The 56,907-nt window shown below is 69.8% G+C and carries 45 protein-coding genes and 12 pseudogenes (1 of these 57 only partly in view); 28 read left to right on the forward strand and 29 right to left on the reverse strand.

Features of this window, described 5'->3' with window-relative positions; genetic code table 11:
* Positions 1-895: 895 nt before the first annotated feature.
* Together ACF1BE_RS26070 and ACF1BE_RS26075 are read right to left on the reverse strand one after the other, a co-directional pair.
* Complete coding sequence (locus ACF1BE_RS26070) at positions 896-1,189, reverse strand: hypothetical protein (RefSeq protein ID WP_392201455.1); 294 nt, start codon at positions 1,187-1,189, stop codon at positions 896-898.
* Between the two features lie 71 nt (positions 1,190-1,260).
* Positions 1,261-1,440: a zinc ribbon domain-containing protein gene (locus ACF1BE_RS26075; RefSeq protein ID WP_392201456.1), complete on the reverse strand. Its 180-nt coding sequence runs from the start codon at positions 1,438-1,440 to the stop codon at positions 1,261-1,263.
* 289 nt (positions 1,441-1,729) lie between these two features.
* On the opposite strand from ACF1BE_RS26075, the gene ACF1BE_RS26080 reads away from it, so the two are divergent.
* A complete protein-coding gene (locus ACF1BE_RS26080) occupies positions 1,730-4,270 on the forward strand; it encodes a Helicase associated domain protein (RefSeq protein WP_392201457.1) in 2,541 nt (846 codons plus the stop codon).
* 217 nt (positions 4,271-4,487) lie between these two features.
* On the opposite strand, the gene ACF1BE_RS26085 is transcribed toward ACF1BE_RS26080, so the two are convergent.
* Positions 4,488-5,423, reverse strand: coding sequence for an NADP-dependent oxidoreductase (locus ACF1BE_RS26085; RefSeq protein WP_392201458.1), 936 nt, complete (start codon positions 5,421-5,423; stop codon positions 4,488-4,490).
* Positions 5,424-5,536: 113 nt separating this feature from the next.
* On the opposite strand from ACF1BE_RS26085, the gene ACF1BE_RS26090 reads away from it, so the two are divergent.
* Positions 5,537-5,923 carry a winged helix-turn-helix transcriptional regulator gene (locus ACF1BE_RS26090; protein WP_392201459.1) on the forward strand — a complete coding sequence of 129 codons (387 nt, stop codon included), beginning with the start codon at positions 5,537-5,539 and terminating at the stop codon, positions 5,921-5,923.
* Positions 5,924-6,209: 286 nt separating this feature from the next.
* Here ACF1BE_RS26090 and ACF1BE_RS26095 read toward each other — a convergent pair whose 3' ends face one another.
* From ACF1BE_RS26095 to ACF1BE_RS26105, 3 genes are all read right to left on the reverse strand, one after another.
* Positions 6,210-6,467 (reverse strand): hypothetical protein, encoded by a 258-nt coding sequence (locus ACF1BE_RS26095; protein WP_392201460.1) that lies wholly within the window; start codon positions 6,465-6,467, stop codon positions 6,210-6,212.
* The gene (locus ACF1BE_RS26100) at positions 6,457-6,693 is read right to left on the reverse strand and encodes a hypothetical protein (RefSeq protein ID WP_392201461.1); all 237 of its coding nucleotides are present in this window, start codon (positions 6,691-6,693) and stop codon (positions 6,457-6,459) included. Before ACF1BE_RS26100 ends, ACF1BE_RS26095 begins: the two co-directional genes overlap by 11 nt.
* Positions 6,694-7,415: 722 nt before the next feature.
* Positions 7,416-7,637, reverse strand: a complete 222-nt coding sequence (locus ACF1BE_RS26105; RefSeq protein ID WP_392201462.1) for a hypothetical protein — start codon at positions 7,635-7,637, stop codon at positions 7,416-7,418.
* Positions 7,638-8,418: 781 nt separating this feature from the next.
* Between ACF1BE_RS26105 and ACF1BE_RS26110 the strand changes: the two genes are divergently transcribed.
* On the forward strand, positions 8,419-10,113 hold the full coding sequence (locus tag ACF1BE_RS26110; RefSeq protein WP_392201463.1) for an RICIN domain-containing protein: 1,695 nt from the start codon (positions 8,419-8,421) through the stop codon (positions 10,111-10,113).
* A gap of 108 nt (positions 10,114-10,221) precedes the next feature.
* Here the strand turns inward: ACF1BE_RS26110 and ACF1BE_RS26115 are convergent, their stop codons facing one another.
* Both ACF1BE_RS26115 and ACF1BE_RS26120 read right to left on the reverse strand, forming a co-directional pair.
* Entirely contained in the window at positions 10,222-12,669 is a 2,448-nt protein-coding gene (locus ACF1BE_RS26115) for a non-reducing end alpha-L-arabinofuranosidase family hydrolase (protein ID WP_392201464.1), read from the reverse strand.
* Between the two features lie 358 nt (positions 12,670-13,027).
* Complete coding sequence (locus tag ACF1BE_RS26120; RefSeq protein ID WP_392201465.1) at positions 13,028-13,633, reverse strand: serine/threonine-protein kinase; 606 nt, start codon at positions 13,631-13,633, stop codon at positions 13,028-13,030.
* Positions 13,634-14,168: 535 nt separating this feature from the next.
* Between ACF1BE_RS26120 and ACF1BE_RS26125 the strand changes: the two genes are divergently transcribed.
* The 5 genes from ACF1BE_RS26125 to ACF1BE_RS26145 all read left to right on the forward strand — a co-directional run bounded on the left by ACF1BE_RS26125 (position 14,169) and on the right by ACF1BE_RS26145 (position 20,995).
* Complete coding sequence (locus ACF1BE_RS26125; protein WP_392201466.1) at positions 14,169-15,110, forward strand: RNA-binding protein; 942 nt, start codon at positions 14,169-14,171, stop codon at positions 15,108-15,110.
* A gap of 406 nt (positions 15,111-15,516) precedes the next feature.
* Positions 15,517-16,149 carry a TnsA-like heteromeric transposase endonuclease subunit gene (locus ACF1BE_RS26130; protein WP_392201467.1) on the forward strand — a complete coding sequence of 211 codons (633 nt, stop codon included), beginning with the start codon at positions 15,517-15,519 and terminating at the stop codon, positions 16,147-16,149.
* A 334-nt stretch (positions 16,150-16,483) separates the two neighbouring features.
* Positions 16,484-18,367: a transposase gene (locus tag ACF1BE_RS26135; protein ID WP_392201468.1), complete on the forward strand. Its 1,884-nt coding sequence runs from the start codon at positions 16,484-16,486 to the stop codon at positions 18,365-18,367.
* 422 nt (positions 18,368-18,789) lie between these two features.
* A complete protein-coding gene (locus ACF1BE_RS26140; RefSeq protein ID WP_392201469.1) occupies positions 18,790-19,608 on the forward strand; it encodes an AAA family ATPase in 819 nt (272 codons plus the stop codon).
* Between the two features lies 1 nt (position 19,609).
* Complete coding sequence (locus ACF1BE_RS26145; protein WP_392201470.1) at positions 19,610-20,995, forward strand: TniQ family protein; 1,386 nt, start codon at positions 19,610-19,612, stop codon at positions 20,993-20,995.
* A gap of 480 nt (positions 20,996-21,475) precedes the next feature.
* Here the strand turns inward: ACF1BE_RS26145 and ACF1BE_RS26150 are convergent, their stop codons facing one another.
* From ACF1BE_RS26150 to ACF1BE_RS26170, 5 genes and pseudogenes are all read right to left on the reverse strand, one after another.
* On the reverse strand, positions 21,476-21,931 hold the full coding sequence (locus ACF1BE_RS26150; protein ID WP_392201576.1) for an NUDIX domain-containing protein: 456 nt from the start codon (positions 21,929-21,931) through the stop codon (positions 21,476-21,478).
* Positions 21,932-22,205: 274 nt separating this feature from the next.
* A pseudogene (gene tpg / locus ACF1BE_RS26155) lies at positions 22,206-22,729 on the reverse strand (telomere-protecting terminal protein Tpg).
* Positions 22,730-23,190: 461 nt separating this feature from the next.
* Entirely contained in the window at positions 23,191-24,198 is a 1,008-nt protein-coding gene (locus ACF1BE_RS26160; protein WP_392201471.1) for a YncE family protein, read from the reverse strand.
* 78 nt (positions 24,199-24,276) lie between these two features.
* Entirely contained in the window at positions 24,277-24,744 is a 468-nt protein-coding gene (gene tpg, locus ACF1BE_RS26165) for a telomere-protecting terminal protein Tpg (protein ID WP_392201472.1), read from the reverse strand.
* A gap of 234 nt (positions 24,745-24,978) precedes the next feature.
* Positions 24,979-25,560 (reverse strand): hypothetical protein, encoded by a 582-nt coding sequence (locus tag ACF1BE_RS26170; protein WP_392201473.1) that lies wholly within the window; start codon positions 25,558-25,560, stop codon positions 24,979-24,981.
* A gap of 381 nt (positions 25,561-25,941) precedes the next feature.
* Between ACF1BE_RS26170 and ACF1BE_RS26175 the strand changes: the two genes are divergently transcribed.
* The gene (locus tag ACF1BE_RS26175; RefSeq protein WP_392201474.1) at positions 25,942-26,130 is read left to right on the forward strand and encodes a hypothetical protein; all 189 of its coding nucleotides are present in this window, start codon (positions 25,942-25,944) and stop codon (positions 26,128-26,130) included.
* Between the two features lie 417 nt (positions 26,131-26,547).
* On the opposite strand, the gene ACF1BE_RS26180 is transcribed toward ACF1BE_RS26175, so the two are convergent.
* The 4 genes and pseudogenes from ACF1BE_RS26180 to ACF1BE_RS26195 all read right to left on the reverse strand — a co-directional run.
* Positions 26,548-26,754, reverse strand: a complete 207-nt coding sequence (locus ACF1BE_RS26180) for a hypothetical protein (RefSeq protein WP_392201475.1) — start codon at positions 26,752-26,754, stop codon at positions 26,548-26,550.
* A 42-nt stretch (positions 26,755-26,796) separates the two neighbouring features.
* Positions 26,797-27,600 (reverse strand): hypothetical protein, encoded by an 804-nt coding sequence (locus ACF1BE_RS26185; RefSeq protein ID WP_392201577.1) that lies wholly within the window; start codon positions 27,598-27,600, stop codon positions 26,797-26,799.
* The gene (locus tag ACF1BE_RS26190; protein ID WP_392201476.1) at positions 27,587-29,200 is read right to left on the reverse strand and encodes a trypsin-like peptidase domain-containing protein; all 1,614 of its coding nucleotides are present in this window, start codon (positions 29,198-29,200) and stop codon (positions 27,587-27,589) included. Before ACF1BE_RS26190 ends, ACF1BE_RS26185 begins: the two co-directional genes overlap by 14 nt.
* 325 nt (positions 29,201-29,525) lie before the next feature.
* Positions 29,526-29,870 (reverse strand): annotated as a pseudogene (locus tag ACF1BE_RS26195) (SDR family NAD(P)-dependent oxidoreductase); the annotation flags it as partial.
* A 66-nt stretch (positions 29,871-29,936) separates the two neighbouring features.
* On the opposite strand from ACF1BE_RS26195, the gene ACF1BE_RS26200 reads away from it, so the two are divergent.
* The gene (locus tag ACF1BE_RS26200; RefSeq protein ID WP_392201477.1) at positions 29,937-30,359 is read left to right on the forward strand and encodes a TetR family transcriptional regulator C-terminal domain-containing protein; all 423 of its coding nucleotides are present in this window, start codon (positions 29,937-29,939) and stop codon (positions 30,357-30,359) included.
* Between the two features lie 184 nt (positions 30,360-30,543).
* Here ACF1BE_RS26200 and ACF1BE_RS26205 read toward each other — a convergent pair.
* A pseudogene (locus ACF1BE_RS26205) lies at positions 30,544-30,720 on the reverse strand (MarR family transcriptional regulator); the annotation flags it as partial.
* Between the two features lie 230 nt (positions 30,721-30,950).
* Between ACF1BE_RS26205 and ACF1BE_RS26210 the strand changes: the two are divergent.
* Together ACF1BE_RS26210 and ACF1BE_RS26215 are read left to right on the forward strand one after the other, a co-directional pair.
* Positions 30,951-31,577, forward strand: coding sequence for a hypothetical protein (locus ACF1BE_RS26210; RefSeq protein ID WP_392201478.1), 627 nt, complete (start codon positions 30,951-30,953; stop codon positions 31,575-31,577).
* Between the two features lie 543 nt (positions 31,578-32,120).
* Positions 32,121-32,357: a hypothetical protein gene (locus ACF1BE_RS26215; RefSeq protein WP_392201479.1), complete on the forward strand. Its 237-nt coding sequence runs from the start codon at positions 32,121-32,123 to the stop codon at positions 32,355-32,357.
* 206 nt (positions 32,358-32,563) lie between these two features.
* On the opposite strand, the gene ACF1BE_RS26220 is transcribed toward ACF1BE_RS26215, so the two are convergent.
* On the reverse strand, positions 32,564-32,950 hold the full coding sequence (locus ACF1BE_RS26220) for a TraR/DksA family transcriptional regulator (RefSeq protein ID WP_392201480.1): 387 nt from the start codon (positions 32,948-32,950) through the stop codon (positions 32,564-32,566).
* Positions 32,951-33,255: 305 nt separating this feature from the next.
* Here ACF1BE_RS26220 and ACF1BE_RS26225 point away from each other — a divergent pair, with 305 nt between their 5' ends.
* The 3 genes and pseudogenes from ACF1BE_RS26225 to tpg (ACF1BE_RS26235) all read left to right on the forward strand — a co-directional run bounded on the left by ACF1BE_RS26225 (position 33,256) and on the right by tpg (ACF1BE_RS26235) (position 35,651).
* Entirely contained in the window at positions 33,256-33,786 is a 531-nt protein-coding gene (locus tag ACF1BE_RS26225) for a hypothetical protein (RefSeq protein ID WP_392201481.1), read from the forward strand.
* Positions 33,787-34,137: 351 nt separating this feature from the next.
* Positions 34,138-35,079, forward strand: coding sequence for a hypothetical protein (locus ACF1BE_RS26230; RefSeq protein WP_392201482.1), 942 nt, complete (start codon positions 34,138-34,140; stop codon positions 35,077-35,079).
* A gap of 15 nt (positions 35,080-35,094) precedes the next feature.
* Positions 35,095-35,651: pseudogene (gene tpg, locus ACF1BE_RS26235) on the forward strand (telomere-protecting terminal protein Tpg).
* A 772-nt stretch (positions 35,652-36,423) separates the two neighbouring features.
* On the opposite strand, the gene ACF1BE_RS26240 reads toward tpg (ACF1BE_RS26235), so the two are convergent.
* On the reverse strand, positions 36,424-38,166 hold the full coding sequence (locus ACF1BE_RS26240; RefSeq protein WP_392201483.1) for an endo-1,4-beta-xylanase: 1,743 nt from the start codon (positions 38,164-38,166) through the stop codon (positions 36,424-36,426).
* A 610-nt stretch (positions 38,167-38,776) separates the two neighbouring features.
* Between ACF1BE_RS26240 and ACF1BE_RS26245 the strand changes: the two are divergent.
* A pseudogene (locus ACF1BE_RS26245) lies at positions 38,777-39,085 on the forward strand (DUF1524 domain-containing protein); the annotation flags it as partial.
* Positions 39,086-39,618: 533 nt separating this feature from the next.
* On the opposite strand, the gene ACF1BE_RS26250 reads toward ACF1BE_RS26245, so the two are convergent.
* Together ACF1BE_RS26250 and ACF1BE_RS26255 are read right to left on the reverse strand one after the other, a co-directional pair.
* Positions 39,619-40,341 (reverse strand): hypothetical protein, encoded by a 723-nt coding sequence (locus ACF1BE_RS26250; protein WP_392201484.1) that lies wholly within the window; start codon positions 40,339-40,341, stop codon positions 39,619-39,621.
* 32 nt (positions 40,342-40,373) lie between these two features.
* Positions 40,374-41,819, reverse strand: a pseudogene (locus ACF1BE_RS26255) (MMPL family transporter).
* Positions 41,820-41,985: 166 nt separating this feature from the next.
* Between ACF1BE_RS26255 and ACF1BE_RS26260 the strand changes: the two are divergent.
* On the forward strand, positions 41,986-42,150 hold the full coding sequence (locus ACF1BE_RS26260; protein ID WP_392201485.1) for a hypothetical protein: 165 nt from the start codon (positions 41,986-41,988) through the stop codon (positions 42,148-42,150).
* 75 nt (positions 42,151-42,225) lie between these two features.
* On the opposite strand, the gene ACF1BE_RS26265 is transcribed toward ACF1BE_RS26260, so the two are convergent.
* From ACF1BE_RS26265 to ACF1BE_RS26275, 3 genes and pseudogenes are all read right to left on the reverse strand, one after another.
* Positions 42,226-42,816, reverse strand: a complete 591-nt coding sequence (locus tag ACF1BE_RS26265) for an NmrA family NAD(P)-binding protein (RefSeq protein ID WP_392201486.1) — start codon at positions 42,814-42,816, stop codon at positions 42,226-42,228.
* Positions 42,817-42,848: 32 nt separating this feature from the next.
* Positions 42,849-43,094 (reverse strand): annotated as a pseudogene (locus ACF1BE_RS26270) (NmrA family NAD(P)-binding protein); the annotation flags it as partial.
* Positions 43,095-43,212: 118 nt separating this feature from the next.
* A complete protein-coding gene (locus tag ACF1BE_RS26275) occupies positions 43,213-44,019 on the reverse strand; it encodes a TetR/AcrR family transcriptional regulator (RefSeq protein WP_392201487.1) in 807 nt (268 codons plus the stop codon).
* A gap of 196 nt (positions 44,020-44,215) precedes the next feature.
* Here ACF1BE_RS26275 and ACF1BE_RS26280 point away from each other — a divergent pair, with 196 nt between their 5' ends.
* Entirely contained in the window at positions 44,216-45,928 is a 1,713-nt protein-coding gene (locus ACF1BE_RS26280) for an MFS transporter (protein ID WP_392201488.1), read from the forward strand.
* Between the two features lie 43 nt (positions 45,929-45,971).
* Here ACF1BE_RS26280 and ACF1BE_RS26285 read toward each other — a convergent pair.
* Positions 45,972-46,374 (reverse strand): annotated as a pseudogene (locus ACF1BE_RS26285) (winged helix-turn-helix transcriptional regulator).
* A gap of 146 nt (positions 46,375-46,520) precedes the next feature.
* Between ACF1BE_RS26285 and ACF1BE_RS26290 the strand changes: the two are divergent.
* Positions 46,521-47,287, forward strand: a pseudogene (locus ACF1BE_RS26290) (transposase); the annotation flags it as partial.
* Positions 47,288-47,571: 284 nt separating this feature from the next.
* Here ACF1BE_RS26290 and ACF1BE_RS26295 read toward each other — a convergent pair.
* A pseudogene (locus ACF1BE_RS26295) lies at positions 47,572-48,574 on the reverse strand (IS3 family transposase).
* Between the two features lie 211 nt (positions 48,575-48,785).
* Here ACF1BE_RS26295 and ACF1BE_RS26300 point away from each other — a divergent pair.
* The 6 genes and pseudogenes from ACF1BE_RS26300 to ACF1BE_RS26325 all read left to right on the forward strand — a co-directional run.
* Positions 48,786-48,947, forward strand: a pseudogene (locus ACF1BE_RS26300) (IS701 family transposase); the annotation flags it as partial.
* Positions 48,948-49,341: 394 nt separating this feature from the next.
* Positions 49,342-49,875: a hypothetical protein gene (locus ACF1BE_RS26305; RefSeq protein WP_392201583.1), complete on the forward strand. Its 534-nt coding sequence runs from the start codon at positions 49,342-49,344 to the stop codon at positions 49,873-49,875.
* A 394-nt stretch (positions 49,876-50,269) separates the two neighbouring features.
* On the forward strand, positions 50,270-50,416 hold the full coding sequence (locus ACF1BE_RS26310) for a hypothetical protein (RefSeq protein WP_392201489.1): 147 nt from the start codon (positions 50,270-50,272) through the stop codon (positions 50,414-50,416).
* Positions 50,417-50,644: 228 nt separating this feature from the next.
* Complete coding sequence (locus tag ACF1BE_RS26315; protein ID WP_392201490.1) at positions 50,645-50,869, forward strand: ubiquitin-like protein; 225 nt, start codon at positions 50,645-50,647, stop codon at positions 50,867-50,869.
* Positions 50,870-51,424: 555 nt separating this feature from the next.
* On the forward strand, positions 51,425-51,739 hold the full coding sequence (locus tag ACF1BE_RS26320; protein WP_392201491.1) for a hypothetical protein: 315 nt from the start codon (positions 51,425-51,427) through the stop codon (positions 51,737-51,739).
* A 315-nt stretch (positions 51,740-52,054) separates the two neighbouring features.
* Entirely contained in the window at positions 52,055-52,834 is a 780-nt protein-coding gene (locus ACF1BE_RS26325) for a hypothetical protein (protein ID WP_392201492.1), read from the forward strand.
* On the opposite strand, the gene ACF1BE_RS26330 is transcribed toward ACF1BE_RS26325, so the two are convergent.
* Complete coding sequence (locus tag ACF1BE_RS26330; protein WP_392201493.1) at positions 52,819-53,226, reverse strand: peptidase inhibitor family I36 protein; 408 nt, start codon at positions 53,224-53,226, stop codon at positions 52,819-52,821. The genes ACF1BE_RS26325 and ACF1BE_RS26330 overlap by 16 nt on opposite strands.
* A gap of 632 nt (positions 53,227-53,858) precedes the next feature.
* Between ACF1BE_RS26330 and ACF1BE_RS26335 the strand changes: the two genes are divergently transcribed.
* The 3 genes from ACF1BE_RS26335 (at position 53,859) to ACF1BE_RS26345 (ending at position 56,662) form a co-directional block, all read left to right on the forward strand.
* Positions 53,859-54,383 (forward strand): RICIN domain-containing protein, encoded by a 525-nt coding sequence (locus ACF1BE_RS26335; protein WP_392201494.1) that lies wholly within the window; start codon positions 53,859-53,861, stop codon positions 54,381-54,383.
* A gap of 532 nt (positions 54,384-54,915) precedes the next feature.
* Positions 54,916-55,863 (forward strand): NB-ARC domain-containing protein, encoded by a 948-nt coding sequence (locus ACF1BE_RS26340; RefSeq protein ID WP_392201495.1) that lies wholly within the window; start codon positions 54,916-54,918, stop codon positions 55,861-55,863.
* Positions 55,802-56,662, forward strand: coding sequence for a tetratricopeptide repeat protein (locus ACF1BE_RS26345; RefSeq protein WP_392201496.1), 861 nt, complete (start codon positions 55,802-55,804; stop codon positions 56,660-56,662). Before ACF1BE_RS26340 ends, ACF1BE_RS26345 begins: the two co-directional genes overlap by 62 nt.
* Before the next feature lie 107 nt (positions 56,663-56,769).
* Here ACF1BE_RS26345 and tpg (ACF1BE_RS26350) read toward each other — a convergent pair.
* A pseudogene (gene tpg, locus ACF1BE_RS26350) lies at positions 56,770-56,907 on the reverse strand (telomere-protecting terminal protein Tpg); its annotated part runs 125 nt beyond the window's last position; the annotation flags it as partial.

Below are 56,907 nucleotides of genomic sequence, written 5' to 3' on the forward strand. Positions count from 1 at the left end.
CCCCGCGGAGCGGGTACCCTATCGCTGCGCGATAGGCAAGCGAACCCCCGCGCTGCGCGCGGGGGTTGCGCTCGCGCTCCGCGCGAGCGCTCCTGCTCGGGCTGTGCCCGAGCAGTCCACCGGCCTTGCTGCGCAAGGCCGGTGACGCTCCGTCCGCTGCGCTCCCGGAGCGCGGGGCCTGCGGCCCCCTCCGGGGGGCTTACGCTGCGCTCCAGCCACCCCGGGGCGCTCCGCGCCCCGAAGGCCGGCCCCGCTGCGCGGGGCGGCCAACAGGCCTGCGGCCCGGGCAGCGGGGAGAGGGGGTGCCGCGGCTCAGTATTCTCAGGAGGGACTGCCGCATACAGGCGCCTCGGCGTTGCACCGCGTCCCCACTGGCTGCGGGCCCCCGCGTATGGCGGTACCGGAGGTCGTTGCCTCGGTGGCGCAGTACTTGGACCAGCGGTCGTTCAGCAGGGAAGCGCGGCGCGGGAGCGGGCTCCATAAGTCTGAGCCCTTGTGTCACTGCGCAACTCGCTTGGCTGGCCGAGGTGGTCAGGCGGACGAGCGGCCGGTGATGCCTGGCAGGGTCGTTGTCCTGATCCGGCGGTAGGTCCTGAAGCCGTACATGGTCAGCGCTGCCCAGATGACGGTACTGGCCATAGGCCACCACAGGTCCCGGCCCTGCTCGCCCTGAATGAGATTGACGGTCCCGTTCACCGCCCAGCTGACCGCGAGAACAAGTGCCGCCCACCTGGCCCATCGCCACATCCGCATCGTTCCGCGGGCGCGGGTTTCCTGTGAGCTCCGATCATCCTGTCGAAGTCGTGTGCCATCCATACCTACTCGCTTACCCCCTGGCCGCTCCTTGCCTCCCCGCCCTTGGGAGAGGGCCGGAAAGGGACGGTCTCGCGGTGCATCAGGCGTGCGCGTGGCGTGTTGCAGTCGCCTTCCGTGGTGCGGCGTGGTGCGCGGGACGTCGCTCGCCTGTGGCCTGGAGGCGCTGCAGCCACAGGGAGGCTGCGAGCAGGAGGCCGCTGAAGACTGCCAGAAGAAGGGCGGACACCCACATCTGTCGGCTGCCGGGCGACTGCCAGGCGGTCCAGGCGGTCAATACCGCCCACAGCAGGACGCCACCTGCGTAGAAGGTGCGGACCCGGCGCAGCTGCCGCACGGCCCGCAAGGACATGACGCGATCAGTCTTGGATGCCATGCCGGCCCGTGTACCCCAGTGCACGCTGTTCAACGGAGTTGATCAGGTGGCCCTCCGGCCGCTTCTCATGCTTACTGCTGGGCGCGTCCTTCGAAGTCACGGCGCACTGTTGCGCCTTGGTCCTCGACCAGGCCTGCCTCGTCGGGGAGGTCCAGGACGGCGCCGCAGTGGTTGCACAGTTTTCCGTCCTCGGCCGGCGTGCCGCACGCCTTGCAGAACCGGTTGCCTCGGTTGTTCTCGGTCTGTTCCATGATCTCTCCCGAATGGTGGGCAGTGATGACTTCGGAGTACCCGTGGTTTCCGTGTCGATTCCTGGAGTAACTGCTTCATTTTTTGACTGCGATAGACTTTGGACTCCGGGGGCTGTAGCTCTGTGAGGCGGGTGATCCGTTGGAGACGGTTGTCTGTGTCCCGCGTCGGAGGTGTGCGGTCGGTGTCGTGGTGGGAGTCGGGTCACTCAATGCCCGTGGCGTGCAGGATGCTTGGTCATGTGTGGGTGCGTGAGAGCTGTTGTCCAGCTCGTCGGAAAGGGTGGATCGGATGGCTGTGAAGGGACTTCGTCCTCATCAGCGTGAAGCCGTGGACGCGGTTGTCCGAGCGCTCGAACTTTCTGCAAGATCTACTGTGCCCGAGCGGGGTCTGCGGACCCAGGTTGTCATGGCGACCGGATCGGGCAAGACCCTCGTCGCCGTGCGCAGCGCGGAGGAGCTGCAGGCGGGTCGAGTGCTGGTGCTCGTGCCCTCACTGGACCTGCTGGCGCAGACGGAGGCCGCCTGGCGCGGGGGTGGGCGTACGGGGCCGATGATCGGGGTCTCGTCCCTACGCGGGCCGGAGGCGTCTTTCCCGAACACCACGGACGTGGACGAGCTGGTCGCCTGGGTGCGGCCGTTGGACAAGGTGACGGTGTTCGCCACGTACGCCTCGCTCGGGCTCGGCACGCTGGAACGCGCGCACGCCGCCGGCCTTCCGGGGTGGTCGCTGATCGTCGTGGACGAGGCGCACCGGGTTTCGGGCCGGATCGGCAGGCCGTGGGCGGTCGTCCATGACAACACCCGCATCCCCGCCCTGCGCCGCCTGTACATGACCGCCACCCCGCGGCTGTGGCAGCTGAACAACGACTCCGAGGCTGGGCCGGGCGCCCCGGGCGAGCTGGTGGCGAGCATGGAAGACGACCCGGACGGTTCCTTCGGCAGCAGGGCGTACACGCTGACGCTCTCGGAAGCGATCGACCGGGGAATCTGTGCCCCCTACCAGGTGGTGTGTGTGGACATCACTGATACTCAGCTCCAGGCTGCCCAGCTCCTGGGCGTGGAGGGCCGCTCGGACCAGGTGCGTGGGGCGCGGCTCGCGGCTCTGCAGACGGCGCTGGTGAAGGCGTCGGCCGAGGAAGGCTTCCGTAGGACGCTGGTTTTCCACCACGTCGTCAAGGAGGCTGAGGCGTTCGCAGTCGGCCTGCCCGACGTCGCCGAGCGGCTGCTCGCCGCCGGGCCGGAGCTGTATCCGCGCACGGTATGGGCGGACTGGTTGTGCGGCGACCACAAGCCGGGCCACCGGCGGCGGGTCCTTGGGGAGTTCGCGTCCGGGATCTCCACGGACGGCACGGTCGTGGAGAAGGGCTACCTGGGGTCGGTGAGGGTGCTAGGCGAGGGCGTCGACACCAAGAACTGCGACTCCGTCTACTTCGCGGATGTGCGCGGCTCCATGCCCGACCTCGTCCAGGCCGTCGGCCGCGCCCTGCGCATGCAGCCCGGCGAGGGCAAGGTCGCCTCACTCGTAGTGCCGGTCCTGCTCGGGCCCGGGGAGTCGGCCGACAACATGCTCACCTCCCGGGCGTACGGCGGGCTGGCAAAGCTGCTCGAGGCGCTCAGGGCGCACGACGCCCGGGTCGTGGAAGCGCTCGCCGAGCAACAGGCCCGGAGCAGCGTACGAGGCGTCCAGACTCGCTCGGGCAGCGCGGAGCACGAGGGAACCGACGGCGACCGTGGTTTGTCGGTGCCGGCCCGGGAACTGCTGAAGTTCTCCACGCCGCGCGACCCGGCACAGCTGGCCGCGTTCATCAACCTGCGGGTCCTCAACCCCGAGCACGCTCACTGGCGGCGCGGCATCGAGGCCTGCGTCATCTACAGCCGGCTGCACGGCGATCTGAAGGTGCCGTTCACCTACCGGGTGCCCGGCGGCGGCGACCGGGCGGTGGAGGCCGAGGGGTGGCCGGCCTCGCTCGCGGGCTTTCCGCTGGGGCAGTGGATCGCCGACGCCCGCCGGTTCTACGCCCGCGGCGACATGGACGCCGACCGCGTCGCGCAGCTGGAAGAACTGGGCATGGTCTGGAGCCACTTCGACGTCGCGTGGGAGGAAGGTCTCGCCGCCGCGCGCGGGTGGGCGGCCGAGGCAGGCCACCTCCTTGCCCCGACAGACGCCACCTATCAGGGCTACCGGGTGGGTATCTGGCTGAAGAACGCACGGGCTGCCGCCCGCAAGGCGGCCGACATCGAGCAGCGGCGGGCCGAGGGGCTGCCAGTGGGATCGTCGGCCGGGGCGCTGTCGGAGATGCGGCGCGAGCAGCTCGAGGACATCGACCCGTCCTGGTGCCCGGCCTGGCCGGTGGAGTGGCAGCGGTGCTTCCACCTCGTCCGGCTCCGCCTGGAGGCCGGCCACCCGCTGCCGACCGAGCCCGGCGACGTCATGCACCAGGGCGAGGACCTCGGACGATGGGTACGGGCGCAGCGATTCGGCTGGGACAAGCTCACCACCGTCCAGCAGTGGATGTGTGAACACATCCTCGGGATCGAACCCGCCACCCAGTACGAGAAACCCAAGCCACGGCGCAGCCAGGCCGACAAATGGGCGCTCAACCTCGCCGCCGCCACCCAGTACTACCAACGCGAGGGCCACCTGCGGGTACCGAGGAGCCATATCGAAACGATCACCGTCGGCGACGGGGATGGCGGCCATGACGGTCAGGGGATGCAGGGACACCAGGTGCGACTAGGAGCATGGGTCGGGAACCAGCGCTCCAGAGCCGCAACCCTCACGCCGGAACGCGTCGAGCAGCTGTCCGCTATCGGCATGCGATGGACCTGATGCTGCTGTCGCGTACGCAAACCGAACAGATGGCGTACATGAGGCGTTCATGTCGCCGTCGGCGGTGGCGGCCTGGTAGACGGGGTGGGCAAGGAGCGCGGGAACGACGACGGTGCGCAGCACGTCGGCGGCGGGGCCGTCGGCCGGGGCCGGGGCGCCGGCTGAGGCCGTTGCCGACCGCTCCACCGAGAGTGTCCAGAGGCGGCCGGGGGCGACGTCACGGAGTCAGGACCAGTCTCCCCCGCAGGCCGCCCTTGGCAAGCGCCTCGTGTGCCTGGATGGCATGGTGCAGCGGCAAGGTGTCGGCGACGCGGAGGGACACCTGGCCGCGTTCAGCCAGCGAGGACAGCCACGCGAGGGCGGAGCCGTCCGCGGCGACCCACTGCTCGGAGACGGTGATGCCGCGCAACGGCAACGGAGCCGCGCCGGCGACGACCGAGACGAAGGCCCCCCCGTTGCGCACGGCGCCAAGTGCCCGCACGCCGAGCACAGCGGCGTCGAGAGCCCCGTCGACGCCTCCGGGGACGAGGTCGCGGACGGCTTCGGCGAGGTCGGCGGAGCGGGGGACGAACCACCGCGCGCCCGCTGCCCGGACGAATGATTCGTCTTCGGCACCGGCAGCGGCCACCACCTGCAGCCCGCGTAGCGTGGCCAGTTCCACCGCGAAGCCGCCCACCGCGCCTGCTGCGCCGGTGACCAGCAACGTAGCGCCCGGTTCCAGAGCCAGCAGGTCCAGCGCCTGCAGAGCGGTCAGCCCGTTCAGGGGCAGCGTGGCCGCCTCGGTGGCGGAGACACCCGCGGGGGCGGGCGCGACCGCTTCAGCGTCGAGGACGACGAACTCCGCGTACGTGCCCAGAGAGACGTCGAGTCGATCCCGTAGGCCGATCACCCTGTCACCAGGAGCGAGCATTGTGACACCTGTGCCCACCTCGTCGACGTGTCCGGCGACGTCCCATCCGATGCCGATGATGTCGCGCGCCGGCATGAGCCCCGCCGAGGCCAGCGCGCCGGAACGCGTCGCTGCGTCGACGGGATTGACGGAAGCGGCGTCGACCCGGATCCGTACTTGTCCCGGGCCGGTGGCGGGCACCGGCACCTCGCTGACCTCCAGAACGTCCGGCCCGCCGAAGGACCTCACCACAACGGCACGCATCACCGACTCCTCACCGTGATCCACAGGGACTGTGTGCATGACGACCCTAGGGAGAGCTACTCTCTTCTGGGAAGGAGGCACTTCAAAGTGCGCACCACACCTGAAGGAGAGCCATGGCGACGCTGCCCGACGCCCGTGCCGCTTACGACGCGTACCTGGCCGAGTGCCCCGCACGGCAGTTGCTGGACCGGATCAGCAACAAGTGGGTCAGCCTGATCGTCAACGCGCTCTCCGCAGGCCCGCAGCGTTATAGCGACCTCTCCCGACGGCTCGCGAGCGTCAGCCAGAAGATGCTGACGCAGACGCTCCGGAACCTCGAACGTGACGGTCTCATCGAACGCACTGTCACACCCTCAGTGCCTGTTCGTGTGGACTATGCCCTGACGCCGCTGGGGGAGGGCTTGGTTCCCGTCATGCAGGCGATCAAGAACTGGGCAGAAGAGAACATGGACGAGGTTGTGGCCGCCCGCGAACGCTATGACATCGACGTCGCCGACTGACACCTCTCCACTTCGAAGGCCTTATCGGCCGGAATGTCATCGCTCTCCGGCAGCCACGGTCACCACAGCCTCCCCCTCGCATCCACGCATCAAGCAGTCGAAGGCCCTCGCTCGGATCAGCAGTGTCGAGACGTCGGCGCCGCCGTCTTGCAGCACGCGACCTGCTGCACGAGCAGCACCCGTGTGCCGCCTGGGCGCCGGCCTCACAGTCCACCACCGTGCAGCGCCGCCCACCGCCCCGGACCACCTGGCGGTCCGGGGCGCTGCACGGGTGCTCGGGAGGCTCCTATGCCTCCACGTACGCGACGATGGTGATCTGCCGAAGGGTCGTGACGTAGTAGATGACGCGGACCCCGTCGACGTCGTCGACGTAGTCGCGCAGCAGGGTGTCGGGCACCGGGGTGCCCAGCTCGGGGTTGACGCTGATCGCGACGATCGCGCGGTCCAGGCGGTGTGTCTCGGTGGCCGTGAGCTTCGCCAGCTGGCTCAGCGCGGGCTCCACCAGGACGACCTGGGAGCGGCGCGGTGCGTGCTCAGGCGACACGGGGCTGCTCACCGGCAAGGCGTTCCAGGTGGGCGTCGCGGGCTTCCTCCCACAGCACGCCCGTCTCCGGGGACGGGTAGCCGTTCTCCGCGATGTCCTCCAGCACCGAGGCGAGGACGTCGACCTTCGCGCGCTGGTCGGCGGCGTACGCGCGGGCGGACGCGGCGGCGTGCTCATCGAGGGGCTGACGGTCGGGCACGGGCGCGGGGGCCGGCTGCTCGCTCATCCGGGGCTCCTGGGCTGTCATCTGGCGTGTGCCACCACGGTATCGCCGGCGCGGGGCGCTCCGGGACGGTACGGGCGAAGCCCACCCGATGACACAGATAACTTCTCGATGACGCCGCCGACCACCCGCACCTGCTCCCGCCGCGGCACTGTCGTCTACGAGGCAGCGCTGCGAGAAGTCCAGGAGTTCGAAGCGTCACGGTCTGCTGCTGCCAGACGCGGGACCACCCCAACAGCTTTGCCCGCTCCCATAGCCAGCTTCAACTACCAGCCGCCCGCCGTGAAAGTCTGTTCGGACGGCTCCATATCTCACTCCACCGGCCGCAGAGCCTGCTCCTGGCATGGCGCATTTCGCACTGACAAGAAGGCCCTGGTCGGCCGTTCAAGCCCCTGGTGAGCCGTCCACGCTGGGCCGTCCTTGGACCGTCCGAGGGCACCCGGCGTCAGCCGACAACGACAGAAACCACGGCATCTGAGCAGCTCAGAGCCGTGGGCTTCGTCAGCCTCGCTGGTGCCGCCGAGCCGAAGCCGCGCCCGGCCGCCGGGCGCCGAACGCTCGGGGCCGGCCACGCTGGTGGTGCCCGGGCCGGGGTGCAGGGTGATCCGGCCGGACGGCGGATGGTGGGTGGCCAGAGCGGTGTGCGTGACCAGCGTGTCGTCGTGGCGGTCGAGAACCACGGTGACGGACGGCAGCGGCGGGGCAGGAGGCATGGGCGGGGGTGGTCAGGCGAGGCGGCTGAAGGCCCAGCGCAGCAGCTCCTGATCGACGCGGGCACGTCCCGTACGGGCCAGTGCGGTACGGGTGTGGGCGGTCAGCTGGGCCCAGGCGCGGAAGTTGCCGTGCGCGGCGTGGCTGTCGGCGAAGGCGATGTCCTCGGGGTCGGCGTCGACCCAGATCGGGTGGAACAGCGGGACCGGCTCCCCCGCCCCCTTCCGCCCGCGCAAGACCGACACCGGCCACCGTGTCGCCGCGCAACCCTCGGAAGGATCAGAAGTGCCGTTCTTGAGACAGTGGAGCGGAGCGGGGTGTACCGCCCCGTGACAGGCGTACCCACTGCGGATACCGCCCCACGACAGTGACCCCGCCCGTCCTCAACACCCGACCAGCGAAAACACCCAACTCTGATGTGCCGTCACTGACCCCCACCCACTGACACAAAACCGGCACATCGCACCTGGAGCCGGCGACCAGCCGTTGCAGCTTGTGAGCAGCCGCTCCCACGGCAGCCGGTCAACCGCATGCCGGCCAGAGAGCGGCAGCCACTTGGTCACCTCGTGACAGCAGACCAACCCGCGTCCACAGCACATGACCAGGCAATCAACAAGCGAACGAGGCTGACGCACAACCGCTGCCACCAGCACGCCCACTCACAGCAGCTCGCTGATCTTTCGTGGACGGGCGGGCGGCGCCGTCTTCCTCCACGCCGTTGGGCTTCAGGGTGACCGTCCTGCCTGCAGAAAAAAGTTCTGCGGATCTTCGCGGCAACCTTTTCGGCCTCTCTGACCACTCAGTGGTGTCCGGCCAAGTGGTCCGGTCATGCAACAGTTGAAAGAGAGCACAGGCATGTCCCTGGAACCAGAGCGCAGACATGTCCCCGGTCCGCCCACGTCATCGGTGGCGTCCCGCGGCGGCGGTCACCGTGCCGACGGCGGCGCGCGCGGTGGCCGCCCGAGGCATCGTGGTCGTCGGTTGCTCGCGCGTCGGGGCCTCTGGGGGGGTCTGGCCATGGTGATCGTGGCCGGCTCGGCCGTCGTGGTCAGCCAGGCGTCGGCGGACCAGGAAACCCTGGACCTGAAGAAGTGGTACGTGCTGGTCAACCGCAACAGCGGCAAGGTGCTGGACGACCGCGGCTCCGCCAAGAACGACGGCGCGGCGGTGGTGCAGTGGGCGCGCCACGGCGGGGCCAACCAGCAGTGGCGGTTCATCGACGCGGGTGACGGGTATTACCGGCTGAAGAACCGGACCTCCGGCAAGGTGCTGGACGACCTCGGCTGGTCGAAGACCGCCGGCTCCGCCCTCGTGCAGTGGAAAGACCTGAACGGCATCAACCAGCAGTTCACACTGGCCAAGTCGTCGAACGGCTACGTGCGTCTGGTCAATCGCTTCAGTGGCATGGCTGTCGGTGTCCGCAACGCTGCCAAGGCCGACGGGAGCGGCGTCGTCCAGAACCGCGACCGGGGCGGCGCCGATCAGCAGTGGCAACTCGTCCCGGCCGGGAGTGTCGGCGGCGCCGGTACGCCCACCGCGCCGGGCAGCGGCGTTCCCGCAAGCCCGACTCCGGGCGACACCCGACCGTCGCCTTTGTCTTCGCCTTCGTCGCCCGCGGGTGGTGGCGGCAGCTCGGCGAAGCGGTTCATGGGCAGTGACACGGTGCTCACCGGCGGCTCGATGTCCGACGCCTCGTCGGTCGCCGCGCCGTTCGACGCGCGCTACGCCTATGTGCACAGCCAGCCCGCGCCCTCGTCGGACTACTACACCGCAGCGCGCTGCCAGGACGCGTGGTCGGGCTGGTGGGGCTGCTGGAACGGCAGCACCACGGCGCCCGGCACTTACGTGACCTGGCGGGACGACGTCGCGGCCAAGGCGACGTACAAGGGCAGCCCGCGTCCGCAGAAGATGCTCTGGACCTGGTACTCGTTGCGCGACCTCGGGGATGCGGCAGGCGAGGGCGACGGTCCGGGCGAGGTCAAGGCCATCAACCGGCTCGACCTGCTCACCCGGTACCTGAACGACTACCGTTTCTTCCTCCAGAAGATCGGCACGTCGCACGACGCGATCGACCTCGAGCCCGACTTCTGGGGCTACGTCCGCTCGCTCGGCGATCCGCGCAAGGTTCCCGCACAGGTCTCGGGCGCGAATCCGAAGGATTGCGGGTCGCAGGAGAACAGCGCCGCCGGACTCGTCCAGTGCCTGGTCTCGATGGCACACAAGTACGCGCCGAACACCGCCGTGGGGCTGCACCTTTCCTGCTTCGATTGGGAAACCAACACACAGGCGTGCGTCAAGGACTACGCGAGCCTCGGTGCGAAGAACGCCGACTTCCTGGTCAGGGATGTGTCGGACCGCGACGCGGGCTGGTACGCACAGCCGGCCCACGGCGGCCGTGACACTTTCTGGACCGACCAGAAGGCCGCCGTCGCGCTGAAGTTCTACAAGACGATGGCCGAGTCCTTCGGCAAGCCGGTGGTCCTGTGGCAGATCCCTGTGGGCAACATGGCGCAGAACAACACCCGCAACCACTACAAGGACGACAAGGTGGACTGGTTCTTCGCCCACATGGACCAGGTGGCGGACGCCCACATCGCCGGCCTGTTCTTCGGCCCGGGGCAGGACGAACAGACCACGGTCGAGTCCGACGGCGGAAACCTGATCAACAAGACGATCGCTTATCACAACTCGGGCGGTACAGCGCTCAAGTAGCGGTGCAGCACTCAAGTAGGTGAAAGCCGACGAAAAGGCGCCCCCATCTCTTCGATGGGGGCGCCTTTCGTCATCTCCGTCGGGCTGGGGACTTCTCCGTCAGGCGGGTCAGCGCTTCAGGGTGAGGACGCCCGGCCGGTACGGCAGGTTGTCGTAGGAGGTGTCCGGCGGAGTGTTGGGGGACTTGCCCTGGTAGAGGAACTGCAGGTTGCAGGGGTCGATGGTCATGGTCTGGTCGGGGTTGGTGCGGACCAGATCACCGTGGCTGATGTCGTTGGTCCAGGTGGCGCCGCTGTTGCCCTTGCCGGCGAAGGGGTTGGACTCGGTGGCGGCCTGCGGGGTCCACGGACCGTTCAGGCTGGTGGCGGTGAAGGAGCGGAAGTAGCGCCGCTCGCTGGCCCCGCGAGCCTCGACGATCATGAGGTACTGGTTCTGGCCCTGGACCTTGTAGACCTGCGGTGCCTCGAAGAGGTTCTTGACCGTGTCGCTCATGACAGTCGTGTACGACGAGCCGAAGCTGCCGGGGAAGTTGCCGATCGGCATGGTCGCCTTGTAGACCTTGCCGTTGTCACCGGCGAAGAACAGGTGAATGTTCTTGTCGTCGGCGATCAGGGTCTGGTCGATCGGGCCGGTGGGGGAGTCGGTGCGGGGGATGCTGCCGGTGAACAGCGGCTGCGGCGCGGACCAGCCGTTGGGGTCGGTGGGGTCGCTGGAGGTACGGTAGCTGAAGGGCCACGGACCCCACTGGTACGCCAGCACCCAGATCTTCTTGGGCGCGAAGTAGAACAGCGTGGGCGCCACCGCCTTCTGGCTCATGCCGGTCTGGCGGGCCGACGCCATGTCCGACCAGTTCGTGAAGGGGCTGAACGCCATCGAGCTGTAGGCCGATCCCGAGTAGTCCGACCCGTAGACCAGGTGCTTGCCGTTGTAGGTCACGGCGGTGAAGTCCTTCAGCGAGGCCCACCCGTTCGCCGGCTGCGCCAGCGCGCCCGTCGAGGTCCACCGATAGGTCGAGGGAAGAGCACAGGTGTCGCTTCTCGGCGCCGCGGTCGGCCGAAAGGTCCAGCGCTGGTTGGCGCCGCCGCCGTTGGTGTCCCAGATCTGGACGGGAGTGCCGTTGGCGGTCCGGCCGCCGGGGATCTCCAGCGCCCGGCCGCTGGCGACGTTGGTCAGCGTGTAGGAGCCGTCACTGTTCCGGCGGCCCTTCCAGTGCTGGTGGGCGCCGCCATTGGCGTCCCAGACCGTCATCCTCGTCCCGTTGGCCGTCCGGTTGGCCGGCTCGTCCAGTACCCGGCCGCTGGCGACGTTGGTCAGCGTGTAGGAGCCGTCGCCGTTCCGGCTGGCCCGCCACTGCTGGTTGGCAGCGCCGCTGGCGTCCCACACCTGCAGCGGGGTGCCATTGCCGTTCTGTCCCGCGGGCTCGTCGAGACTGCGTCCGGCGGCCGCGTTGGAGAGCGTGTAGACGGTGCCGGAGACGATGTCCCCGCCCGCCGTGCCACCGCTGCCAGAACCGCCCAGGGCGGTGAGCACGGCGCTGTAGGCGGGCTTCTTGCTGCCGCCCCCGTCGAACAGCAGCGCGTTCTCGCCGGTGCGCCAGGAATCGCTGTCGCGGATGCCCCACACCGTGATGCCCGTGCAGCGAGGGACGTTCATGCACGCCTGGACGGCGTTGGTGTAGGCGGTGGCGGACGCCTGGGCGATGTCGAGCTCGGTGATCTGGACATCCACGCCGAGCGCGGCGAAGTTGGACAGGGTGGTCTGGAAGCCGGCCGGCGGGCCACCGGCGCCGAAGTGACTCTGGAAGCCGACGCAGTCGATGGGCACACCGCGAGACTTGAAGTCCTTGACCATCTTGTAGACGCCCTGGGTCTTGGCGTCGGACCAGTTCTCGATGTTGTAGTCGTTGTAGCAGAGCTTGGCTGCGGGGTCGGCGGTCCGGGCGGTGCGGAACGCCTCCTCGATGAAGCCGTCGCCCAGCACGTCCTGGAAAACCGAGCTGCGGTGCCGGCCGCTGCCGCCGTCGGCGAATGCCTCGTTGACCACGTCCCAGGCGTAGATCTTGCCCTTGTAGTGGGTCATCTCCTGGGTGATGTGGTTCTTCATCACCGTGCGCAGGGTGCCGGCGTCGGTGATGGACTTGACCCAGTTGGGCAGTTGGGAGTGCCACACCAGGGTGTGGCCGCGCAGACGCTGGCCGTGCGCCAAGGCGTGGCTGACGATCGAGTCGGCGGCGGCGAAGGTGAACGACCCGCGGGAGGGTTCGATGGCGTCCCACTTCATCTCGTTCTCCGGGGTGATCATCTTGAATTCCCGGTCGAGAAGGGCGGAGTACGTGGAGTCGCCGAGCTTTCCCGCGGCCACTGCCGTGCCGAAGTAACGGCCGCTGCCGGCCGCCGCGTCGGCGGCCGTGGCCGGTACGGCGGCTTCCGGCGTGCGTGCGGCCAGGGCGACCAGTGGTACGGCGGCGCCCGCGGCGGCGAGGACCACGGAGGCGGCGATCACGCGGCGGGTCGCCGGACGGCGACGATGAGAACGGTTCTGATCTGACAACGGCATGTCCTTCTGGCACAGCGGGCCTTGATCCGGCCCCGTATGCCTGTCAGTTACCGCCACGCCCACAAAGGTTGCCGCGATCAAGGGAAGAACTTTCGCGGCCGCCGCCGTCGCCCTGCCGCACAGAAGAATCTTCACGGCCACCGCCGGCATCCGGCTGCTCGCCCTGACGCTGGCCACCCAGACAAAGCCTCCGGCCGCCTCGGGCCGAACTGAACCGCACGGCCTTCGCCTGACCCCAGCCGGGACTACCTGCCGGAGCCCACGACGCTCGCACGTCCTCAATTCGCAGTGGAGCGCTCGTCGTCCAAGTGGGTCATGGCGTATCCGACCTCGTCGGGATGGCGGGCGAGGCGGGCCATCACCCACGCTGTCTTCGCGTCCATCCCCTTGCCGAATGGCCGCGCGCCTGCTCCGGCGCCATGTACGGGGGCGTGCCCACGATGAGCCCGGTCTGGGTCAGCCGGTCAGCGATCGCGTAGGGATCGGCGGCGCGTGCGACACCGAAGTCGAGGACCTTCACCGTTCCGGAAGGTGTGACGAGGATGTTGGACGGCTTAATGTCCCGGTGCATCATGCCGTGAGCGTGCGCTTCACCCAACGCGTCACATATCTGAGCGCCCCACCAGGCCGCCCCGGCCAGGTCGACGGAGCCTTCGCGGAGCTTGACATCGAGCCCTTCGCCCCGCACCAACTCCATCACCAGAAAGGGCACGGTGCCTCTCTGCGTATCGCTCTCGCCGAGAACGTGGACGGTCACGACGTACGGATGCTGGAGCCGGGCGGTGATCCGTGCTTCGCGCAGCAAACGGGCGCGGCGGCTTCCGCCCCCGGCGAGAAGGGAGACCACTTTGACAGCGACCTGCCGGTCCAGCGTCTCGTCCCGTGCCTCCCAGACCTCGCCCATGCCGCCCTCGCCGAGCTGCCGGACCAACCGGTAACGGCCTCCCAGAAGCTGGCCCTCCACCGCGCCCTCCCCGTCGTGGACTCACCTGTGCGCCTTCGCCCCGAGCCCCTCGATCACGGCACTCGGCGCAGAGCGCCACCCGCAACATCTGAGATTCAGAAGTCGTTGTCAGGCGATAACTCCTGCTTGGTGCCCCTCGGACGAGGCTCATGTGCCTGATCAGCCGTGGGCCTCTTCGAGGCCGAGCCCAAGACGCAGGTCACCCACAGCGAGACCCAATGCACCCGTGCCTCCCAAGTCATCGACACCGAACCTCTGGTCGCCAACTCACGAGCTCACTCGCCAAATGAAGCGCTCAGTCACATTACTGAGCCGAAGCTCAGGAGTTGTCACCAGCGGGACCGGCTGAGCTGGTGAGTGGGGACGACCGAGGCAGCCTGGTTGTCACACGCGAGGCATCCGACTTGTCACAGGCGCTCATTCGGCAGTCTTTCTGTCACCAGAAAGATCTGTCGGGCTGTGCAGCGGAACCGCGAACTGCGAGTTCGGCTCGGGACCTACGCTGGCGCTACCTTCCACCTTGTTCAGGAGTAGCGTGCCGCCTGCCTTCGTTCACCGGATCACGAAGTACGACCCCGCCGACCGTGACGAACACGGCAGCTACCGGGGCGCGGAGGAGGCGGTCAGTGACCATGGGCCAGTCGAGGCCGCGTACCTGGAGGCGGTCTCCGCGTTCGCGGAAGCTGGGGGCATCGACCGGCTGGAGATCCGTGAGCCCTCCGTCACCGGGTTCGTCCACTTCGGTGCCCAGCCGGCGGTCGAAGGGCACGGTATTAGCGGGCTCTTCCCGGCTGACCTCACCGGTTACCACGATGGGGCCGAGGTCTCCCTGGAGGTGGCCCTGGAGCTGATCCGCGTCATGCTCCGTGAGCAGGGCGCCTGGTGTCGGCTGGAGGCGGGAGACGTTTTTACCGTGCACGTCGGATGGGACCAGTACGTGTACGTGGGCAGTGACCGACCCTGCACGGACGCCGTGGTCCGGACGCGGGAACTCGGCCTCTTCGCGGAACCGCTGGTGGCTTCCCCCTACGCCGCGGAACCAGAGGTGACAGAAGCCGCCGACGAAGGCTTTTGGGCGTCGGTACGCACCGAGCTGGCGACGCGACAGGGCCTGCTCCTGGAGGAAACCCACATCGTCAACGCCACACGCTGGCATCGTCTCACCACGGAAAACCTCAACACGGTGCGCGCCGGTCTCGGCCCGCGCGCCCTGCTGGCCGTCTGGCCCGACCTGCAACCCGACGTCGGCGCGGTCCTGACCGCACTGCCGTCCGAATGGCACATCGAGTTCGTCTGGGAGACGAAGGACGGAACGATCAGAGACGTGACCGTCGATGAGACCCAGTACCAGGAGCTCGCTGCCCTGGTAGCCGACGCGCGAGCCGCCTGCGCCCTGTCCCTCTACACCGACGAACGCAGTCCGCTGCTCCAAGCCGTTCTACCCGACAGTGACGGCGTGCTGCGCGCACGATGGTGACCCGAGTCATGAGCCGAAGCTCGTTACGGCACCGGCTGAGCTGGCGAATGGGGATGGTCGAGGCAGCCTGGGTGTCACACACGAGGCATCCGACTTGTCACAGACGCTCATTCAGCAGTCTTTCTGTCACCAGAAACGAAGATCGGGAGCCTGAGGTTCTCCACGGCGCTTCCATGGACTCATGGCCGCTGCACGTGCTGGGTCGGGAAGGGTGGGCGAGGCCGCTGACGCCGGGTCCGTCTGGTCGCATCAGTGCAGCTGGGACGACCTTTTCGTGCCGACGGACGTCGACGCGGGCAGGTCCGGGCTGGATCTGGGCGACGGCTGGACGCGACGGTGGGCGGTCTCGTGGCGGGCAGGCGGGGACGTTGCGTCTTGCTCGGTGCACGGTCTCGTACAGGAGCCGGTGCTCACGAGTGACCCGATGCGTCACTTCACCTGGCGCCGGGACCAGCGGCACCGTCCTGGCCTGCAGTTCCTGACCAGCAGTGGCCGGCACCACGGCGCGGAGAGTCTGGAGGAGAGCCGGGTGCTGCTGGCCCTGGACTTCGCTGGCGACGTGGTCGATGTCGTCTCGCAGCCGCTGAAGATCTCCTTCGCGACCTGCGGGAAGCGCCGCTCCCACACCCCTGACTACCTCGGGGTGACCCGCGGCGGCGTCTGGCTGATCGACGTACGTCCCGAGCCTTTGATCAAGGAGTCGGACCGGGAGTCATTCGCCGCAGCCGCCGAGGTTGCCGTCGCCTGCGGCTGGCGCTACGCGGTGGCTGCCCGCTGGCGCGAGCACGCCTTCGCCGGGCTGGACGCGATGGCGTCGCGGCGCCGGTTGAGGTCGGATCCGCTGGGGCTTCGGCCGGTGCTGCTTGCCGAGGCCGGGGGCGGGCGGAGGTTCGGCGAGCTCGCGGCGGCGACGGGCTGCGAGCCGGTCGCCCGGGCCCAGTTGCTGCACCTGCTGTGGTCCCGGCAGCTGGGCGTCGACCTGGCCCACCCGCTGCAGGACCGCTCGCTCGTGCTGCCCGCCAACGAGGCGGGCCGGTGACCGCGGCGGCGGTGCTGGACCTTTCCCCCGGCGCCGAGCTGGTGCTGGACGGGACGGAGTGGACGGTCGAGCGCCGCGAAGCGCACCTGGGCCGGGTGCAGTTGGTGAAGGACGACGGCACCCGCGAGCGGATGACCTTCAGGTTCCTGGCCAACCATCCGCAGTGCCGGCCGTCGTCGCGGACGTCGTCGGCGGGGGCCGACCGGGGCCGCCAGCGCAAGGCGTCCGAGGACCTGAAAGCGCTCCGGCGACCCGTTCCACCCCGGGCCCGGGCGAGCCGCAATCCGAGTACGACCCGGCGACGACGACGCTCACCGAGCGCCGGCACGCGAAGGTGGCGGAGCTCGCCGCCCTGGATCCGCAGCACGCGAAGCTGCTGGGGCTGGGCTCGGTCGGCTACCGCACGCTGATCCGGTGGGAGAACGCCCGCCGCCGGTTCGGGCTGGTCGGCTGCGCGGACGACCGCTGGCTGCGCCGCAGCGGCGGAACCCGGACGGTCTCCGAAGAGGTGCGGGAGGCGGTCCTGGCAGTCCGCGAGGAGACGAAGCGGATGGCGAAGGTGTCGATGCGGACCAAGGACCGCATGATCCGCCAGTACGTCCGCGAGGAGTTCGGACCCGAGACGAAGGTGCCCAGCTACGACACCCTGCGCCGGCTCTGGCAGGAGTGGTTCGGCCCCGGCGGCGCCCGGCAGCGCTACGCGCGCTCGGCCGATCTGCCGGAGTCGCAGGGGCACATCCTGGTGCACCGGCCGGGCCAAGTCGTCGCGCTGGACACCACGGTGCTGCCGGTCATGGTCCGCGAGCACGTCTTCGGCGACCCGGTGAAGATGCACCTCACCCTGGCCCTGGACGTCTGCACACACTCGCTGGTCGCGTTCCGGCTGACGCTGGTCTCCGACACCTCGGTGGACGTCGCGATGGTGTTGCGGGACGTGACGATGCCGCTGCCGATGCGGGCGGACTGGGGCGAGGACCTGGAATGGCCCTACCCCGGCCTGCCGGCCGCGGTGGTGGCGGAGTTCGCCGGGCACGCGGTGGCCGGTCTGCCGTTCTTCACCCCGGAGACGGTGACCACCGACCACGGATCGGTCTACCGCAACCACCACCTGGTCGAGGTCGAGCGGGTGCTCGGCTGCCAGGTCCTGCCCGCGCGGGTGCTGCGGCCGACCGACAAGGCCGCCGTTGAGCGGGCCTTCGGCGTGATCCGACAGCTTCTGTTCGAGCACCTGGTCGGCTACACCGGCGTCGACGTCGCCGACCGCGGGGCCGACCCGGCCGCGGACGCGGCGCTGACGGCCGACCAGCTCGAGCACCTGATCGCCACCTGGATCGTCGGCGTCTGGCAGAAGCGCAAGCTGGGCGAGTACGCCCCGGCCTGGGACCCGGATGGCTCGCACAGCCCGAAATCGCTGTTCGCGGCGTCGTTCGCGCAGACCGGCTTCGCGATGGACATCCCCTCCCCGGAGCTGTTCTACGAGCTGCTGGCCGCCCACTACGTCCGCATCGACAAGCGCCGCGGGGTGAAGATCCGCGGACTTTGGTACGACGACCCGGACGTCCTGCGTGACTACCGCGGCGAGCTGTCGACGCGGGGCGGCAAGCACAAGGGCAAGTGGCTCATCCGCCGCGACCCGCGGGATCGGCGTCAGGTGTTCTTCCAGGACCCGATCAGCCATGACTGGCACCCGCTGCCCTGGACGGGCATGCCCCGGGCCGGGCAGATGCCGGCTTTCGGGGACGCGCGGGCCAGCGCCCTGCTCGCGAAGGCCGCCACGGCCGGGCTGAAGCCGCAGTCGGACGCCGAACTGCTGCCCGTGCTGCTGGAGCTGATCGGCTCGAACATCCCGGTCAGCAAGTGGCCGACCCAGCTGAAGAAGTCCCAGCGCACCGAGCACGCCCGCGAGACGCACCAGGCCAGGGCCGCGCAGGCCGACCGGCCCCCGGACCGGGCGGCTCCGGCCCGGTCGGCCGATCCCGCTCCTGCCGCTGCCGCTGCCGCTGCCGAAGAGGAGACAGCAACGGTGCTGAGCTGGCCGGGCCGGGCCCGCCAGACGCAGGACGCCCTCGCCGGGGAACGGCGCCAGCGGCGGGAGGCCGCCCGGCCCGCTCCCGTCCCGCCGCCCGAGCTAGGCCACAGCTTCCGGGCCCGCAGCGTCTTCGTCCTGCCCGAGGACGACCTGGAGGAGGACTGTGGTGGACCAGACGACGCCGGATGAGCAAGCGGTCATCCCGTTCCTGCGGGCCGGTCCGCCGCCGGACCGCACCCGCTGGGAGGGCTGGCAACAGTGGCGGAAGATCCGCGGCACCTTCGTGCCCGCACCGCGGCTCACGCCGGCGGACTACCAGAGCCTGAGTCCCCGGCGGCGGGCTCTGCACGACCTGCACCGCACCGCGACGCACGTCAACATGCGGCTGCAGGAGACGCCGATGAGCGCGCCGGTCGCGAACTTGATGCGCGGGCGGCTGCAGAACAACGCGGTGAAGTTCATGCCCGGCACCCGCGACGGCCCGATGATCAACGGCGGCGGGTTCCAGGGCAAGACCGAGACCGCCTGCGACGCGGCCGCGTCCTTCGAGGACGTCTGGCGCGAGGTCCACCACCAGCTGCTGCCCCCCCCCCGGCACCCGGGACGTGTTCGTGCCCGTCACCTATTGCCGCCTGCCCGTCCGCGCGACACCCAAGGGCCTCTGCAAGGCAATCTTGAACGTCTACGGCAACCCGCACCCCGGAACGCTGGACGACCTGGTCAGAGCGGTGCGGGACGCGATCCGGGACCATCACACCATGGCCCTGCTGATCGACGACATCACCCGGCTCCGGCTCCACCGCGAGGACGACCAGGACACCCTCGACCTGATCCGGGAGCTGATGGACCTCAACGTCACCCTGATCCTGATCGGCGTGGACATCCCCGGCTCCGGCCTCCTGCGCGGCGCCTACGTCGACCAGCGCACCGGCCAGTGGGTCTTCCCCGACCACGGGCGAGGCGGGCGGCACAGCACCGCGGCCGCCACACAGACCGGCCGCCGGTTCGACATGGTCGATCTCGACCCGTTCGACTACTCAACCCCGGCCGGAATCACCGCCTTCCTCGACCACCTCGCCGGCATCGAGGACCAACTGCGGCTCTTGCGGCCCTTCGAAGGCATGCTGACCACCGGCGAGATGCCCGAGTACCTTTTCGGCCGCACCCGCGGCGTCGTCGGCCTGCTGCGGCGGCTGATCGAGGACGGCTGCACCGAGGCGATCCTCACCGGCGAAGAACGCCTCACCCCCGAACTGCTCGCGAAGACCACGATCCACCTCGGCAACCTGGACGACCTCGACCCCGGCGCTGGCGAGGTCCCCGACATCCCACAGGTCACCGTCCCGCCCGCGAAGCCCACGTCGCGCCGAGGGCGCAGACGCAACACGGTCCTTGACGACCGCGGGAACAGGCCGGCCGCAGGTGACTGACATGACCACGGGCTCCGGGCGGCGGCCCTTCGGACTCAGCCTCGACCCGCTGGAGGGCGAGTCCCTGGCCGGTTTCGCCCTCCGTCTGGCCCACCGCCTGCACATCTCGCCCCACGAGCTCGCCCGGCTGACCGGCCTGACCGCACAGGACCGGCTCGGGCGGGCCCGCGCGTCACTCTCGACGCGGCTGACACCGGCCGAGATCAAGAACTTCGCCGTCACCACCCGCCTGGACCCCCGCGAGGTCCGCGCGATGACCCTGGAACCTCTCGCCTCCCGCTATCCGCCGGCGGCCCGCGGCGTCGCCAACGTCCGGGCCGGCAACGTCTACTCCATGCACGCGGACCGATGGCTGTTCCCCACCACCGCCCGCTACTGCCCTCGCTGCCTCGCCGGCGACGGCTCCGACATCCAGCACGCACACGGCGGGCCCTGGCAGATCCTCTGGCGCCTTCCGGTCGTCTTCGCCTGCCCTCTCCACGAGGTGTTCCTGGAACACCTCTGCCCTCGCTGCCAAAAGCCGGTCAACTTCAGCAACAGGGCCCAGTTGTTTCCCCGTCCCGCTGCCGCCGGAGTCCACCCTGCCCACTGCCGGAGCTCCACAGATCAGGACATCCCGACCAGTCGGCCCGGCACCCCCTGCGGGGCACCGCTTGCCCACGACCCACTGCACCATCACCGGCCCGGGCCCGGCCTGCTCACGCTCCAGCACAAGATCCTTCGCCTACTCCGGCCCGGCGGTCCGAAACGGCCGGCACAGCAGTACTTCACCGAGCTCATCCTGCTCGCCGGCCTGGTCATGATCTGCTGGCCGCGCGTCCAGCCGGTCGGCACCACCCGCCAGCTCGCCGAAGCCGTCGCCCAACACCTCGCCATCCATGAAGGAACCGACTCCCGTCTCTACCGATCCACCGGGGCACCCGTCGACGCGTTCGTCTGCGCCGGCCTCCTCCAGGTCACCGATCGCCTCCTGGCCGCAGACGACCTGCGCGAAGCACTCTCCTCGCTCGCCCCCGAGGAGAACCGCCACCGCAGCGGAATCCCGCCCACACGGCACCTGATCTGGGACAGAGCCTTCAAGAAGCAGCGCAGCGCCTGCTCCGAGCGCTTTCAGGACGCTGCCGACACGATCGTTCCCACCTTCCGGCGCACCGGCAAAGGCGGACTCCGTCTTCCCTCCACCGGCGTCGGCCTGCGACCTGAACACATCCCCGCGTTCCTGCCCGAAGCCCTCGCCGACCAGCACCTCGGCTTCCTCTCCGTCATCGCCCCCAAGATGCGCCGACGCAGTGCCTCGGTCTTCCTCGTCCGGCGCGCACGCGGCGGCAGCCTCGACGAAGCCGCCCAGTTCCTCGGGATCAACCCCCAGGGCAAGCGGAACAGCTAAACACAGCTGCTGAACCGCCACCTCCGAACCAGCGGCACGGCCCGCGACTTCGAGCAGGCCCTCGACGCCATCACCGCCGAACTCCTCGCCGGCCCCACCATCGACTACCAACACCGACGCGAGGCCCTCGTCACCTGGACCCTGGAACCCGAGAACTGGCAGCGCATCCTCGCTCAGCTCCCGGTCCTCACAAGCCACCGAAAACCCATCAGCGACGACCGCAGACGCCTGGCCGTCAGCGCCTACATCTGGACCGGCGCCACCGAAGGAGAACCCGACTTCGCCCCCTGCCCACCGCACATCGCACCCGATCCAGCGCTACGCGCTGTCTGGACGCGGGAGCGGCACAACGTCTTGCACTGGCTCCGCACAACGGACTACCAGCCCTACTACGGCGCCCTCAAGCCGCTGCTCGAAGCCCACGCCAGGCTCCTGACCCAGGCGATCGACAGACGCTGAGCCTGAGCGTGATGGGCAAGGTCAGGACCGCGCGGTCCGGAACGCCAAATACCGACTGAAGGCTTCGTGGCTGTCGGGGGTGAAGCGCCACTCCAGCAGGGCCGACCGCAGCTCCGGCTCGGTCAGCCAGCCATGCCAGGCGACCTCATCGGGATCGGGGACCACGGCGTCCGGCACCAAGGCTTCGTGCACGCCGAGCCAGTGAGGGCTCAAGCCGCTGCGGTTGATGAACGTGAACAGCAGGCGCGGCAGCGCACGAATGCTCAGCTCTTCGGCCAGCTCCCTCGCGGCGGCCTGTTCATAGGACTCGCCGACATTTGCGGCACCACCGACCTCGACCTCATAGAGCCCGGGGAAGCGCGATACCTGCTCCGACCGTCGGTGGACGAGGAACCGTCCACGCTCATCACGACACACCGTCACGGCGACTCGGTGCAGCCAACCCTCCCGGATGGCCTGCCGGCGGCTGACCACCATCCCCAGCACACGATCTTGATCGTCGACACGCTCCACCAGTTCATCCACGACGCACACCCTGGCAGAGCCCACTGACACTGACGCTTCTCTGAGCCCGCAGAGGCCGACCCAGGGGAACCAGAACTGGGACAGACACGGATGACCACAGTTGTCGACCTGTCGCGCTCAGGCTCAACCGCCCAGAACACCGTCGGTGACAACCAGCCTGCCTATGTGACAACTATCGCGCTTCGGCTCAATTACGGCCGCCGGGGCCACATCACCCGCCCGGGTTTCACAGGTCAAACTCCAACCGCTCGACGTCCGTGAACTCCACCTCCAGGCCGTGGGCGCGGCGGCCGCTGTCGCGGAAGTAGACCTCGCCCAGGCCTTCGGCGGCGATCTCGCGAAGCAGTTGCTCGCCGGCGCCGGCTTCTTGCGCCTGGAAGAGACGGGCGGCGTGGTGGGGTGGCAGGGCGAGGGTGAGGTGGCGCAGCCGGGCGTCGTCGGTGCTGCCCGGCGCCGCGGTGAAACCGAACCAGGCGCGGGTGTCGCTCATCAGACCGGTGGTGGTGGCGGCCTGTCGGCAGGCCTGTTCGCGGATGTGGGGCTGCCAGCGAGCGCGCACGGCGTCGGCCAGGCGCCCGGCGAGGTCGGGGCGGGGCCGGCGGATCTGGTCCTTGACGTAGCGCTCCACGGTGCGCTGGGAGACGCCGAGCGCGTCGGCGACGGCGCGGGTGCCCTTGAGCTGCTTGACCAGGTAGCGCATCTGGGGATGGGGCGGGTGAACGCCCGCTGCACGGCGCGGTCCAGACACAGGGCAGCGGCACACCCCCGCGTTGGCGGGGAGGACGCCTGCCGGTCGCCCAGGTGGTCGTTGGCGTACGGCACACCCCCGCATCGGCGGGGAGGACTCTTTCTGACCTGCACCTTAAGAGAGGGATTGCGTTTCTCCGGGTGCGGCTGGGAGATGGCGCCGGCGTCTCTCGGAGACCGCGGCCGGGGCCGCGCAGCTTCCAGCCGCAACCGCTCTGGACGGCGAGCTCGTCCGTGGGACGTCTCGGGTTGGCTTGCCCTCGATCGGCTGCAGGACCAGCTCGCCCGGTGCGGCGCCAGCGCAAAAGTACAAGACGTGCGAGACGACGAAGACAGTCGTCGGCGCGGACACCGGCCCCGGGCCGCGCCCCGGACGCGGGCTTAGTGGCTGGGCAGGCGTGTGGCCCTGAGGCCGTCGAGGGGGTATTCCCGGGGCAGGTGAGCCGGGTCGCCCGGCACGGTGATCAGCACAGTGATCGGCCGGGCCGTACCTGCGGCGAGGAACTGGTCGCCCACCGAGTCCAGGTAACGCCGGATGCTTCGACTTTCGCGCCCTTCACCGTGGGCAGGTCAAAGGAGATACGGAACTTCCTGACGTCCTCCGCCGTGCCGCTGTCCTTGCTGACGGCGGTAAGCATGAGGTCGAAACTGTAGACCCTGCCCCGGGGTTCGCCGTTCTCCCATGTCCGGTTGAACTTCTTCGTCACGGCGATCTCGTCGTAACTGGGCGCAACGGGCAGAGGGGTGATGCGCCCGGCCCCGTTCATGACCTCCAGGGCGCCGACCGGCACCCTTCCCCGTCCGACGCGCTGTGAGTGGTCGGGGATCTTCGCCGTGGTCAGATCGAGGTGGTTGACGTTGCCTGCGGAGTCGACCGCGTAGAAGTTACCGTCCTGGTCGAAGAAGGTGGCCGAGTACGCCTTGCGTGAGCCTGCCGCGGCGCTGGCTTGCGCGGGCGGGAAGACACCTTCCTTGAGGACGGTCTTCATGGGCTGCCGGCTCGGGTCGATGAGCAGCAGGTCGCCGTTGTCGCCCTCCACCGAGTACAGCCGCCCGTCCTTGGGGTGGTAGGCGAAGTCGTCCCAGCGGCCGCCTCCCGGTGTGTTGCGGGGTGCGGCCTTCCCGGCTGCCACGTCGATGGCGTAGCTGGGTGTGTCGGGGTTGCCGACGACGAAGAGGGTCTTGCCGTCGGGATCCATGTCGCCGTCGAACCAGGGGCCGTTCGGCAGCCCGTCGATGACCTGCTCCTTCAGGGTGCCGGCGGTCACGTCGATGGTGATGAGCCTGTTGTGGCTCACCGCCAGCAACAAGGGCTCCTTGTCGTCGCCGCGGTACTGCGCCCCCATAGCGGTGTAGCCGCTCTCATAGGGCGCAACATTGTCGACGACGCGGGTGTCACCATCGATGGGGTCGAAGCGGTAGATCCGGGTGCTGGTCCTGCCGACGGCGAGATACACCTTGCGGTGAGCCATGAAATCAAGCGTCCTTCCACTCGGCTGAGAGACGCCTCATGGTCTGCCCACACTCCACACCCTCAAGCATGGAAAGTGTTAGTTCGAACACAATAAGTCACGTATGTCCAGTACTGGGGAACGGCCGCCGCAACGCAGCGCATCTCCGCAGGTCGAGTTTTCCAGATGCTCGACGTCGGTGAACTCCACCTCCAGGCCGTGGGCGCGGCGGCCGCCGTCGCGGAAGTACATGTCGCCCAGGCCTTCGGCAGCGATGTCGCGCAGCTGCTGCTCGCTGGCGCCGGCGTCCTGGGCGTCGAAAAGGCGGGCCGCGTGCTGGGGAGCCAGGGCGAGGGTGAGGTGGCGGATGCGGGCATCATCGCTGCTACCGGGGCCCGGCCCGGGGCGCCGCACGCTCGGGGCCGGCCCCGCCGCACCGGACGGTGGCCACGGCTGTGACCAACGCGGTGACACCGGGCGGTAACAGCCACCGCTGAGTGTGAGCAGCCACTCCCACAGCAGCCGGTCAACCACATGCTGGCCAGAGAACGGCAGCCACTTGGTCACCCCGTGACAGCAGACCAACCCACGTCCACAGCACATGACAAGGCAATCAACAAGCGAACGAGGCTGACGCCCAACCGCTGCCACCAGCACGCCCACTCACACCGGGTGGCGGAACCGCCCATCGGCACCACCCATGCCTTCCCTGCTTTGCGCACCCGCCATCTCCGCCGGGCGGAACCACGCACGGTGAGGTCGTGATCGACCGGGCGGAGGGCGGCCTGGCCTGTGAGGCCGTCAGTAACGCCAGGGCTGGTCGTTCGGCCGCAGGGCCCAGAGCCTGTCGGAGGACGGGTAGGAGGTGTCGAGGTAGAGCGTGTTCCAGCTGCCGTTCCCGTACGTGTCGATCGTCAGCGCGAGGCTCTTGTCGACGACGGGACGCCAGATCTGCCAGGGCGAGTCTGTACCGGAGACCGTCTCAGGCTGGAGGTTCCACTTCTGGATCTCCGACCCGTTGCAGGTCTTGACGACGACGCGCATCCCGCGGGCGGGTGAACCGGCCAGCGGCTGGAGGCACTTGTTCGCCGCCACGTTCCGGAGCACGCGGTTGTGCGTGCCGTCGGGCAGTCGGCCGCTTACCGGCTGCGACGTCCACTCCTCCGTGCTGTACTTCCAGTTCGGGTCGCGCAGGCTGTTGGCGAAAGCCCCTTCGGCCGCGGTGTTGTTGTCCAGCAGCGCGAGCCGCGAGCCGTCCTTCCTGTTGATGAGGTCGAAGGAGCCGGGCTCGGCTGAGGCCGGAGCGGTGCCGGCGGCGACGAGGCCGGACAAGGTCAGTACGGCGGTAGACGCGGCAATGACGGTGCGACGAAGCCTGGACATGGATGTGCCTTCCTTACGATGCCATGAGGCCTGAACCAGGTCGTTGAGTCTGCATGGCACCTGCTGCCTGTCGGAGGCGTCGCAGCGAGACTGCATTCAATGGTGTAGAAAGCCGTCGCAGGAAGGCATTCGGCTGGGCATGCAGGGTAGTCGCACTGGCTTGTGATGTTTCCGCTTGGCTCTTGAGCGACTGGGCCACCGAGGTTCTCCAGAGCATTTTGGAACAAGTGATCGAATCTTTCACCCATTCGATTGAATAAATGGCCTACGGGAAATGTCATTCACGGACGTGGGCACGCGCTCCCTTGAGTGCGTTTCTGTCTTTGGAGGCCCCTCCTTTGCGGCGCGCTTGACCACATGCACGTCAGTTAGGAGAACAACGTGACGAAGAACCTCGCAGCGCTCCTCCTCGCTCTCGGCGCAGTCCTTGCAGCGGCACCCGCGGCTTCCGCGGGCGAAAGCTGCACCTGGTACGGCAACGGTGACTACGTCGAGACGGTGCCTGACGGAGCCTTCAGCTCCTTCGGCGCGCAGTGCAACGACGGTGAATGGAACTACGGCGTGGGTTAACCCGACCCGGGCACGCCTGGCCAATGGGCCTGGGGCCCTGAATCCGAGCGCCTGGTCCCTCCTCCAAGGGGACCAGGCGTTCGTGTGCGGGTCGGGGCTTGAACAAGTGTGAGCAGCCACTTCCACGACAGTCGGCCAACCGCATGCCGGCCAGAGAGCGGCAGCCACGTGGTCACGTCGTGGCAGCAGACCAACCCGCGCCCGCAGCAGGTGATCAGGCAATCAGCAAGCGAACGCGGCTGACGCACAACCGCTGCCACCAGCACGCCCACTCACACAAGCGCTGCGCCCCGGCGTCTACGCCGCCGAGCGCGTCGACATCTACCTGTAGGCGAACGGGCCCGAGCCGGGGCTCCGCGACGGAGGCCGGACCCCGTTCGGGGGCCCGGCCACCTTGTCATCCAAGGCTCCCCGGCGTCACTTGGTCCGGTAGAGCGTCTCCTTGGCCAGGGCCACCGTCAGGACCGACGCGAGCGCCGCCGTGCCCGACGGGAGCCAGCCGCCCGCGTCGGCAGCGACCAGCAGGCCGACGCTGTACGCCCAGAGCGTTTCGCGCCGAGGCCGGCGGGCCCGGAACAGGTCCCGGGCGGGCCCCGGGTCGTCCCCGGCCACCCCCTCGGCCATGTCGCGCGGGCCCTGTCGACGCTCGGGCGCTTCGCCAGCAGGTCAGTCGCACGGCGGTTCGGGCGGTGCGCCCTTCGGCAACAGCCGTCTCTCCGCGTCGGTGTAGTCACGCCCGACGGCGGCACACAGCGTGCGGAACTGCTCGTCGGAGCGCAGGTCGAAGGTCAGGCGCAGGATACCCGTGTCGACGGTCAGGCGGTGCTTTCGCACGGAGCCGGCCACAAAGTCAGCGTAGGCGACCGGCAGCGTGCCGGAGGCACCGTCGTCCGTCAGGTCGTGAATGCGGACCACGTCCTTGCCGAACACGGACACCACGACGCTGTGCCCCGGGCCGAACCCGATCAGGGCGTCGTTGCCCGTGGCGGGGGTGCCACCGGGCAGGAGCCTGCGGCGGCCGACGTCCCACACCCGGACCTGTCCGTCCGTGTTCTGCACGGCGAGGCGTGAGCCGTCCGCGTCGAAAGCGAGCGGCCCGGTGACGTAGGAGGTGCTGAAGGGCACACTGACGGCCCGGCTCGGCAGCGTACCGATGCGCCGGGGTGCAGTGAGCAGGATGTAGGCGCGCTCGTCGGCGGAGATGTCCTCGGGATGCTCGGCCAGTCCGCGGTCCGCCTCGGCCAGGTCGGATCCGCTCAGCAACCGCGTGGGCTCCCGGTTCTGGGCCTGCCAGCGGTGCAGATCGGTCCGCAGCTGCTCCTGCCAGCGGCGGAAGTCCCGGGATGCGGCGAGCCATTCCCGCAGGCGCGGCCAGAGCCTGGTGAGCGCCTCGTGCGCCAGGTCCACCATCTCGTCGCGCTCGGCGCCTCCAGGTGCGCGGGAGAGGACGACCAGCTTACAGGGGGCCAGCTCCCGCCAGGGCGAGGAGTTCGGGGGCCAGGTCGCAGGTGCGGACGGGCCTGCGGGAGAAGGTGCCGCCGTCTGCGGGCCGGGCCAGCTGCACGAACAGCCGCCGCGCGCACTCCTGCCGGGTTTCGGTCAGCCCGGCCAGGGTGTGGTCCGCGTAGGTGACGAGAGCGCCCGCCACGCCGCCGAGTTCGTCGTAGGCGGCATGAGTGAGCATGGACCGGGAACGGCGGTGCCACAGCTCGGTCAGGGCGAACTGGACCAGCGGCATCCGCCCGGGCTCCGCGCCGGCGTCCGCGACGATCCGCTGGGGCAGTCCGGGCTCGAACCAGAGCCCCGGCACGGCATCGACGGGTGCCGTCACCGCACGCTCCAGGTCCTCGTCCGCCAGCGGGGCAAGGAACTGCACGGCGTCGCTGACCAGGCCGGAGGTGCCGGTGGTCAGCAGCGCGTCGAGGGAGTCGGGTCGTGCGGTGGCCACGAACCGCAGCACGGCCCCGGCGTGTCCGCCCGCCAGGGCGGCGAGCAGACGGAGCAGGGCCTGGGCGGCCTCCGGTTCGGCGCCCGCGTACTCCTCCGGCTGGTCGACGAAGAGGACGTGCCCGGCGCTTGCCCCGCGGGCGAGGATGCGGGCGCGCACCTCGTCGGGCACGTCGTCACCAGTCTCCAGCAGCCCGGCCAGCTCCTCGGCCTTGACGAGCCGGTCGACCTCGCCGAGCCGCGGCTCCAGGAGGCCGATCAGGGCCCGGGCGATCACTGCAGACGCCCGCACTCCCGGCACCGGCCGCAGCTCGGACACGCTCATGCCGTCGTCGCGTAAGCCGGGCAGGGCACCCGCCCGCACAAGGGACGACTTCCCGCACCCCGACGGTCCCGCCACCGGCGTCACCGGCCGTCCGCGCACGGCGGCGCGCACCCGGGCCGTGTCGTCGTCCCGCCCGTGGAAGAACTCGGCGTCGTCCTCGGTGAACGGTGCGAGCCCGCGGAACGGGCAGCGCGGCGGCACGGTCCGTTCGTCGACCAGGTCGGCCGAGGGCAGCAGATAGGCCGTTCGGTCGCCCCGGTCCGCCGCGACCGTCATGCCGACGACGCCGTCCTGGTCGTCGTCCCAGACCGGTGCTCCGCTGAACCCCTCGGCGACGACCGGCCCCGGCTCGTGCGCCTCCATCTGCGTCCAGCCCAGGCCCTGTCCGGCCCGCAGCGTGCCCGAAGCCCACTTGCCGTGGTCGGCGCCGACGGGATACCCCTGCACCCGGAAGGTGTGCCCCCATACGCCGGTGCCGTCGACGAGCGTCGCCGGCCGGGCCCCTTCCGCGGGCGCGTCCAGCCGCAGCAGAGCGACATCCGCCCCGCCGTGCCGCCAGGACACCACGGTTGCCCGTGCCCGGGGACGGCCGGGCAGCAGCGGGAAGTCGAGGTCCACCGGCCGGTCGGGCACCCGCTCCGCGTCGTCCGGCGCCCGCAGGGCCCGGGACACGACGTGGGCGCAGGTGCACACGATGTCGGCGGCGATGAGGAACCCCGCCCTCACGACACCGCCGGCCGCCGCGTGGACTCGCACCTGCGAGGCCTCCAGGACATCGCTCCCCCGCCCGACGGCCATGCGTCTCCCCCTCGCCCCGTGGTGCACCGGCACCGTAGAGAAGCATCGTCCGCCCCTTGCGGCACTCGACTCAAGGGCGCCCGGCCCCCACCGGACGCCCCCGCCGTCTCCCCTACCGGCTGAGCTTGCGCAGCCGCCGTACCGCCAGCGGCAGGGTGCGGCCGGACCGCGCCGGCCGCGGCGGCCGCGGCGGTGCGTCGCGTGTCCCACCAGGCGATGACGACGTGCATGGGGTCTCCGGTTGCAGCGTGTCTGTTGGGTGATTGCGGTGTCGCCGTTGACACCCGTGCATGGTTGCGGGATCCACTCGGGCCGGGCTGGTGGGTCAGAGCTGGGAGCCGCCGGTCGCGTCGAGGACCTGGCCGGTGACCCATCGGGCGTCGTCGGAGGCGAGGAAGGCGACCACGTCGGCGACGTCCTGGGGCCGGCCCACCCGGCCGAGCGCCGAGAGCTGGGCCGCGGACTGCTCGGCGGCCTCGTTGCCGCGCAGCCAGGAGGCGTTCATGTCGGTGTCGATGATGCCGGGGGCCACGGAGTTGACCGTGATGCCGCGGCCGTCGAGCGCCTTGGCCAGGGTCAGGGTGAAGGCGTCGACGGCTCCCTTGGTCATGGCGTAGGCGATGATGTCGGTGAGCGCGATGCGGGTGGCGCCGGAGGAGACGTTGATGATCGCCATGGGGATCTCCCCGCCCAGCCTGTACGCGGCTTCGGCGACAAGCGCGCCCTGTTCACCGAGGTGGTCGACCGCTACGGCACCACCTTCGGCGCCTTCATGGACGACGCCCTCGCCCAGGAGAGCGACCCGCGGGCGGGCTTTTCGAGGATGCCGGAGGAGGCCGCGGTGTCGTACACCGACCCCGGGCACCCGGCAGGCTGCCTGGTCATCTCCGCGGCGACCAACTACTCCCCGCAGACCGCCGACGTCGAACAGGACCTGCGTACCCGCCGGACGGCCAACGTACGGTCCTTTGAGGCGCGGCTCCAGGACGCCTGGGCCCGGGGCGCGCTCCCCGAGGACGCCGACACCCGGGCCCTGGCGGTGTACTTCGCCGCGGTCGTGCAGGGCATGTCGCAGCAGGCGCGGGACGGTGCGAGCACGAAGGAGCTGCGGCGCGTGGCCAGGCTCGCGATGAACGCCTGGCCGGAGCCGTCGGCCTGAGGCCACCGGCCGGCGCGGGGAGCAGCTCCCCCGGGTCAGTCCTCGGGTATTGCGTCATCCGTGGGCACAGACGTGCCACCACATGCGCATACCTCTCGTCGAACCGCAACGCCCGTAAAGCAGCGTCCAGTTCGTGTTCCAGCGTGCAGCTGGCGCGCGTCCACAGGGCCAGGCCGGCGTCGGTGACCGTGACATGGCTGGTCCGCCGGTCGCAGGACCAGGCCGTCCTGGCCGTCCAGCCCGACCGCTCCAGATGGGCGAGCATCCGGCTCGCCGCCGAGACGCTCACACCCAGTCGCCGGGCAAGACCGCTGACGGTCACGGAACCGGGACGCTCACCGGCCAGCGCTCCAAGAGCCATCAACAAGCCCAGACCGATGCCATGACGGTGCGTCAGCAAGGTGTCGAGCCGCCTTCCAGCGAGGCGAACAGGGGCACGACCCGCTCCCCGAGCCGGGACAGGGTCTCGGCGTCGGCATCCCGGGGTCGAACGCGACCAAGGTCGTGGTCAGCCCCCCTCCCCCCAACCAGGAAGGAGTCAGGTCACCGCCGGTCCTTACGGGGTGTCGATGCCGAACTAATCTTCGGGCCATGGCCTTACGACCTGACGAGTTTTACGACCACGCGCTTACCGCTGCGGATGGTGAGCGTCGGCTCCCGCTCGCGCGCATGACACGGTGGGATGTCAGCCCGTTCGAACAGGACGGCTTGCGCGTCGCGCCGCTGCGCCCTCCGGTTCTGCCCGAGCCTCCGCGACACGGCGAGGACCCCTCGAACTGCGAGGCGTGCCGTGACCGAGGCGATGGGATCTGGTGCAACGACAATTGGCGGCTCACCCGGATCACGGGAGTCGGTGTGCCGCTGGTGCTCATGCTGTATCCGCGTGAGCACTATGACATGGCTGACCTGCCCGACGAGCTGGCAGCCGAGCTAGGGGTCCTGTCCACTCACATCGTCCGCCACGTGCAGGGCTTGCCCCACATTTCGCGAGCCCACGTCTACCGCATCGGAGATGGAGGCGCACACCTGCACATCTGGTTCTTCGCCCGGCCCGAGGGACAGACCCAGCTGCGCGGAACATGGATGCCCGTTTGGGACGACCTGCTGCCGGAATACCCAGCAGATGTTGCAGAGGCAGATGCGGCGATCGTGGCAGACGCATTGGTCGCCTCCGTCGGAGGTCGTCGCTCGGCTGCCGGCGAGTCGCGGCACGACTGATCACTGGCCTCAGTTCCGTGAAGGTAGCCGGCCCCCGACGCGGCCCGCACCGTGGCGGCACGCATCCTGCACCGGATGCCGCCTGTCGGGGAAGTCGCCCGACGCCTCACCGGTGCTGGGCGAGGTGATCGATGACGTGCTGCACCACCCCATCCGAGCTCGTCATGAACGTGACCATGGCGCGCGGCCTGCCGGGCGCCGTGGCGCGGGCGGCCATCCACTCCATGGGCCACGTCGGCGGCAGCTCCGCGCAGGCTGGCGTGGGAATCGAGCGGACGGAGTCGGGGCGGCAGGCTCACGCAGCGGCTCCCGCTTCGAAGGGAGTCCCGCACGACCCGGTGCCCCGCCAGAGCTCCAGCCCGGCGCCGAGGCTCACCCCTGGTCCACGACCACCGAGACAACGGCGCCGGAGCACAATCGAGTTGTGCGCGCCGATTCAGGGAAGAGGATTATGTGTCGCCGGCCCGGACAGCCAGGGCAGCACTCCAGGCGAAGACACATGAGGGGCGCGCCCCCGTCCCGAGCGCAGGCAGGAGGCCGTCAGTGAGCGTCGTTCCCGAAGGCCGCGACTGGACCCGTATGAGGCGGGCCGACTTCGACGACTGCGCCCCGCTCGACCTGGTCGACGCGGAGGACGCGGCCCTGGGCCGGCCCGTGCCCGCCGTGCCCGACGCGTGCGGGACCCAGGCGCTGTTCGGCAAGGCCCCGGAGTCGCCGCGTCCCCGCCGCACCCGCACACCGGCCTCTGCTCCGACCGAGGACACCGACCCCTTGTTCTGAAACCTGGGGCGCCCCTTCAGCACACCGCCAGGGCGTGAGCGATCTGCGCACCCTGATGCGTCGACGAGGGGCGTGTACGGTCGGGGTGCGGATTATGTACGGCTCGGGTGCGGTGTGGGGGTCGGGGGCGGTCAGGTGCCTCGCGACCGGACACACGGCCAGCACGCAGGTCCCGCAGGCTGGTCGCGCCCTCGACCATGCACGCTTCAACGAACTACAGACGCGCAGCGCACGCAGGTCTTCGCCGCCGGGCGGACTACGAGGCGCCCCGTCGGGATCGGCTCACCACACTGCTCACAGCGCCCGTAGTCGCCTCTCTCCAATCGCTCCAGAGCGTGATCGAGATCATGCAGATGCTCACGCGCCAGGGACAGCAGAGCAGCGACGTGCGCCCGCTCGAAGGCCGTGCTCGCCCCCTCCGGGTCGTGCTCGTCGTCAATGGCCACCAGAGCGTTCGCCTCGACGATCCCTTCGAACTCACGGCTCAGGGCGGATATCTGCTGCAGCGTGCCGACGCGGTCGGCCGCCAGCACCGCACGTATAGCCTCGGTCGGAGGTACGGAAAAGGCCGCATTGCTGGATGGATCGCTCATAAGGAAGGAAACCCATCTGCCTCGGGTCCGATTCCCGGGAGCCGGGAATGACGGCGCGGTGCGCGGTGTTGTGCAGTGTGTGGTGGTGAAGGGGACAGTGTCCCCGGGCCTCACCTCTTGCCTGTCGGGACGATCGTTCGGCTGAAGCCCGGCAGTGCCTTTCGCCGCGTAGGCGACCGCCCTTCACGACCACACCCCTCTTTTCCGCTGCGGCCCCGGACCGGCATTTCTTCGCGGTGCCCGCGCCGTGCCTCATCGGCCGGATGGGTCGAGTCGCTCTTGCGGACCGACCCTACGCTGGATGCATGGCCGCCCATCCCTTACTCAGACAAGGCCCCGACTCGACGTATCTGGTCCTGCGCGGCGGCTCGCCGGCCGGGTCGGCACGGATCGCGCTGACCTCGGCGGGGCCGGCGCTGTTCACTCCGCTCGTCCTGGTCGTGCCGACCCTGCTCGTCGCCTTCTGGATGGCGCTGGCCGGGGCGCAGGCGTCGACCGTGTTCGTGGCGGTGAGGGTGATCGCCGGGCTCGAGTACCTGCTCGGCTGGCCGGCGGTGGCCTTTTCGCAGGCCCGGCGCCTCCTGCGGGTGGAGTTCGCGCCGGCCGGGGTGCCCGCGTCCCTGCGGTTGGTCCGGACCGCCGGGCCGGACGACTGGCTGCGCGTCGACACCCTGCGCGGGGTGCGGCTGACGCACGAGGTGGTGGAGCCTTACGAGGGGGACCGCAAGCCGGCCGTCTCCACGCTCGTGCTGGAACTAGACCTGCGGGGCGGCCGGGAGCGGCTCGACCCGCTCCCGTTCGGCGGCGACCCGCAGCGGTTCGCCGACGCACTGTAGGCCCTGCTCGGTCCGGCCGGGGTCGTGGTGGAGCTGCGCACCGAGCGCAGCACGCGCCATCGGCCGCTGTCCAACTCCGGCTGAGCCTCCGGCGGTTCGGCTTCGGTCGGCTCGGCCGGCGGCTGACCCCGGGCTGCCCGTGGCGCTCCCCGGCCGGGGAGCGCCCGTCGATGCGGCCGGCGGCAGGCGGTGCGGGGCAGCCTGCCGCTGCTTGGGCGTGTTGAGCCGCCGGGTCGGCTCGGCCACGGCCAGGTCCCCCGCTACGGGTGGCGGGGGTAGCGGCCGCGGAGCTCGGCCCCGCGGCGCGGTAGTCCGCCCCGACTTCGTCCTGCTGGACGGCACGCTGGCCGAGTGCGATCGGCGGCAGGAGGCCGCGGAGCACGGTACCACCAGCCCGGATGCGGCCGCCTCTCGCACGTCCTCGCGCGCCACCCCGTCCATGTCCCGACCCCGGTCTTCGACGCGGCGGTGCCCGGCTCGTGGCTGGTCGACCTCTCCCACGTCGACCTGTCCCGGGTGAAGGTCGGCAAGCAGTGGCGCGACCTCGACGCCGCACTGCTGCCCAGCCCGTTCACACCGACCGGCCGGCACCCGACCGGTCCGGCCTGGTACGCCACCCCGACGGTCGCGTACGCCGTGGAGCTCGGCTACGACGTCGCACCCGTGGAGGCGTGGGTGCGCCGGGAGAGCGGCCGGTTCCTGGACGGCTGGTACAAGCGGCTGCGTGATGCCTACGTCGCCACCATGGCCGACCTCGGCGTCGCGGAGAAGCTGTCCCCGGCTGAGTTTCTGGCTACAGGAGCCGTGAATCCGGAGCTGGGGATCGTGGTGGACGCGATCAAGATGACCGTCAAGGGCGGCATCGGCAAGTTGCAGGAGAAGGCGCGCGGCGGCGGCTGGAAGCCGGGGCATGCCTGGCCCGCCCTCACCCGCCCGACGTGGCGGCCGGACATCCGCGCGACCGTCATCTCCCGGGCCCGGATCAACATGCACCGCAAGATGCTCGCCCTGGCGGCGGCCACCGGCCGTTACCCGGTCGTGGTCCTCTCGGACTGCGCCGTGTACGCGGCGGACGGGCCCAGCCCGTTGGACGTGCTGCCCTACGGCGCCGACGGCAAGACCGTGCCGGGCTCCTTCCGGCTGGGGGTCTCGCCCGGGATGGTCAAGCACGAGGGCACCCAGAGCCTTCTGTGGGGGGGCGGACGTGCTCGAGCAGCTCAGCGCCGACGGCCATGTCGCCAATCTCGCCCGCTACATCACGGCGAGGTCACCGCCAGGGACACCGGAGAGTAGGGAGCGTTGCGGGCGATGGTCACGATCGGGGAGGAACTCGACAAGGCGGTGCAGGGCGCGTTCATGCGCCCGATCCCGAAGTCCGCCGGGGCGCAGATGCGTTACCTGGTGAAACAGCACCGGCGCAGCACCCGGCGGGTGGCCGAGCTGCTCGGCATCAGCCAGCGCACCGTCGAACGCTATGTGAAGAACCAGATCAAAACCCCCCGCCCGGAGCTCGCCGACCGGCTCGAGCAGGAGGTCCGTGCGCGCTGGCAGCCGCGGGTCAGGGCCAGAGCGAAGCAGACCGCGGCCACACCGGCGGCATCATGATCGATGTCCAGGGCCGCTTCGGCTACACCGCCGCCCCCGGCAGCACCGACGACGCCCGCGTACGCCACCTCACCCTGGCCCTGCCCCCCGAGCACGCCGCCCGCCTCTTCCAGGCCCGTGAGGCCGGCCTCACCGAGGACCGGCTCCGACAGATCGCGGCGGAGGCCCTGGGTGAGGTCTACTTCCGCGACAAGGGCCGCCGCGCCCACGGCCTCGAAGTCGAGCTCACCGACCTGATCGACCTCGACTTCGAGCTGTAACCTAACCGGGCCCACGACAGACAGGCGCTACCTGCCTCGCCCGGCGCCGGCGACGCAGGTGGACATCGGCTGCCAGGCGAGCACGTCACGGTACGGGGGATGCTGCCCTCTGCGGGCACACGTCGGGGGGCCAATGGGGTACACCGCCCTGCACGCTGACTGGGGCCGGCTGGATGCGTCGCTGGACGATCTCGGGTGCGGCGGTGTGCGGGCCGACGGTCGGGGTCCTCCCTGCCGACGCGGGGGTGCTCCGGCGTGCGGGACGTCGCCAACCGCGACGAGCAGGTCCTCCCCGCCGACGCGGGAGTGCTCCGCCGTGGAAGTCGTGGCCCGTGCGGATCGAAGCCTTCGACACCGACGCCGCGGTAACCGCCACCGAGTTGTTGCGGTTCGGTCACTCGTGGGCCGCCGTCCACGCCATTCATGTCGCCCGCCCCACCGCCGCTCACCCCGGCGGCCGGTGCCTGCTCACCCTGACACCTAAGGCCTACGCGGCACCGGCGTCCAAGCCGTCCACACCGACCGTAGCCGCCAGCCACCCCGGCGGTAGACCGACACGATCCCCGATCTCTATGCCCACGGGGACGTCTTGGCCGCGGAGCTGCAGGCGTCCTTGCAGGGCCGGTCGCCCCGGCGGGACACCAGGAGTGTCCCGCCAGGCCCCGGTCGTCCTATGACACTGCCCCCCAGCGCTGAAAGGCCACAGGCCCAAACCAGCACTACTGAGTCTCACTACCACCGACACCGAACCGAGAGATCGCACCTTGATTCCTCACGCCTCGTCAAAGACCTCGAGCAGGCGCTCGTACGCCAGCTTCGGCCGCAGGGCCGCGTCCCACGGCAGGGAATCGGCCGTGCGCGGAGGATAGATCTTGGTGTCGGCGGTGGAACCATACCGGTCGGTGAATCCCCATGTGGAGAACGATGTGCAGTTCGGCTCCTCCAGGCAGACCCGCAGCTTGCCCGCCATCTCATCAGCCTGGGTCTGCCGCCCGTCCTCCTCGTCCTCACCTATGGGGACGTCCATCTCCGATACCCGCGCCTGAACGCCGAGCTTCGCCAGATCCCGCACATGGCTGCGGAAGGTCTCCGGGTCGATGCGGTCGCCGGGTGCGTACTCATGGTTCTGGAAACCCACGCCGTCGATCGGTACGCCGCGTTCCTTGAGCCGCTTGACCAGATCGTAAAGGGCGTCCCACCGCTCGCCTTCCTCCTCGATCCCGTACTCGTTGAGGAACAGCCGTGCCTTCGGATCGGCCCGGTGGGCGGCCCTGAACGCCTCGTCGATGTACTCCTCGCCCATGGCCTCGAACCACGGGCTCTGCTCGGAGCGCAGACCGAGATCCCCGTTGGTGTAGCTCTTCTCGTCGTCGGACATGGGCTCGTTGACCACATCCCATTCCGCGACCTTTCCCTTGAAGTGCCCGGCGACCATGGCGATGTGCCGGAGCATGGTCCGGCGCACCTCCTCGGGGTCGTCGTTCTCCCGCATCCAGTTGGGCAGAGCCTCGTGCCAGACGAGGGTGTGCGCGTGCACCTTCATGTCGTTTGCGCGGGCGAAGCGTACGAGTAGGTCCGCGTCGCGGAAGTCGTAGACGCCCCGGCGTGGGTGGAGGAACTGTGGCTTGAACGCGTTCTCCGGAGTGAGCATGGAGAACTGGTTCCCCGCGAGCGCCCGGTAGCGTGAGTCGGTGAGCAGCGGGTTCTCGGCTAGGGCGGCGCCGACGTCGAACGGCCGCCCCACGTCTGCGGCACGCGCACGCAGCGAGTCGTCGGACTGCTCCTGGCGTAGCTGCGGCGCCTTGATCACGCGGAGCGAGTCACCGCTCTCTGCCCGCGCGATCAACTGCGTCAGACGCCATCCCTCGCGGCGCTCGTCTTCGCCCGCGTCCGCCTCCAGACCGAACCAGACAGTGCCCTCGGCGAACACCCCCGGGTCCTGCACGGTTCCCAGCCGCCGCCCGTCGGCTTTCACGCGGAAGGTGTCACCGATGCTCGACACGGCGAGCGTCACCGTCCCGGAGCAGCCGCAGTCGAAATTCTTGGAGGTGGCCGGCTCATCGCCCTCGCCGTCCCATATCTGTACCTTCACTTGTCCGTCAGCGGTCACGCCGACGCGGAGTGAGGGCCGCTCCTGCCGCCACTCGTCGTAGATGACCGGTACCCGTCCGTACAGCCGCAGCCATGAGTCGCCGTCATCGTCACCCACACCGGACATGCGCGCGGTGACGGTGAAGTCGCCATCGGACCTAAGATGCGGGCCGGCCAGGTTCAGCGGGGGGTTGGGCTGGCCGCCGGAGGAGTCCTGCTCCACGATGTGCCGATCCAATGCGCTGACCCGCAGGATGCCGTTCCGCGCGGTGGTGCCCGGCATCTGCGTCCAGTCGTGGTTCCGCAGCAGGTCTTCGTCGTCTCCGCCGGCCGCGCCTTCGCCCTGCCCCGTACACCCGGCCGCCACCGCCATGACGAGCACCACGGCGGTCAGTCGCTGCCACGTCCCCCCACCAAGGTCCACGGCCCCTCCCACTCTCTTGTTCGAGACGGGATCAACGTCTCGAAACCGGGCCACAGTTCATCACACATGAGGTACGGCGGCCTTGTGTGGCACGTCCCAGCTCGTGTGGCGGAGCGGGCCCGGATCGTTGCGGCCTGCGTGGAAGGCGCATCAAACACGCGTGTCCCAGCGGACTTCAGGGTCTCCACGGAGACGGTACGCAAGTAGCACTCACGGTTCGCTGACCGGCGGATGGTGGGACTGGCGGGCGAGCCGCAGCCGGGCCGCCACAAGTCAGAACTGGTACTCAGCGAGGCCGAGTGTACGGAGTTGACGCGCTGGTCGTGACGTGCGAACACGCGGGATCGTCCGGGCGGTCATGCGACTTGCTCCGGTGCTGGGCGGGGCGGGGCACGGACTGGAGGCGCCGGGCGGGGGCCTCGATGAGCTGGCCAGCTGCCTGGTCGAGCCAGGAACGGAGCGCGGGGATGTCGCCGAGTCCGGCGGCGGTGAGTACTTGGCACGCCTCGTCGGTGGTGGCGATGCCGGGCAGGATCGTGGGCTGTCCGGGCGCCGGGCGGGCCCCGGTGGCGGCGGCCAGGTCCCGCAGGAACCAGACGGCACGGCCGTCCTCCTCCCCCTCGCCGAAGCCTGGGACTGCGGGGCCTCCACCTGGACGCCTGCGAAGCGCGAGGCCTACGCCACGACCTCGATGATCCCCGCGACCTGATCGCCGTCTCGGCCGCCTCCAACCGGTCCAAGGCCGACCGGGACTCCTCCCCGTGGCTGCCCCCGGCCACCGGTTACCGCTGCACCTACGTCACCGACTGGATCGCCGGCAAAACCCGCTGTGGCCGGACCATCGACACCCCGGAACAGACCGCACTGGCCGAGGTCCTCGTGCCCCGACACCCCGATCACCGTCACTCTCGCCCGGTAGAAACCCAGCGGCCTCCCGGTGGCCGGGTGACTACGCAGCTGGCCGCTGCAACGCGTGGAGGCGGCCGGGGCAAGTCGGCCCCGGCCCCCAGCATCGCCCCGGACGCGAAACAGCCGGGCGACGGGACCACGGGGACGCGTCCCGGCGACGGCGCAGGCACGCGGCGGACCGGGGACGTGACCGCGCCGCCGTCGGCAGGGGCCATCGCGGTGGAGGGTCAGCGGGGGCCGCGTTCCTGGATCTGGTTGGCCAGCCGCTGGTCGGGGCGGTGGGGACTCGCCGCAGATCTCTTCGGCTTTGAGACGTTCTACGGCTTCGCGCAGGGTGGCGGCCTGCGGTGGCCCGCGGCCAATTCAGCCGGGCGCGGTGGTGGGCGTGGACGATGTGGAAGTCCGTGTCGAGGGCCTGACGCATCCAGTGGCAGGTCCGCCGGCCGCCGGGGAGTTGACGGCGTCTCCCGCGGCGCCCTGCGACCTTCCGTGACGGCTCGCTCCGGCGCCCGGGGCTCCTGACGACCGTCACCGCCCGGTGGGTCAGGTGGTTGTCCCTTCGGTGCCAGGTGTGGGGCCGACCGCGACGGAGAAGTCGAGGACGAGGCCGTCGTCTCCGGCGTGTGCCGAGGTGAGCGTGACTCCGTGGGGCAGTGGGGTGACGGCCACGGTCCTCGGCCGCAGTTCGTCGCGGAGTGCGGAGGTGGCCGGCAGCCCGGCGAGGTCGTCGACGGCCACGGTGCGGCCGAGGACGCCGACCGTGGTGGGCGTGATGGTGAGGGCGTGCCCGGTGGTGGACAGGTGTGTTTGTACGGTGACCGGCAGGCCCAGGCGGCCGGCGCTTCCGGAGAGGATCAGGTCGCCGTCCTGGCCGCCGGCGGTCAGGGTGCCGCCCGTCGCGGCCAGGCGCCGGGTCACCTGGTCGTAGCCCACGGTGGCGGTCGCGGTGCCGCCGGCGCTGTCACCCCCGGTCGTCACGTCGTTGAGGTGGACGCGCAGGTCCAGCACGGTGTGCCGGCGGTGGACCCCTTTCGCGTGCACGTCGACGTCTCCCACCTCGCCGCCCAGGGTGCGCAGGCCGGCGAGGGGGGTGGTGAGGTCGGCGTGTACGGGGCCGTCCGGCCGTAGCCGGCGCGCGGCGCGGGCGGCGATGCGGTCCTCGGTGTGGTGCTCGACCAGGAAGTCGGTCGCGCCGGTGAGCAGGGCCAGGGACGCGGCGGTCGCGGCCAGGACGAGGCGGGTCTTTCCGCGCGGGTTCGGTTTCACGGGACCAGGGCTCCGGATCGGTCGGTGGATGGTCAGGCGTGCAGGCGCGGCAGGATCCGGTCGAGCGGGCGGGGTAGCCACCAGTTCGCCCGGCCGATGAGGAACATGGCGGAGGGCACCAGGATCAGGCGGACCACGGTGGCGTCGACCACCACGCTGATCGCCAGTCCCAGGGCGAGCATCTTCACGACGACGGTCGGTGAGGCGGTGAAGGACAGGAACACGGCGGTCATGATGAACGTGTCGGCGGAGATGACGCGGGCCGTCGCGGAGAGCCCCTCCCCCACTGCGAGCCGGTTGTCGCCCGTGCGGTGCCAGGCCTCGGCGATCCGGGACAGCAGGAAGATCTAGTAGTCCATGGACAGCCCGAAGACGATCGCGAACATCATCATCGGCACGTACGACTCGATGGGCACCGGCTCGGAGAGTCCCAGCAGTCGGTCGCCCCAGCCACACTGGAAGACCGCGACGAGCACGCCGTAGGACGCCGCCGTCGTGCACAGGTTGAGCACGACGGCCTTGAGCGCGATGAGCAGGCTGCGGAAGACCGTCATGAGCAGCAGGAAGGCGAGGACCAGGACGATGCCGATGACGATGGGCAGCCGGTGGCCGACGGTGTCCTTGAAGTCGGCCTGGCCGGCGACGGTGCCGGTGAGGTAGGCGGTGGCGCCGGTGTGGTGCAGCGCGTCGGGGAGGGTCCGTGCGGAGAGGGTGGTGACCAGGTCGCCGGTGGCGGCGTCCTGCGGGCCGGTGGTCGGGGTGAGCGTGATGACGAGGATGTTGCCGTCGGCGCTCGCTCGGAGGGAGGTGAAGGCGGCCACGCCGTGGGCGGTCGCGCCGTGGGCGGTCGCGAGGGCCGCGGTCACGTCGCTGGTGATCCGGTCGACGGGCGTCGTGGCGTCGCTCACGTCGACGACGGTGACGACGGGCCCGTTCGCCCCCACCCCGAAGCCCTGCCCGTCGGCTCGGGCGATCCAGTCGTAGGCGGTTCGGGTGCTGCTGCCGGGCCGGTCGGCGCCGGCGTCGACGTGGCCGAGGGGCATCGACAGCAGGCGCAGCGCGCACACGCCGAGGCCGGCGACGCCGGTGGTGAGGAACGTCCAGGGGCGCCGGGCGACGAGGTCCGCGTAGCGGTTGCGGCCGTCGCCGGCCGCCGTGCCCTCGGCGACCGGGCGGCGCAGCCTGAGCCGGTCGATGCGTCGGCCCACCAGGGCCAGGGCCGCCGGTACGAGGGTGAGCGCCGCGGCGGCGGTGACGACCACGGCGAGGGTGGCCGCGAGGCCGATCTTCCCGATGAAGGTCAGCCCGCAGGCGTAGAGGCTGAACAGGGCGACGGCCACGGTGAGAGCGGCGGCGAGGACGGCGCGTCCGCTGGTGTGCGCGGTGCGGGCGGCGGCGTCGACCGGGTCGCGCCCGTCGATGAGGTCCTGGCGGAAACGCGTCGTCAGGAACAGGGCGTAGTCGATGCCGACGCCCAGGCATGCCGGCGAGGGTGGTGGCCGAGGTCGCGAAGGAGACGGTGGAGTACGCGGTGCGTCCGTCGGCGCTGGTGACCGGCGTCACGTGGTTGACGGTGTAGCAGACCATGGACTCCTCCGGCGAGGCGGCGGGTGAGCCGGCCGGAGGAGGAGAGTCGTCCGCACCATGACCACTCCCGCCCTACGCCCCTCTGGACATGCCGGTCCTCGGGCTGGGCGGGATGAACTTGGCTTCGTCCCCGCGCTGCTGGAGGGCACGGCCACCGACGTGCGCTACGTGGAGCTGAAGGGGGCCGGCCACTACCTGTCCCAGAACGCCCCGCGGAACTGACCCGGGAACTGCTGGCGTTCTTCGGCTGAGACGGCGGCCAGGCCGGGCGCGGCTTCCGTGCGCCGGGCTCCCCCTTCACGCCTGCCAGTGGTGCTCGCGCAGGTAGTCCTCCAGCGACAGCGTCTGCGGACGGATCTCGCGCAGCCGGGTCACGTCGGCCTCGTAGCCAGCGGTCTCGAACCAGCGGTGCATCACGTACATCTCCTCCCCCTGCTGCTCCCGGAAGTCGTCCCAGGAGATGCGCCGCACCGCCACCGGCCACTGCACCACCCGGGCGAAGACCTCGGCGGACCGCGTCATCGACAGCTCGTCCCCCGCGAGGTCCACGGACCGCCCCGCCCACTGGTCGGGCCGGCTCATGGCCAGCAGGGTGAACGCGCCGATGTCCTCGACCCCGACCTGCTGCAACGGCCGCTCGGGCGACAGCGGCGTCACCAGTGAACCGTCCACGATCAGAGGGCGGGCACCCTCCCAGTTCTCCATCAGGAACACCGGCCGCAGCACGGTGAAAGGAAGTGGACTCCGCGCCAGGTGCTGCTCGATCTCGTACTTGCTGCCGAAGTGGGGGATGCCGGTGTTCCTGTCGGCGCTGCCCACGGAGCTGAACACGAAGTGCTCCACCCCGGCTTGCGCCGCGAGGTCCACCATGAGCCTGCCCTGGGCCACCTCTCCGCGTAGCCGGCGGTGAAGTACTGCGTCACACAGAAGACACGGTCCACGCCGGCCAGGGCCGCGCGCAGGGACGCGGCATCGTCCAGGTCCCCGGCCACCACCTGCGCGCCCTGATCCGCCAGCACACGGGCGGCCCGCTTGCCCGGGTGACGCGTCAGCGCACGCACCGGCCAGCCGGCCCGCAGCAGATGCCGGGCCACCGCGCCCCCTTGCTGACCCGTGGCTCCCACGACCAGCACCGCGCGGCCCCGCTCGTCCGCTTCCGACGTCATAACGGGCGACAGGGCGGCGGGGGGGTGCGGCCGCCCGCACCGACGGCCCGTGCCCCGCCACGCGGGCCACGTCCGCAGTCGGCCTTCCACTGACGTCCGACCGGGGCCGCGGAGACGGTCAGTCCTCCGAGGTCGCGTGGTCCGGGGTCGCGTGGTCCGTACGGTCCGGCAGGTAGCTCGCCAGGCCGCGCAGGATGATCTGCAGGCCGATGTCGAACCGCTCGTCGGACGAGTCCGTCACCATGAAGCCGGACAGGGCACGCAGGTGCGGGAAATCGGCCTCGGGCAGAGTGGCGAAGTAGTTCTGCATCTCGTCGGCCATCTCGCGCCAGTCGGGCCGGCCCAGGGAGGAGGCGTCGCCGCCCTGCCGGGCGGCGCGGTCCCGCCACATGCCCTCCTCCAGGACGAACCCGTCGATGTACGTGGAGATGAGGTCGCCCGCCTCCGCCGCGATGCGGTCGGGCAGGCCCGCCGTGCGGAATATGGCGAGCAACCCCTCGACGTGCGGGAGCAGTTCGGCGGTGAAGGGGACGTGGGCCATGGAGATCCGGGCCATGTCGCGATGGGACAGCAGGCGTTGTCGGCCGGCCCGCGCGTAGTCCAGCAACTGCTCCTGCCACCGGTCCGGATCCGCTGCGGGCATCTCGAAGCCGTCGAAGAGACGTGTGTACATCAGCTCCAGGAGGTCGTCCTTGGAGTTGACGTGGGCGTAGAGGGCGGAGACGGTCACACCCAGTTCCGCGGCCACCTGGCGCATCGACAGTCCGTCGAGTCCCTGCCGGTCCAGCACGGTGAAGGCCGCCTCGACGACGCGGTCGCGGGACAGCGGTGTGCGCGCGGGAGCGGTGTGGGTCCGGGAGGGGCGCTCCCGCTCCCACGGAGACGGCGGTGGGGTTGCTGGGCTGTCGGCTGCCGCGTCTGTCATGCGGCCAGTCTAGGCACACGAGAGAACAGTGTTCTCCGCCGCGGGGGACGATGCTCTCGACCCGGCGAACGCGATATATCTTGTGTTGGCGACCGATTACGCTATATCTTAATGAACAGTGTTCTCACAGAGAGCACCGTTCTGCTACGGTGAACACCGTTCATTTAGTCGCCCATCCCTCCTGCGAGGAGTTCCGATGACCACCACCGGTGTCGCGTCCGCGGAGACGCCCACCGATTCACCCGCCCCCTACCGGTGGCGCTGGGCTGCGCTCTTCGTGATCCTCGCGGCCGAGGTGATGGACCTCCTCGACGCCGTCGTCACGAACATCGCCGGGCCCTCCATGCGTGCCGACCTCGGCGGCGGGGCCTCCACCCTGCAGTGGCTCGCTGCCGCGTACACGCTGTCGATGGCCGTCGGGCTCGTCACCGGAGGGCGGCTCGGGGACATCCACGGACGCCGCACGATGTTCCTGGTGGGCGCCGCCGGCTTCACCGTGGGCTCGCTGCTGTGCGCGGTGTCCGTGTCACCCGAGATACTGATAGGCGCCCGCGTCGTCCAGGGCCTGTTCGGCGCGGTGATGCTGCCTCAGGGCCTCGGCATGATCAAGGAGATGTTCCCGCCCAAGGAGTCGCAGAAGGCCTTCGGCATGTTCGGTCCGGTCATGGGACTGTCCGCGGTGTGCGGGCCGATTTTGGCGGGCTGGCTCGTGGACGCCGACTACTTCGGCACCGGCTGGCGGATGATCTTTCTGATCAACCTGCCGCTGGGTGCCGCGGCCTTCCTCGGCGCGGTGCGTTACCTGCCCCGGAGCCGCTCCGAGAGCAAGCCCCGCCTCGACATCCCCGGCATGCTCCTGGTCTCGCTGGCCGCGCTGCTCATCATCTTCCCGCTGGTCCAGGGCCGCGAGTACGACTGGCCCGTGTGGGCGTTCGTGATGATGGGCGCCTCCGTCGTCGTCTTCGCGGCCTTCGCCAGGTACGAATCGCACCGCAGCAGCGCCGGCCTCGACCCGCTGGTCGTCCCGAGCCTCTTCCGCAAGCGCGGGTTCAGCGGCGGCATGGTCCTCGGACTCGTCTTCTTCTCGACCATGCAGGGCTTCATGCTGGTCTTCAACCTCTACACCCAGATAGGTCTCGGCTATTCGCCGCTCAAGGCCGGTCTGGTCATGGTGCCCTGGTCCGGCGGCATGATCGTCGGGTTCGGTATCGCGCAGGGCGTCGCACGGTTCGGACGTGCCGTCCTTCAGGCGGGCACCGTCGTCATGGCGGCCGGCGTGTTCGGTGTGTGGCTGACCCTCGACATGGTGGGCAGCGGCGTCGGGCCCTGGCAGCTGCTGCCGTCCCTGCTCGTCACCGGCATCGGCATGGGCCTGCTCATGGCTCCGTTCTTCGACATCGTGCTGGCCAGTGTCGAGCAGCACGAGACGGGTTCGGCGTCCGGCACGATGACCGCGATGCAGCAGCTCGGAGGCGCCTTCGGCGTGGCCATCCTCGGCACCGTGTTCTTCGGCCTGCTGGGCGGCGGGATCGCCACCGCCGTCGACCACCGCTCGGACGGTCTGCGCGGGCAGCTGGCCGCCGCCCACGTCGCGCCCGCCGCACAGGATCGTGTCGTGGCGGACCTGCGCGAGTGCGCCTCGGACCGCGCCGTGGCCAAGGACCCCGCCGCCACCCCGGCGTCCTGCACGCGCCTGGAGAAGGACACGCGGTCCGCCGTGACCTCGCCCGAGGCCGGCGCCCGGATACCCGCGGCCCTGCAGACCACCGCGACCTCGGCCTTCGAGGGCGGTTTCGGATCGGTCATGAAGACGGTGCTGTGGATCGTCGACGCCATGCTCGCGCTGACCTTCCTCCTCTCCTTCCTCCTGCCGCGCCAGGCACGCCCCGAGGAGTCCGGCGGACACTGACGCCGACGGCCCTGGCGAACGGGACGACCGGGCACCTTCTTCCTCAGGCTGCCCGGTCGTCCTGCGGCTCGGCGGTCCACCGACCGGGCCGGAGTTCCGCCTGAGCGTCGGTCAGTTCGTTCGCGCGGTCGATCTCCGACATGGGCTCCTCGGCCCAGTCCCTGACGGCGGCGAGCACGGTGTCGAGGGACAGTCCGAGTCCGGTGAGCCGGTGTTCACGCCGGGCGGCACGGTGGGCTCCACCCTGCGTGCGACCAAGCCGTCCCGCACCAGGTTATGCAGGGTCACGGACGGCATCTTCTGCGGGACGCCGGGCATCCGGCGCAGCAGCTCGGCGAAGCGCACCTCCCCGGGCGCAGCCTCGGCCAGCCCTTCACCGCCATCGACGTCCATTTCGTACCGATGCGGTCGAGCAGTCGACGGATCGGGCACGCGGGATCGAACAGGTCGCCGCGCGGGGCGGTCGCGTCCTTGGGGCCTGGGAGGTCACCTGAGGCTCACCAACTGACGGGAAAGCGCCCCCTGTTGGAACTTACGGTAGTTACCCAAGGGCTGTCCCGTAACTGCTGGTCACCGGTGAGATGGTCTTGCTGTGTCTGGTGTGATCACGGCGTCGGAGCCTTCATGGATAGCCCCGTTCAGCGGGTTGAGCCCGCGCCAGTTCGGCAAGCTGATCACCGCGCTGAGGCGCGAGGTGCGGATCCGGTGCGCAAGGGCCGGCCCTGGAGCCTGCCGCTGGAGGACCGCGTGCTCCTGGTCGCCGCCTACTGGCGGACGAACCTGACCCTGCGCCAACTGGCCCCGCCGTTCGGGGTGTCCAAGTCTGCGGCAGACCGCATCGTCGACCACCTCGGACCGTCGCTCGCGCTCCAGCCTCGCAAACGGTTCCGCAAGGACACCGTGCTCATCGTGGACGGCACCCTGGTCCCCACCCGCGACCACCAAGTGGCCGAGCAGTCGAAGAACTACCGCTACTCCACCAACCACCAGGTCGTCATCAACGCCGACACCCGTCTCGTCGTCGCCGTCAGCCGGCCCCTGCCCGGCAACCGCAACGACTGCAAGGCGTGGGAGATGTCCGGCGCGAAAGCCGCCGTCGGCAACACCATGGTCATCGCCGACGGCGGCTACCGCGGCACCGGCCTCGTCATCCCGCACCGCCGCGAGAAAGGCCGGACCGAACTCCCGGACTGGAAGGAGGAACACAACGCCTCCCACCGCAAAGTCCGCGCCCGCGTCGAGCACGCCTTCGCCCGCATGAAGACCTGAAAGATCCTCCGCGACTGCCGCCTGAAGGGCGAAGGCGTCCACCACGCCATGCTCGGCATCGCCCGCCCCCACAACCTCACCCTGGCCGGACGATCACGAAGCGACGCTGGTCAACCAGCATGTCGTAGATCATTTACGGAACAGCACTTAGCCACCCATGTGACGGAAAACCTGTGCTTCCACTGCTATAACTACGACAGCGATTTGGACGTCATCGCGGCGGACACGACCGAGGTGGAATCCTGGCTCCAAGATCGGGAGGAGACTGCCCGACAACCGAGGGACACTCTCCTTCGGATGGCGAGCTCGAACTCTTGGGACATGTTGAAACGCTTCAGGTTGGGGTCTGGTGCAGGTTCAGGTGACAGGTTCGGTCACGCGGCCTGGAGGGCCGGTGTGGTCATGACGGTCTCGAATTCGACGGGTGTCAGCCGGCCGAGTGCGGCTTGTCGGCGGCGCCGGTGATAGGTCCGCTCGATCCAGGACACGATCGCGATCCGCAGTTCCTCGCGGGTGGCCCAGCTCCGGCGGTCGAGGACGTTCTTTTGCAGCAGGCTGAAGAAGGACTTTATGGCCGCGTTGTCGCCGGCTGCCCCGACCCTCCCTATCGATCCGACCATGCGGTGCCGGTCGAGGGCCCGGACGAACTTCCGGGACCGGAACTGCGAGCCGCGATCGCTGTGCAGGATGCACCCGTCGACGTGTTCACGTCGGGCCACGGCGTTGTCGAGGGCGGTCACGGCCAGGCGGGACTTCATCCGCGCGTCGATGGAGTAGCCCACGATCCTGTTGCTGAACACATCCTTGATCGCGCAGAGGTACAGCTTGCCTTCGCCGGTGGCGTGTTCGGTGATGTCGGCGAGCCACAGCCGGTTCGGGCCGGTCGCGGTGAAGTTGCGGCTCACCCGGGTCGTCGCGGTGAGCGTCGAACAGTGCGTTCGCGCGATACGACTCCTCCAGTACGGCGTCGGCCACCGGCTTGTCGAGCCAGCGGTAGTAGGGCTGTCTGGCGAGCTTGAGCACCCGGCACGTGACCGTGACGGGCACCCCGTCCACGGCCAGCTCCTTCACGAGCGGGTAGATCCTTTTCCCGGCAGATGCGCCTGCGACAGATAGGCCGCGGCCCGGCGCAGGACCTGGTTCTCCTGCTCCAGCAGCTTGATCCGCCGACGCGCTTCCCGCAGTTCGGCGCTCTCCTGGCTGGTCACCCCGGGCTTGGACCCGTCATCGATGTCCGCCCGGCGGTATCCACTTCCACAACGTCATCGGGTGAACCCCGAAATCGGTGGCCACCTGCTCGACCGTGACACCCGGGCCGCGGTTCCTCGCGACTCGCACGACGTCCTGGCGGAACTCTTCCGGATAGGGCTTGGGCACAGCGACATCCTTCCCACCCGTCCCTCAGGGCAGGCCAGTTCAGATGTCACCCGATCGTGCAGCAGACCCGTCGCTGGTCAGAAAGGTGTGACGCCGCGTAGTTGGCAAGAGTGGCGCAGGATCTTTGGAAACCCGGGATCACAGACTGTGATCTGTTTTTCCGAGGATGGTGCTGACGTCGTCCGGCGGAAGGTCACCCCAGGCCGTGCCGCTGTCCGAGCTCGTCCGCGTCGCCGGCACCCGCTGGTGCATCGAAGATTGCTTTCAGGCGGCCAAGGGCCAGGTCGGCCTGGACCACTACCAGGTCCGCAACTGGACCACCTGGTATTGGCACGTCACCCTGGCCATGGTCGCTCTCGCATTCCTGGCCGTCGCCGTCGACGACGCATGGCCGACCAGACCTGCGGACTCGGACCGCCCGGCCCGAAGCGGCGAGCCGGTTGACCTGACCGTCCCGGAGGTCCGCCGCTTGACCGGCGCACTGTTCAGTCGAACTGGCGCAGAAACCACCAAGCCTCAATGGGTCGCAGCCACTACTGGCAGCGACTCTCCGTCCCCTCAAGCACGTAGATCGCGAAGTCGCGCTGGAGCAGCAGGTGCTGGGGTGATCCAGGCCGTGTCTTTTGGATCACCTTGTCCGTTGTGCTTGCGAGCTGTGCTGAGCGGAGGGAACGCACTGTTCGTGCAGGGTGGCGGTTTCTCACCGGTGCGGGCGGCATCCGGTGCTGGGCCTGCTCGAAAGGCCCATGCGAACAAGGGAACCGTACATGTCACTGCTGCCTCCCATCGGCGAGGAGATCCCGTGCAACATGCTCGCGATCGACACCCCACTCAAGATCCGGACCTCATCGATCACCACGGACTTCAGGGGCGGCATCAAGCACCGCGTCGTCGACAACCCCGACGACCCCGCCAATAGCGTGCGCATGATGACGGTCCGCTTCAAGATCAGCGCGGAGCTGCCCGACCCCAATGGGGACGGGGGCGGGGGGAGCATCACGATCGAGCAGAACGATGTCGATGTCGAACCGAAGAGTCTGCTGCGGGTGACTCAGGACTCCCCGCCGAAGTTCGAACACATCATGGTCCTGGACTTCACCATGACCATCGACGGCGGAGACGGTAGGCCGCTGATCCTGGCGACAGAGGACCCGGCGACGCTCATCGGCGAGCTCACCCAGTACCCGCCGAAGGGCGACCTGTACCAGCTGCAGAATCCGGTCGATCTTATCGATGTGGAGGACCCTGACACCGCTGTTGCGACGCTCCACAAGCTCCCTGTCAAGATCAACGGACTCTAGACTAAGGTGAAGTGTTCCGGATCACTTGTCCGTCCTAGCTGACCGCGCAGGAGATGCTGTCCCGGATTCCGCCGTCGCATGATCACGATGGGTTCGCGGAACCGGCGGCTGAGCGACGCGAGCCGAAGGCGTGCGCGGTAGCGGGCGGCCAGCCTGCCGCAACCGGTGGCCACGCACCATGGTGCGGATTCGGTGCTGACGCGGGGGGGGTGCGAAGACGGCCGCCCACCGACCGATCCTTGAGATTCGGTCGGCGCTCTGGTTGAACCGTTCAGGCACAGCAGGCCGGCACTGTGCCGGGGGCCCGAGTCGTGCCGCGTACACCCGGTGAGTACTGCGGGTGACGGTCGTAGGAGCTGGTCGTTAGGCAGGCCACATCCTCGCCGTGGCGGCCGTGAGCGGCGCCCTGCTGGCGGCCACCGCGCCGGCGTACGCCGATACCGACATCCTCGACCTGATCGACGCCAAGCGCGTCCCGGTTTCTGCTCTCTCGGAGGGCAACACCAGCGCGAACAACACCGAAGTCGCCGGTGTCGGGTAGACCGGCGTCGGCAGCGACGATGGCGACTTTCGTTCGTAGCGGCGGGGTCTGGGCGGTCGACTGCCCTGCGGGTCGCAGAACGCGCGGCGGCGTCGACCGTCGCATCACACGGTCTGAACGGAGTCGGCAGAGAACCTGCACCGGCAGAAGCCCAGCAGATGCGCGATGCGGGGCACGTCATATCCGGAATCCAGGGCGGCCAGGGGCCCCCACAACACAAGGAGCGCGATGCAGCTACACGTCAAAACCATGACGGCGACCGTCACTCTCGAAGTCGGATCCGGCGAAGCCATCGAGAATATTAAATCCAGGCTCCAGGACGAGGCAGGTGTCCCTCCGGCACAGCAGCGCCTGCTTTATGGGGGGAAGCGGCTGGAGGACGGCCACTTTCTGGACGACTACGACGTCCCGTCCGGCGGCACCATTGAAATGGTGCTCAACGCGCGCGGGTGAAGGCTGACTGGGGAAGAAACCCCCGTTGGCTTGCCGCCCGTCGTCCGTCCGCCTTGGTGTGGGTGGCGAGGTGACTGGGGAGAGCCACCAGCTCGCGGAGGCCGCCGCGATCAGCGGCGGGCGCAGCCCGGCTGCCCAGACGTGGGCGCCGGCGCCCGAACGCAACTCCGGCTGGGGCGTCGGTCGTCGCCGGTAAAACTCCAGGCGCCGTATTCTACGCCCGCCAGCGTGCCGGACCCGAGCCGGCTTGTCGGACAGCGGGCAGCACGGCAGCGGCGTGCGCGCTGCTGCGCCGTATGGCGATGGTCTCGTTGGGTCGTCACCCGGCCGCCGGGCGTCTGTCGGCGCGCGCCGCCTCCCTCGATCGTGTACCGATAGCGCACGCTGACGCACAGGGTGTGCTCATCGCGGGAGGATCGGGCGTTGGGGTCCTGCGGCTGGCCGGGGCCGGAATTGCAAGGCTGGGAGTCGCGTATGTCTGTGTCCACTGACGCGTTCGGGATTTCGCAGGAGGAGCGGCTGGGGCGGCTGCGTTAGCAGCTGCAGGGGCGGCAGGTGGGGCTGCGCCCGTCGGCGCGGAAGGTGCCGGCCCGGGGGACGGGGTTGCTGTACGGGGTGATGCTGCGGGGGGCGGCGCGTGTGGAGGCGGGCCTGGAGCTGACGGACCTGGAGGAGCAGATGGTGTCGCTCCTGCGGGTGGTGGCGTCGGAGGAGGAGGTGCGCGAGTTCGGGAGGGTGTTCCGGGAGGAGCAGGCGCTGGGTGCCTCGTCGTTGTTCCCGGCGGCGTTGTCGCAGCGGGGGCTGGAGGAGGGATACGCGCTGGCGGACCTGGCCGGGGACCTGCCTGGTGTGCGGGAGGAGAGGAGGTGATGGCGCAGCCGAACCTGAGCCTGGTCGACCTCGACCGCGTGCCCGAGGGTGCGGGGCTGGACAGCCCGGAGTTTATGGAGGGCCTGGGCGCGTACGGGCACGGGGTGACGGTGGTGACATCGTCCGACCACCGCGCCGAGGCGCAGTCGGAGGCTCCGCTGACAAACGTGACGATCGAGCTGGACCGCATGAGGTGCTATCACCAATCCGGTGAGATCGGCCACAACGAGCTGTACTGGGCGCTGGCCGCGACCTCCGACACCGACGTCAAGCAGAACTCGATCAGCCGTGTGTACGGGGGTATCAGCACCGGCGATGGGCAGCCGCCGCGAGTCCCGCGCCTGGTTCGCCACCGCCGCCCGGGCCGCCGCCGAATCCGGCGATCCCCAGCTGCACGCCTGGGTCCTCGCCCGCGAGGTGATGGTCCCTCTCAACTACGGCGCCCCGAAGGCAGCGGCCGGCCTCGCCGAACAGGCCCCCCGCGTCGCCGGTACCCGGCCGACCGCCGCGGCGACACTGGCGGCCGCGGTCGCCGCCCGCGCCTACGCCCTCAACCACCAGCCTGAGCAGGCCCGCGCCGCACTCAAGGCCGCCGACGCCCTCATGGGCCGGCTCTCCGAGGGCGAGCGGTCGGACACGTGGCTGACGTACGGCGAGCAGAAGCACCGCGTCCATCTCAGCCACGCGTTCACCACGCTCGGGGACACCCGCCTCGCCCACGTCAGCCAGGAGCACGCCCGAGAGCAGTCCGCGCCGACCAGCACCGTGACGCACACTCTGCTGAACATCGACGCGGCGGCCCGCTCTCATCACGACGGCGACACCGAGCAGGCGTGCCGTCGTACGGTCGCCGCCCTGACAGCGCTGCCCGCGGACTATTGCACCGGCCTGGTCCGCGGCCGGGCCCTGGACCTGTACGAGGCGATCCCGCCCAGCACCACCACGAGCACGCTGTACGGGAACTACGCGACGTCGTGGCCGACTGAGAACGACGGCTTCCACAGCGGGCGGGCCAGGCCGGTCCGCCGCAGTGACAGCAGTCGCCCTCCCCGGGCCCGCTCGATCGGTGCGGCTGTCGGTTATCCGATGGTGTAGGGGAGGAACTGGACGGAGGAGGCCACGTCGTTGAAGCCGTTGCCCCGGTTGAAGCTGATGGACTCGCCGGGCAGGAGTGTCACGGGCACTCCCTTGAAGTCGTATTCCGGGTAGATCCGGACGAGGAAGCGGCTGTTGTTGACGGCGGAGCTGGTGACATCGTTGAAGTTGTAGTCGTTCAGGTGGGTGATGTCCTCGGTGGTTCGCAGGATGCGGGCGTTTGTGGGGGCGTTGTAGTCCCAGTTGTCGTAGAGGCAGACGTAGTTGCGGGTGCATGCGTCGCGGCCCTGGCCTCGGATGATCGAGGCGTCGGCGGAGGCGGGTGCGGCTGCCGTCAGCATGGTGGCGGTGGTGAGCGCGATGCTTGCCGCGAGGCGGACTGGAGTCTGCATGGTCAGCGTCATCCTGCTTTCCGGTAGTGGAGGGGGCCGCGGGGCCGACGGCAGCACTGATGCGGGGCGTACGCGAGGGAGCAACGCGGCCCGCGTACGTTCCGGCGAAGCGGCAGAGCCATCGACACCTGCGACCCGCCAAGTCATAACCAGCATTCCGGTGACGGGAAGTAGCGGCAATACTACTATTGGTAGCCATCGATGAATTGAGACATCGTCAAGCCGACGCGGTCGCCAGCTCTACGCCCCCCTCACGCCCCCTTGCTCGGCCCCCCGCCGCCGGTAGTCCCCACGGCAGCATGACCACCGAACGGGAGCAAAGCCGTCTCCCATCACCGTTCGTCACCTCGTGCGCAAGCGCCCGGCAGCGCGACCGACCGGCCTCAACCAGCGGGCCCGCATGAGTGGCGGGAAAGTGATCGCCCGATCGGATGGTTGGCGCGTTGAGGCGTGTCACGAGGGTGGAGCGGGACAGGTTGCGGACGTCCTATTCGTCCTTTACGAAGGAGCACATTATGCGTGTACGCCGATCCATGGCAGTGGCCGCCAGTAGGGCTGCCGCCTGCCCGGGCCGCCGGCGGTGGCGCCGTACGGCTGTCGCTGCGGCCGCGGTATGTGCCGCGCTGGGTGGCGTGCTGGGCACTGCGACATCCGCAGCGGCTGAGGCGTCCGGCGGCACCGGAGAGGTCCGCAACGCCAGCACCGGCCGGCACATCGGAACATACGGCAACTACGGTCAGGTGCTCGCTGCGTTCACCGATGCGAACTGGACGGGCTCGTCCGACAGGAGCTGGACCTTCACTCCGCGCGAGCACGGCAGGTACTACAGCATCCAGAGCACCACCAAGGGAACCTGCTGGACCCGCAGCCCGAGGCCGGCAGCCGGTGGCGACTGGGAACGATACGGCCCATGGGTTGTCACCCTGGCGCCGTGCAGCCCGAACGCCACGAACCAGCAGTTCCAGCTGTGGTCGGCGCCCGTCTGGGCGCCGCGCGGGACGGTCTCCATCCACCCCCGGGACGACATCTCCACCGTCCTGAGGCAGACCAGCAGCCCGCTCGGTGACGGCGGTACCTGGAACGCACTGAGCCTGGAGAACCCCCAGCACACCAACGACGAGCTCTGGACAGTACCCGTCACCCCCAACGTTTGGTGATCCCCTACACCTCCGGCACGTCCTGCGGCATCGAGGCAACGGCGAGTCCAGCCGTGACAGGTATGCGCCGCCCCTCATCAGAGGCGTCAGCAGAGCGGCAGCAAGGCCCATGACCGACCAGCCCACGTAACCACGTCGACATCGCCCACGACAGCGCCGGACGCTGGCGGCTGGCCCGGTGCTGGTTGGGCCCATGGTCGGGGCGGGCGCGCCGGGCGCTGGCCGGTTGGTTGGTGGGTGGTCCAGCGGCGGCCGGACAGCGCACGCCAGGGCCCGGCAGCGGGCGGCGAAGGCACGGCGAGACGGCAGCGGGCGCGGCAACATACACCTCCCCCAGCCACCCTCCGGGACGAGGGCTCGGTCGCCGCCGGCGTCATCCATGGCGGGGTGCAGATCGCCCCCCCTTTCCTGCCGGATCCGCCGCAGGGTTGAGCGGACCGGCCAGCACAAGCCCACCCAACATCACGCACCCTCCGGGCACGCAGGACGGTGCCATGGTCGTCACGGCGGCCGGCACAGCATCGCCGCCGGCATGGTCACCGGCGGGTTCCACCAGCACCGGCATACCGGCCCCCGGGAACCCGCGCCCTGGCCTCACCCGGTCGGCGTCATCCCGTCCCGGGCGCAGTGCTTCCAGCAGCGCGCCGAGGCGGACCGGCTGCGCGCCGTCATCGACCAGGGCGGCACCGCGGTGCTGTGTCAGGTGCTGAGCGGTATGGGCGGGGTCGGCAAGACACAGCTCGCCGCCGGCTACGCCCGCACCGCCTGGGACACCGGCAGCCTGGACGTCATGGTCTGGATCACCGCCAACAGCCGCTCGTCCGTCGTGGCAGCCTACGCGCAGGCTGGTGTGGAGCTGTGCTGTGCCGACCCCGACGACCCCCCACAGGCCGCCCGCACCTTCCTGGCCTGGCTGACCCCCAAACCGGGCCAGCGGCCGTGCCGGTGGCTGATCATCCTGGACGACGTCGCCGACCCGGCAGACCTGCAACGCCTGTGGCCGCCGACCAGCCCGCACGGCCGCACCCTGCTCACCACCCGCCGCCGCGACGCCGCCCTGAGCGGGGAGGGCCGCCGCCTGGTCGAAGTCGGCCGGTTCACGAAGGCCCAAGCCGTCCACTACCTCACCACATCCCTGGCCGCACACGGCCGGACCGAGCCTTCGGACCAGCTCACCGCCCTGGCCGCCGACCTCGGCCACCTGCCCCTGGCCCTAGCACAAGCCGCCGCCTACCTCATCGACTCCCGCGATAGCGCCGCCAGCTACCGCAACCTGTTGGCCGACGAAGAAGCCACCGTGCTTGCCGACCTTGCCCCCGACGCCCTGCCCGACGAAACAGACCACCACCCTCGCCGCCACATGGTCCCTGTCCACCGCCCGCGCCGACACCCTCCGCCCCGCCGGCCTGGCCAGACCCATGCTCCACCTCGCCGCCCTGCTCGATGCCAACGGCATCCCCCAGGACGTCCTGACCGGTGATGCCGCCCGCGCCCACCTCGCCGCCCACCGCACCGGCACCAGCCTGGGCATCACCATGGAACCGGCCCCCGTCTCCCACCGCGACGCGGTACGCGCCTTGCGCGCCCTGGACCGGCTCAGCCTCATCGACCACCGGCCGGACACCCCTCACCAAGCCGTCCGCATCCACCAATTCATCCAGCGCACCACCCGCGACACCCTCACCCCTGAGCAAAAAGACCAATACGCCCGCGCCGCCGCCGACGCCCTCCTAGCCGCCTGGCCCGACATCGAACGCGACACCGCCCTCGCCCAGGCCCTTCGCGCCAACACCGAAGCCCTCACCCGCCACGCCGAAGAAGCCCTGTACCGGCCAGACGCCCATGAGGTGCTGAACCGTGCCGGCCAGAGCCTCTGTGAATCCGGTCAGATCACCGCCGCCGTGGACCACTACGGCCACCTGGCCACCACAGCCCGCAGCCACCTCGGCCCCGACCACCTCGCCACCCTGATCACCCGCCACAATCTGGCCTACTGGCGGGGCGAGGCGGGGGATGCGGCCGGCGCCGCGGCCGCGTTCGCCGAGCTGCTGGAGGAGATGCTGCGGGTGCTGGGCCCCGACCACCCCAGCACCCTGTCCACCCGCCACAATCTGGCCTACTGGCGGGGGAGGCGGAGGGAACTGTTGAGCAGCCGACCAACTGATATGGGTGTGAGCGGTGGTACCGCCCGGCCGCCGACCTACTCACACTTCGCAGTCCTGTTTCCCAGCCCTGCGCGAAGGCCTGACGTTCCTCAGCCTGCGCTTGGAAGGTCGTGATCGTTCTCAGCGGCATTTTCTGCACCGGAACTACTCACACCCGGTTTCGACCACGCCGAGACCCACAGGGCCGGACCCCGAGCCCGCCGACACCGGCGCCGTCTCCGCTACAGGTCGAACTCCAGGTGCTCGACGTCGGTGAACTCCACCTCCAGGCCGTGGGCGCGGCGGCCGCCGTCGCGGAAGTACATCTCGCCCAGGCCCTCGGCGGCGATGGCGCGCAGCTGCTGTCCGCTGGCGCCGGC

It is taken from the genome of Streptomyces sp. NPDC014991 (assembly GCF_043080665.1).
GTDB lineage: Bacteria > Actinomycetota > Actinomycetes > Streptomycetales > Streptomycetaceae > Streptomyces.

Bases quoted from the DNA above. Each gene is read 5' to 3' on its own strand.
- ACF1BE_RS26115 (WP_392201464.1), bottom strand. From the start codon at position 12,669: ATGCCGTTGTCAGATCAGAACCGTTCTCATCGTCGCCGTCCGGCGACC.
- ACF1BE_RS26070 (WP_392201455.1), bottom strand. From the start codon at position 1,189: ATGGCATCCAAGACTGATCGCGTCATGTCCTTGCGGGCCGTGCGGCAG.
- ACF1BE_RS26275 (WP_392201487.1), bottom strand. From the start codon at position 44,019: ATGACAGACGCGGCAGCCGACAGCCCAGCAACCCCACCGCCGTCTCCG.
- ACF1BE_RS26110 (WP_392201463.1), top strand. From the start codon at position 8,419: ATGGTGATCGTGGCCGGCTCGGCCGTCGTGGTCAGCCAGGCGTCGGCG.
- ACF1BE_RS26210 (WP_392201478.1), top strand. From the start codon at position 30,951: ATGGCCTTACGACCTGACGAGTTTTACGACCACGCGCTTACCGCTGCG.
- ACF1BE_RS26150 (WP_392201576.1), bottom strand. From the start codon at position 21,931: ATGGTGGTCAGCCGCCGGCAGGCCATCCGGGAGGGTTGGCTGCACCGA.
- ACF1BE_RS26315 (WP_392201490.1), top strand. From the start codon at position 50,645: ATGCAGCTACACGTCAAAACCATGACGGCGACCGTCACTCTCGAAGTC.
- ACF1BE_RS26170 (WP_392201473.1), bottom strand. From the start codon at position 25,560: ATGTCCAGGCTTCGTCGCACCGTCATTGCCGCGTCTACCGCCGTACTG.
- ACF1BE_RS26085 (WP_392201458.1), bottom strand. From the start codon at position 5,423: ATGCGTGCCGTTGTGGTGAGGTCCTTCGGCGGGCCGGACGTTCTGGAG.
- ACF1BE_RS26345 (WP_392201496.1), top strand. From the start codon at position 55,802: ATGCTCCACCTCGCCGCCCTGCTCGATGCCAACGGCATCCCCCAGGAC.
- ACF1BE_RS26280 (WP_392201488.1), top strand. From the start codon at position 44,216: ATGACCACCACCGGTGTCGCGTCCGCGGAGACGCCCACCGATTCACCC.
- ACF1BE_RS26075 (WP_392201456.1), bottom strand. From the start codon at position 1,440: ATGGAACAGACCGAGAACAACCGAGGCAACCGGTTCTGCAAGGCGTGC.
- ACF1BE_RS26330 (WP_392201493.1), bottom strand. From the start codon at position 53,226: ATGCAGACTCCAGTCCGCCTCGCGGCAAGCATCGCGCTCACCACCGCC.
- ACF1BE_RS26190 (WP_392201476.1), bottom strand. From the start codon at position 29,200: ATGGCCGTCGGGCGGGGGAGCGATGTCCTGGAGGCCTCGCAGGTGCGA.
- ACF1BE_RS26220 (WP_392201480.1), bottom strand. From the start codon at position 32,950: ATGAGCGATCCATCCAGCAATGCGGCCTTTTCCGTACCTCCGACCGAG.
- ACF1BE_RS26325 (WP_392201492.1), top strand. From the start codon at position 52,055: ATGGGCAGCCGCCGCGAGTCCCGCGCCTGGTTCGCCACCGCCGCCCGG.
- ACF1BE_RS26090 (WP_392201459.1), top strand. From the start codon at position 5,537: ATGGCGACGCTGCCCGACGCCCGTGCCGCTTACGACGCGTACCTGGCC.
- ACF1BE_RS26100 (WP_392201461.1), bottom strand. From the start codon at position 6,693: ATGAGCGAGCAGCCGGCCCCCGCGCCCGTGCCCGACCGTCAGCCCCTC.
- ACF1BE_RS26260 (WP_392201485.1), top strand. From the start codon at position 41,986: ATGACCACTCCCGCCCTACGCCCCTCTGGACATGCCGGTCCTCGGGCT.
- ACF1BE_RS26340 (WP_392201495.1), top strand. From the start codon at position 54,916: ATGGTCACCGGCGGGTTCCACCAGCACCGGCATACCGGCCCCCGGGAA.
- ACF1BE_RS26305 (WP_392201583.1), top strand. From the start codon at position 49,342: ATGTCACTGCTGCCTCCCATCGGCGAGGAGATCCCGTGCAACATGCTC.
- ACF1BE_RS26160 (WP_392201471.1), bottom strand. From the start codon at position 24,198: ATGGCTCACCGCAAGGTGTATCTCGCCGTCGGCAGGACCAGCACCCGG.
- ACF1BE_RS26225 (WP_392201481.1), top strand. From the start codon at position 33,256: ATGGCCGCCCATCCCTTACTCAGACAAGGCCCCGACTCGACGTATCTG.
- ACF1BE_RS26145 (WP_392201470.1), top strand. From the start codon at position 19,610: ATGACCACGGGCTCCGGGCGGCGGCCCTTCGGACTCAGCCTCGACCCG.
- ACF1BE_RS26080 (WP_392201457.1), top strand. From the start codon at position 1,730: ATGGCTGTGAAGGGACTTCGTCCTCATCAGCGTGAAGCCGTGGACGCG.
- ACF1BE_RS26180 (WP_392201475.1), bottom strand. From the start codon at position 26,754: ATGGCCGAGGGGGTGGCCGGGGACGACCCGGGGCCCGCCCGGGACCTG.